This window comes from Methylobacterium oxalidis (genome assembly GCF_007992195.1).
Lineage (GTDB): Bacteria > Pseudomonadota > Alphaproteobacteria > Rhizobiales > Beijerinckiaceae > Methylobacterium > Methylobacterium oxalidis.
On sequence record NZ_BJZU01000072.1, the window covers coordinates 1 to 56,249 of the forward strand.

Sequence of the window (56,249 nt, forward strand, 5' to 3'; positions counted from 1 at the left end):
GGCCCTGCTCGGTCTCGACGAGCTCGACACTCGGCCAGCCGAGGCCGCGCGTCGCCAGGCTGGGCATGCCGCCGCCGAGACCCGAGAAGACGTCGTCGAACAGGCGGTTCATCTCGCGGTGGAGCGTCAGGAAGGGGCTCGCGGGCTCGTCCCGCATCCGGCTCGGCAGGGGCGCGTTCGTGCTGCGGCCCCACGGGATCAGATCTCTCACACTCATGGCTCTCGTCTCCATCAGCATGCGTGACGTGGTGCGTCCTCCCGCGCGGGCCGGTCGGCCAGCGCGGGATCGGTGTCGGTCCGGGTCGGGAAAGCTCAGGCGGCCTTCGCGTCGCCCTCAAGCTGCGTACGCGCATTGTCCTGCCCAACGGCGGCCTGATCGCCATTGATGGCGATGCGGCGGGGCTTGAGCGCCTCCGGGACCTCGCGCTTGAGCTCGACCGTCAGGAGGCCGTTCTCGAGCGTGGCGCCCGTGACCTTCACGTGCTCGGCCAGATTGAAGGTCTGGCGGAAAGTGCGGGCCGCGATGCCGCGGTGCAGGTACTGATGCTCACCATCCTGCCCCTTTCGCTGGCCGGCGACCAAGAGCGCGGTATCATGCTGGGTGAGCTCGATATCCTCGGCCGTGAACCCAGCAACCGCCATGGTGATGCGATACGCGTCCTCGGCCACCTTCTCGATGTTGTAGGGCGGCCAGGCGGCGGACGGTTCAACCCGTTCGGCTTGGGTCAGGAGATCGAACAGCCGGTCGAAGCCGACGGACGAGCGGAAGAGGGGCGCAACGTCGTAGGTTCTCATAACCACATCCTCCACTGAGCAACGTGACTACAAGCGACGCCGGACACCGCGTGACCGGCGCCCAACTGGCGAGCCCATCTCGGGCCTCGCACGCGCGTAACGCACCAGACAGAATGCAGTTCCAGAGGATCACGAGAAATTTGAGAGCTGCTTGCCAGCAGCATCCGCGCAGGCTGCGGCAAGGCCGGAAGCGATCCAGGTTTCAATTGCTCACAGCAATGGCTTTGTGAGTTTCAAAACCTCCCGGCGGTGATGTCCACTTTGGAGACGCCGCCTGAGCTGGCTGAATGGCCGGAATGGGCGCCAAGCGGAAGGTCTGCTTTGCCCAGCGTCGGCTCATCGCATCGTCGAGTAGCTTTTGAAGCCTGTTCGTTTCTCACGCTTCCCTGCTTAGGCCGATTTGTTTCCCTGCTCAGTGACGCGGGAATTTAGCTCTAAGCGCCTGATTCTTCTCGCGAGTTTGATCCCGCGCTGGCGTGGACCGTCTGCTTTCGACGGCGTTTCCCTGTATTTTCCGCACGTACAGGGAAATCGCTCAAAGAGACGAGTTCGAGCACGACTGCCTGCACCACCAGGGTCTCCTGGTGGGTGATCCCGCGCCTTCGGCCAGCATCCCGGCCGCGCGCGGACTGAAGCCCGGCACAGTGATGTCTCTTATTTGTTCGTCGCGCGGTACTCAGGCGCGCTCGCCCGCGCGCGCCTCGGCGTGGTGGCCCGGCTCCGCGGTCCCGTCCGGCGCCTGGGAGACCATCCGGTAGAAGACCGGCAGGGCGATGAGGAAGGCCGCGAGGCCCAGGACCGTCGCCGTGCCGTGGAAATCCGCGCCGACGAGGGCGAGGGAGCTGCTGCGGCCTGTGAGCGTGTCGGCCGCCGCGATCAGGACGCCGACGAGGCTCTCGCCGACGAGGAAGCCCGAGGCGAGGAGCACGCCGCGGCGGCGGGCCTCGCGCGGGGCCTGCGCGTCCTCCCCGTGCCGGGCGCGCAGAGCGCGCGCGCCGAGCCATCCCAAGACGCCCCCCGCCGCGATCGTCATCACGACGGTGAGCGGCAGGTACATGCCGATGCCGACCGTGAGCGCCGGGACGGACAGGCCGCGCCGCCGCAGCCGGGATTCCAGCGCGACGAGGCCCGCCCCGAGGCCCATCCCGATCAGCACCATGCCCCAGGGCAGCTCCCCGTGCACGATGCCGCCCGCGATCTGGGTCATCAGCGCGGCCTGCGGCGCGGGCAGGGCGCTGCCCGCCTCCATGCCCTCCCGGGGCAGGGCGCCGACGAAGCCGTAGGCCCGGTAGAGCAGGGCGAGCAGCGGCGCGATCACCAGCGCGCCGACGCCGACCCCCGCGATCAGCGCCACCTGCTGGCGCCAGGGCGTGGCGTCGACGAGCTGGCCGGTCTTCAGGTCCTGCAGGTTGTCGTTGGCGATCGAGGCGACCGTGACGATCACGGAGGCGACGAGGAGCGCCATGCCGATGACGAAGCGGTCGCCCTCCGGCCCCGCGGCCCGCCCGACGAGGAGGGGCAGCAGCAGGGCGGCGAGGATCGTCGTGAGGATGCCGATCCCCGAGATCGGGCTCGATGACGAGCCGAGCAGCCCCGCGAGGTAGCCGCAGGTCGCGGCCATCAGGAAGCCGACGAGGATCGCGAACAGGCTCGCGACCGCGATCAGCACGGGCAGGAGGGCGCCGAGCTCCGCGCCGAGACTGAACCACGCGAACAGGCCGCCGAGCGGCAGCGCGAGCCCGAGGGCGGCCCCGCCCACCCAGGTGATCGGCAGGTCACGCTCCTGGCGCGGCAGGTCCGCGGAGGTGCCGCCCGCGCGCGCGGCCTTGAGGGCGGAGCGGATGCTGTCGAGGATCGGCCCGGCGAGGCTCACCACCGTCCAGACGCCGCCGACCGCGATGATGCCGGCCCCGATCAGCCGCACCTGGCCCGCCCACACCGCCTCGGCGGCCTCGGCGGGCGCCTGCCCGCCGCCGTGGCCGAGCGCGGTGAGGACCGGCACGGCGACGCCCCAGGCGATCGCCACGCCCGAGAGCAGGGCGAGGCAAGCGCCGATCCCCACGAGGTAGCCGACCCCGACGAGGGCCAGCGAGAAGCCCGTTCCGAGGCGGAACACGGCCGAGCCCGCCGCGAGCGTGCCGTGAATGCTCTCGGCGAGCACCCGGAACCCGTTCGTGGCGAGCCCGAGGGCGGCGGCGGCCGCGGCGGCGCCCATCAGGTCGCGCAGCCCCCCCCGCCCGCCCGCGCCCGCCTTCAGCACCTCGGCGGCGGCCGTGCCCTCGGGGTAGGGCAGGCCGGCGCCCACCACGAGGGCGCGGCGCAGGGGGATCGAGTAGGCGACGCCGAGGAGGCCGCCGAGCAGGCAGACGGCGCTGGTCTGCCAGAACGGGAAGCCCTGCCAGTGGCCGATCAGCACGAGGCCCGGCAGAACGAGGATGACGTTGCACAGGGTGCCGGCGGCCGAGGCCTGGGTCTGCACGATGTTGTTCTCGAGGATGTTCGCCCCGCCGAGCAGCCGCAGGCACCCCATCGAGATCACCGCGGCGGGGATCGACGAGGAGAACGTCATCCCCGTCTTCAGGCCCATATAGACGTTGGCCGCCATGAACACGACCGTGATGGCGGCCCCGAGCAGGAGCCCGCGCAGGGTCAGTTCGCTGGCGTGTGCCGGTGTCCGCCCGCGGGATTCCATCGTGCTCCTGAGGCTGTACGCCCCGTCGCGGTCCAGGCACGCGGGTCGTTCGCGACAACGCGGGTTCGCGAATGCCGATCCGTTATGCACGCAGAAGTAGCGAAACCCGGTGAGCCAATCGCCGTCTCGGGCGTTCTCGCCCGCGGCCCGGCACATCGTCCGGCCCGCTTCGAGGAATCCGATGCAGAGCCTGCCCGCGTGTCCCCATGCGTTTTCCCGAGAATTCCCCCCTGCCTCCGGCCGCCCGTCGTCCCGCAGGGTCGGGAGGGCCTGAGATGCGCCACACCATCCCGCCCCGCTCCGGCGCCGCCTTCACCCTCGAGCGCGGGCAGCGCCTCACGGTGATCGATCCGGAGGGCGAGCAGGTGGCCGACCTGCTCGCCTTCTCGCGCAGCGACATCGACGAGGTGATCTCCTCCGGGCGCAGCCTCGACTACGCCAGCCGCATCTTCCTCACGACGGGGGACGCGCTCTACTCGAACCGCAGCAACGTCATGCTGCGCATCGTCGAGGACACGGTGGGCCGGCACGACTTCCTGCTGACGCCCTGCTCGGCCGACACCTTCCGCATCCTCTACGACGACGCGGAGCCCCATCGCGGCTGCTTCGGCAATCTCGCCCACGCCCTCGCGCCCTACGGGATCGGGCCGGACCGCATCCCCGTGGCCTTCAACGTGTTCATGAACGTCGCGGTCGACGGCGACACCGGCGCGCTCGCGGTGCGCCCGCCCCTCAGCCGGGCGGGCGACCGCATCGTGTTCGAGGCGGAGACGGACCTGATCATCGGGCTGACCGCCTGCTCGGCCCCGCAATCGAACAACTTCGCCTTCAAGCCAATCGAGTACGAGATCTCGAGCTAGAGTTTGGAATATCCCTCCCTTTCCGTGCTGGAATTCTGCATTTGCCCCAGAATTGTCGCGAATCTTCGCGAGTCCTCAGCTCCGATTAACACAGATTAATCGACGTTTTTCTCCACAGACTCATTCGGGTTCGCGCGGAACAATGCTCGGCACGGGCGGTTCCCCCCGGCGATCTGCTTGAGATCATTCGCAACACGGCACGATGCCGCCCGCCCTCACGGACCCGATGATGCATCGGGCCCCGCGGCGGGCGGCCGTGCCGGTGGCCGCACCCGACACGAGGCGCAATGCTCCTGCCCACCGACGACAGCACGCACCCGCTCGCCGAGCGCTTCCGGACCTTCATCCGGCAGGCGCCCTTCCCCTGCGTCGGCGCGAAATCCGCCCTGTCGCGGGGCCAGCTGAAGGTGATGGTCGCGCGCGACATCGGCTCCGCCTGGGACGACCTGCGCATCTACCCGGCCCTGCTCGCCTTCATCTGCCGCTACCGGGAGCGGCCCGACCTGTTCCAGAGCTTCGCCGTGGTGTTCGAGGGCCCGCACGCGCTCTCCGAGGAGACGTTCGAGGCGGCGTTGTGGGCGCGCATCCAGTCCCTTTCCGACAAGGATCACTGCCTCGGCCAGACCTACGACCCGCGCGTGAAGGCGGACCCGGACGACCCGCACTTCTCGCTCAGCCTCGGCGGGGAGGGCTTCTTCATCGTCGGGCTGCATCCCGGCGCGAGCCGCCCGGCCCGGCGGTTCGAGACGCCGGTCCTCGTCTTCAACCTGCACGACCAGTTCGAGCGCCTGCGGGCGGAGGGGCGCTACGAGCGCCTGCGGAACTCGATCGTCGAGCGGGACGTGGCCTTCGCGGGCTCGCCGAACCCGATGCTCGCCGGGCACGGCGAGCGCTCGGCCGCCCGCCAGTTCAGCGGCCGAGCGGTGCCGGACGACTGGGCCTGCCCGTTCCGGCGCCGGGAGGAGGCGCGCCCCTGGGACGCGCAGCAGGTCGCCGCCGACCTGCGCACGGGCGCCTTCGTCGCCCCGCAGATGGAAGGCTGAGATGAGCAGCGAGACCGGCGCCACCGGCCGCCCGAGCCCGTTCCCCGAGGACGAGGCGGGGCTCGTCGCGCTCGCCCGCGCGGTGCGGGAGACCGGCTACGGCTTCACCACCGTGACGCCGGCGACCCACGCGCGCGTCGTCGCCCGCCCCCGCAACGCCGAGGCGCGCAGCCTGCGGGACGTGTTCGGCTGGAGCCGACCCTTCCGGGCGGACCTCCTGCCGGACGGGCTGGTTCGCCTGATGGAGGCGGCGGGAGCACTGGCGCGCGAGGGGGACCTGCTGCGCGCGACGATCCGCCTGTCGAGCCTCGACGACGAGCTCTTCGCCCACTCGGCCTACCCGCCGAGCGCCGCGGACGCGGTCTTCTTCGGGCCCGACACGATGCGCTTCGTCTCGGCCGTGCTGGCGCATCTCGACGAACGCGATCAGCCCGTCCGGCGGGCGGCCGATATCGGCTGCGGCTCCGGGGCGGCCGGGATCGCGGTCGCCAAGCGCCGGCCCGGCGCCGAGACCGTGCTCGTCGACATCAACCCCGCGGCCCTGCGCGCCGCCCGGGTGAATGCCCGGCTCGCGGGCACCGAGGGCGTGGTGACGCGGCGCAGCGATATGCTCCGCGACGTCGAGGGCGACTTCGACCTCATCGTCTCGAACCCGCCCTTCATGATCGACGCCTCGGAGCGCGCCTACCGGCACGGCGGCGGCCCCCTCGGGGCCGGCCTGTCGCTCGCCGTCGTCGAGGCGGCGGCCGAGCGGCTCGCGCCGCGGGGCAGTCTCGTCCTGTTCACCGGCGCGGCGATCGTCGAGGGCGCGGACCCGTTCCGCGAGGCGGCCGGCGCCGCCTGCTCGCGCGCCGGCCTCGACTGGTCCTACCGCGAGTTCGACCCGGACGAATACGGCGAGGAGCTCGACGACCCGGCCTACGGGGAGGTCGAGCGCATCGCCCTCGTCGTCCTGACGGCGACGCGCCCGTGAGCGGCCCCGAGACCGCGAGCGCCGCCGCCGCGGAGCGCGCGGAGTTCCTGCGCGACGCATTGGCCGGCCTGACGGGCCCGGCGAAGTCCGTGCCGGGCAAGTACCTGTGGGACGAGACGGGCTCCGACCTGTTCGACCGGATCTGCGCCAGCGCGGACTACTACCCGACGCGGCAGGAGATGACCCTGCTGCCGCGCGTGGCGGAGGCGGTGGCGCGGCGGGTCGGGCCCGGCGCCACCGTGGTCGAGTTCGGCAGCGGCGCGAGCCGCAAGATCCGCACCCTCCTCGACGCCCTGGAGCGGCCCGCCGGCTACGTCGCCATCGACATCTCCCGCGACTACCTCGAGGCCGCGATCCGGCGGCTCGCGCCGGACTACCCGGCGGTCGAGATGGTCCCGGTCTGCGCCGACTACTCGAAGCCCGTGCGGCTGCCGCTGGAGACGCGGGGGCGCACGATCCTCGGATTCTATCCGGGCACCAGCATCGGCAATTTCACGCCGCGCGAGGCCGTCGCCTTCCTGGAGCGGGCGCGGGCGACGCTCGGCCCGAGCCTCTTCCTCGTCGGCACGGACGGCACGAAGGACCCCGAACGCCTCCGGCGCGCCTACGCGGGGCCGGACGGGCTGATGGCCGCGCTCCACCTCAACCTGCTCGCGCGGCTCGACCGGGATCTCGGGGCCGACCTCGACCCGGGCAACTTCCGCCACGCGATCCGCCTCTGCGGCGACCCGGACCGGGTCGAGGCCCATCTCGTGGCGCGGGCCGGCGCGCGCTACAGCCTCGCGGGCAGGCCCATCGCCTTCGAGCCGGGCGAGAGCATCCGCACCGACACCTCGCACAAGTACGCGCCGGACGCCTTCCGGGCGCTCGCCGAGGAGGCCGGCTGGCGGAGCGCCGAGACCTGGCAGGACGATCTCGGCAGCTTCACGCTGCACCTGCTCCAGGGCTGAGCCCCGCCCGGAACAGCGCCTCGCGGGCCCGGGTTGGCGCAGGAGATCCCTTTCGAGACACGGAGCGATCCGGCATGGCCCAGCAGTTCCCGATCAGCCCGGACAGCCGCGCCGACGATCCCGAGGCCGACCGGGAGCGCGACGACCGCACCCACGAGATCCCCCCCGATCTCGCCTATCGCCGGCTCGCCATCGTCAACGTCGTCTTCGTCGGTGCGGCCGGCGCGGGCGACCGGGGCTGGGTGCTCGTCGACGCGGGAGTGCCGGGCTCGAGGGGAGCCATCGTGCAGGCCGCCGAGGCGCGTTTCGGGGCGGGCGCGCGTCCGGAGGCGATCGTGCTAACGCACGGCCACTTCGACCATGTCGGCGTACTGGCCGACCTCGCCGCGGCGTGGGACGTGCCCGTCTACGCGCACCGGCTGGAGCATCCCTATCTCGACGGGAGCCGGTCCTACCCGGCCCCCGACCCGAGCGTCGGCGGCGGCCTGATGGCGCGCATCTCGCCCCTCTACCCGACGAGCCCCGTCGACGTCTCGGACCGCCTGCGGGCGCTGCCGGAGGACGGCAGCGTCCCCTCGCTGCCCGGCTGGCGCTGGGTCCACACGCCCGGCCACACGGAGGGCCACGTCTCGTTCTGGCGCGAGGCGGATGCGAGCCTGATCGTCGGCGACGCCTTCGTCACGACGGCGCAGGAATCGGCCTACGCGGTGGCCACCCAGGCGCCGGAGGTGCACGGGCCGCCGATGTACCTGACGACAGACTGGACGGCGGCGCGGGATTCCGTGCGCAGGCTCGCCGACCTCGCGCCGGAGCGCGTGATCACCGGCCACGGGCGCCCGCTCGCGGGCCCCGAGATGCGCCGGGCGCTGAGCGCGCTGGCGCAGGATTTCGACGCGGTCGCGGTGCCGCGCCAGGGCCGCTACGTCCCGACCGCCGGCGCGTCGCCGGGCGGGGCGGATCCCGGCCCGTAGCCGGGAGGCGCCCCTTCGCCGTCCCGTCGGCGGGCAAGGCGGCGGGCAAGCCGGCGGGGATGCGGCAGCCGGAACCGTGCTAGGGTCGGGCCATGTCGCGCCCGCCCGCCACGGTCCGCCGCCTCACGGCCGCCGACGTTCCCCTGCTCCGCGCCCTGAACGCCCTGTTCGGCGAAGCCTTCGCCGAGCCCGACACCTACGGCGACGCGCCGCCGGACGACGCCTACCTCGCCGGTCTCCTGTCGCGCGAGCACGTCGTCGTGCTGGCGGCGCTCGCGGGAGAGGCTCCGCTCGGGGGCGAGGCGGTGCTCGGCGGGCTCGTGGCCTACGAGTTCGACAAGGTCGAGCGAGCCCGGCGCGAGGTCTACATCTACGACCTCGCGGTCCGGGCGGACCGGCGCCGGCGCGGCATCGCCACCGCCCTGATCGAGCACCTGCGGGCGATCGCGGGCCGCCGGGGCGCCTGGGTGATCTTCGTCCAGGCCGATCACGGCGACGACCCGGCCATCGCGCTCTACGAGGGCCTCGGCACCCGCGAGGAGGTGCTGCACTTCGACATCCCGGTCGCGGGCGCGCCGGACGGTTCCTGACGCGCGGGCGTCGGCGCGCGTACGGTCGGTTCCCGGGGAGTCCGATTGCTTTATGGTCCTCGCCCCTCGGGCTGGCGCGGCCGCGCAGACGCGGCCGGAGGAGGGGGCATGGCCGTATCGAGATGGGCCGACCAGTCGCAGAACGCGAACCCGGCCGAGATCGCCGCATCGCCGTTCGATCTGCTGATCATCGACCGGGACTGGTTCGACGGCTCCGCCGTCCGCTCCTACTCGGCCTCCGAGGTCACCCAGATGGAGACCCGGCCGGGCGCCGAGCCGCGCCTGATGCTCGCCTACATGAGCGTCGGCGAGGCCTCCGACTGGCGCCTCTACTGGAACTCGGCCTGGGACACGAGCCCGCCCTCGTGGCTCGGGCCCGAGAACCCGAACTGGCCGGGCAGCTTCCAGGTCCGGTACTGGGAGGCGGGCTGGCAGGCGCTGCTACTCGGCTCGCCCGGCGCCTATCTCGACAAGATCCTGGCGGCGGGCTTCGGGGGCGTCTTCCTCGACCTCGTCGACATCTACCAGTCGGGCCTCGCCGCCGAGCGCCCCGACCCCGCCGCCGACATGGTGGCGCTGGTGGGCCGGATCTCGGCCTACGCCAAGGCGCGGGACCCGAACTTCAAGATCTACGTGAACAACGGGGAGGAGCTCCTCCTGAGGCCGGCCTACATGGCGGCCATCGACGGGATCAACAAGGAGAGCCTGTTCTACGGCGTGCCGGGACCGGGCATCGCGAACGATCCCGCCATGGTCAGCTACAGCCTCGGCCTCCTCGACCGGGCGTCCGACGCCGGCAAGACGGTGCTCAACATCGAGTACGTGACGAGCGAGACCCAGATCGCCGACGTGCTGGCGCGGGGCGGGAGCGCGGGCATCGTCTCCTACATCGCCGAGCGCTCGCTGGCGACGCTCGACCAGACCGGCACCACCGGGGCCGACACCCTCACGGGCGGCATCGGCGCCAACCGGCTGACGGGCATCCAGGGCGACGATCTCCTCACGGGCGGCCTCGGCCGCGACATCCTCGACGGCGGCTCGGGCTCGGACACGGCGAGCTTCGCGGAGAAGACGGCGGCCGTGAGCGTAACGCTCGCGGGCAGCATGGTCGTCACGGTCTCGGTCGGCGGCGCGGCCGAGGACACGCTCCGCAACGTCGAGAACGTCCGGGGCGGCTCCGGCGCCGACGCGCTGACGGGAGACGGCCTCGCCAACACCCTGACGGGCAACAACGGCGCCGACACCCTCAAGGGGATGGCGGGCAACGACACCCTGATCGGCGGGGCGGGCAACGACGCGATCGACGGCGGCGCGGGCACCGACCTCGTCGTCTTCTCGGGCAGCCGCGCGCAGTACCAGATCACCGGCTCGGGCGGCAGCCTCACGGTCGCCGACACGCGCGCCGGCGCGGACGGGACCGACCAGGTGCTCAACGCCGAGCGGATCCAGTTCGCCGACCGGACCTACGAGGTCGGCGAACTCGTCCCGATGCCGCCCGCCAACGCCGCCCCGACGCTCACGATCGGTTTCGCCGACGCGGACGGCATCCTGCGCCGGGGCGAGACCACCACTGTCACCTTCGATTTCAGCGAGGCCGTCACGGGCTTCACCCGCAGCGACGTCGCGCTGCCCTCCGGCCTCGGCACACTCGGCACGCTCGTGCAGGACGCGGCCGACCCGACGCTCTACCGGGCGAGCCTCACCCCTGCGAGCAACGCGGCCGGCGACCTGACGGTGAGCGTCGGCAGCGGCTACCAGGACCTCTCGGGCCTCGGCGGGACGGGCGCGGCGCGCGCGCTCCTCGTCAACACGCTGGCGGTCACTGCGGGCAGCGCCGGCAACAACGCGATGACGGGCACCAACCAGGCGAACACCCTCGACGGGCTCGCCGGCCAGGACACGCTGAGCGGCCGCGGCGGCGCCGACTGGCTGTTCGGCGGCGAGGGCAACGACAGCCTGAGCGGCGGCGACGGGAACGACCGGCTGTTCGGCGGAGCCGGCGACGACGGGCTCACCGGCGGCGCCGGGGTCGACCTGTTCGTGGTGAACCAGGCGGCCTTCGGCAACGACCGGATCTCGGATTTCCGCCCGGGCACCGACGACATCGACCTGCGCGCCCTCCATCTCGCCTTCGCCGACATCACCGTCCGGCCGGTCGCGGAGGGCACGCTGATCGGCATCGGCGCGGGCACGATCCTCCTCGCCGGGGTGCAGCCGGCCAGCGTGGCGCAGGGCGATTTCCTGATCTGAGGCGCTGCTGCGGCGCGGGCGCGGATCGGCGTCGGTCCGCGCTGATCTTTTGTCCGCCCGCGCGGTTTCCCCGACGAGTGCCACCGCTCGACAGGGAGATATCCGTGGAGCAGTTCCCCAAGCCGCCCTACCCGGAGCAGCAGCAGGCGATGCCGGGCTCGACCGCCGCCATGAACCCGCGGCCGGACCACGGCGAGACGAGCTACGAGGGCTCCGGCCGGCTCGAGGGCAAGAAGGCGATCATCACGGGCGGGGACAGCGGCATCGGCCGCGCCGTCGCGCTGGCCTTCGCCCGCGAGGGCGCCGACGTCCTGATCTCCTACCTCGACGAGGAGGAGGACGCGCAGGAGACCCGCCGCCTGATCGAGGAGGCGGGCCGCGAGGCCGTGCTGGTGCCGGGCGACATCACCGCTGCCGCCCATTGCCGCGCCATCGTCGAGAAGGCCGTGGCGGCGTTCGGGCGGGTCGACATCCTCGTGAACAACGCCGCTCACCAGGCGACCTTCACGGACCCGGAGGAGATCAGCGACGCGGAGTGGGAGGTGACCTTCGCCACCAACATCCACGCGATGTTCTACCTCACCAAGGCGGCCCTGCCGCACATGAAGCCCGGCGCCGCGATCATCAACACGACCTCGATCAACGCCGATTCTCCGAGCCCGCAGCTCCTCGCCTACGCCACGACGAAGGGCGCGATCCACAACTACACGGCGGGCCTCGCCCAGATGTTGGCGGAGAAGGGCATCCGCGTGAACTGCGTCGCGCCGGGGCCGATCTGGACGCCGCTGATCCCCTCCACCATGCCGCCCGAGAAGGTGAAGAGCTTCGGCGGCAACACCCCGCTCGGCCGTGCCGGCCAGCCGCGGGAGCTGGCGCCGGTCTACGTGATGCTCGCCTCGGACGAGGCGAGCTACGTCACGGGCGCGACGGTGCCGGTGACCGGCGGACGGCCCTTCATGTGACGGGGCCGGGAGGCGGCGCCGTCCCGGGGCCGCCTCCCGGGACGGGGGGCTCAAATTTCCTACCTGCGATTGAACTGTGTCCGTATCTGCATGCTTAAGCTGTCAGTGGTGGGGCCGGCGTAGAGGGTGCCCGCGGGGTGGTGCAGATCTTCCGTCCGGGCGCCGACTCGGTCGCCCGGGTCGTTCTCTCGTCGATCGCCGTGGTGCCGGTGCTCGCCGTCGGGCTCGCCTGCACCCTGTGGCGCTCGCCCTACGCGACCGCCCAGAACGTCGCCCGCGAGCAGCCCGTGCCCTTCAGCCACGAGCACCATGTCGGCGGCCTCGGGATCGACTGCCGCTACTGCCACACCGCGGTGGAGAAGGCGGCCTTCGCGGGGATGCCCCCGACCGAGACCTGCATGAGCTGCCACTCGCAGATCTGGACCAACGCGCCGATGCTCGCCCCCGTCCGCGCGAGCCTCGCCGAGGAGCGGCCGCTCCGGTGGCGGCGGGTGCACGCTCTGCCGGCCTACGTCTATTTCAATCACTCCGTGCACGTGGCCAAGGGCGTCGGCTGCACCACCTGCCACGGGCCGATCGGGACGATGAAGCTCGTCTACCAGGCCGCGCCCCTCACGATGGGCTGGTGCCTCGACTGCCACCGGAACCCGGCCCCGAGCCTGCGCCCGCACGAGGCCGTGTTCGACGTCGCCTGGCAGCCGCCGGCGGACCAGGACGCGGCCGGCGCGCGCCTCGCGAAGGAGCGCCACATCCGCTCGCCGGAGCGGCTCAGCGAGTGCTCGATATGTCATCGCTGAGCGCCCCCAGCCGCCGCGAGGCCCTGCGCCTCCTCGGCGCCGGCATCACGCTGGGCCTCGGCGCCTGCGCCAAGCCCTCCGAGGAGATCGTCCCCTACGTCCGGGCGCCCGAGGAACTGCTGCCGGGCGTGCCGGTGCGCTACGCGACGACGCTGCCCCTCAGCGGCTGGGGCCGCGGCGTGCACGCCATCGCGGTCGACGGGCGGCCGATCAAGATCGAGGGCAACCCGCTGCACCCCGCGAGCCGCGGCGCCACCGACGTGTTCGCCGAGGCCGCAATCCTCGACCTTTACGACCCGGACCGCTCGCGCACGGTCACCGAGCGCGTGAGCGGCATCGCCTCCTGGGAGATGTTCGAGCGCGCGTGGCGGGCCGCGGCGGCCGAGCCGCGCGGGCAGGGCGGGCGCGGCCTGCATCTCCTGACCGGCCGCGTCACCTCGCCGACGCTGGCCCGCCAGATCGCGGCTCTGCGGCGTGCCCTGCCGGAGATGGTCTGGCACGTGCACGAGCCGGTTGACGAGGGGGCCGCCGCGCGGGGCGCGGAGCTCGCCTTCGGCCGCCCCTTGCGGGCCCTGCCGCATCTCGACCGGGCCGAGGTCATCCTGTGCGTCGGCGCCGACCCGCTCGGGCCCGGGCCGGACCAGATCCGGCTCGCGAACGCCCTCGCCGAGCGCCGCCGCGACCCGGACCGCTTCGGCCGCCTCTACGTCGCGGAATCCGCGCCGACCCTCACCGGGATCAAGGCCGACGAGCGGCGCGCGCTGCACCCGCGCATCCTCCCGGGCCTTCTCGTACACGTCGCGAACGCGCTGGGCGCGGGGCTGCCGGCGCCCGGTCTGCCGGATGCCGCGGAGCGCTTCGCCGCGGCGGCCGCCGCCGACCTCGCGGCCCGCGCCGGCCGGGCGCTGGTGCTCGCGGGCCCTCAGCTCGCGTCGGAGCTTCACGCGCTCGCCCACTGGATCAACGCGCGGCTGCGCGCGCCCCTCGACCTCATCGCGCCGCCGGACCGGGGCGAGGCCGCACCCGCCGGCCTCGCGAGCCTGTGCGCCTCGCTCGACGCAGGGGAGGTGGCCTGCCTCGCCATCCTCGACAGCAACCCGGTCCAGACCGCGCCCGCCGACCTCGACGTCGCCCGGCGCCTCGGCCGGGCACGCTTCTGCGTCCATGCGGGCCTCCACGGCGACGAGACCGCCGGCGCCGCGCACTGGCACCTGCCGCTCACGCACGCGCTCGAGAGCTGGTCGGACCTCGCCGCCACCGACGGCACGGCGAGCCTCGTGCAACCGCTGATCCGCCCCCTCTACGGCGGGCGCTCGGTGCACGAGGTGCTGGCCCTCCTCGGCGGCGAGCCCGCCGCCTCGGGCCACGATCTCGTGCGGGAGACCTGGGCGCAGCGCTGGGGGCAGCGCGACTTCGAGGCGCGCTGGCGCCGCAGCCTGCACGACGGGATCGTGGCCGGCAGCGCCGCGGAGCCGGTCGCGGCCGGCGAGCCGCGCCTGCCGGCGCTGCCCGAGCCCCCGGCGGACGGCTTCGTGGTCGAGCTGCGGCCGGACCCGTGCCTGTGGGACGGGCGCCACGCCAACAATGCGTGGCTGCAGGAATGCCCGAAGCCCGTGAGCAAGCAGGTCTGGGGCAACGCGCTGGCGCTGTCGCGCGGGGAGACGGCCCGCCGCGGCCTCAGGGCCGGCGACGTCGTGCGGCTCGGCGCGAACGCCCGCGCCGTCGAGGCGGTGGTCTCCGTCGAGTCCGGCGTCGCGGAGGGCGTCGGCGCCCTCACCCTCGGCTACGGGCGCGAGCGCGCGGGCGCCATCGGCAACGGGATCGGCGCGAACGCCTACCCGCTCGTCACGGCGGCCTCGCCCTGGCTGGCGAGCGGCGTCGAGATGGTCCCGGCCGGCCGGACCGCGCAGGTCCTGCGCACCCAGAACTACGTCGAGGTCGAGGGCGAGACGGGGAAGCTCTTCCGGCAGATCGACCTCGCCGACCTCGCGCGGGCGGAGCCGGGCGGCACCGGCGCCGAGCGGCCGACCCTGCTCGCGCTCTGGCAGGGCGACGCGGACGGGCACGCCTGGGGCATGGTGATCGACACGATGGCCTGCATCGGCTGCAACGCCTGCGTGGTCGCCTGCCAGTCCGAGAACAACGTGCCGGTGGTGGGCCCCGAGGAGATCGCCCGCGGCCGCATGATGCACTGGCTGCGGGTCGACATCTATGATTCCGGCACGCCGGAGGCCCCGCGCGCCGGCTTCCAGCCCGTGCCCTGCATGCACTGCGAGCACGCCCCCTGCGAGCCGGTCTGCCCCGTCGCCGCCTCGGTGCACGACGGCGAGGGCCTCAATTTGCAAGTCTACAACCGCTGCCTCGGGACCCGCTTCTGCCAGGCGAACTGCCCCTACAAGGTCCGGCGCTTCAACTTCTTCGGCTACGCCGACGGCCAGGAATACGCCAATCTCGGCACCGAGCCGGTGCGGGCGCAACGCAACCCGAACGTCACGGTGCGGGCCCGCGGCGTCATGGAGAAATGCACGTACTGCGTGCAGCGCATCGCCGGCGAGCGGCAGGCGGCCGCGCGCGACGGGCGCCCCATGGGCGCGGTCTCGACAGCCTGCCAGTCCGCCTGCCCGACGCGGGCGATCCGCTTCGGCGACCTCGCCCGGCCCGAGGACGGGATCGCGGCCTTCCGCGACGACCCGCGCCACTACGCCCTGCTGGAGGAGCTCAACACGCGGCCCCGCACCACCTACCTCGCGGAACTGCGCGCCCCGAACCCGCAGCTCGCAGGGGATCGCTCGTGAGCGCGCCCCGCCACCAGACCTGGATCGCGGCCGACCGGCTCGGCTACGGCGAGATCACGGCGGCGGTCGCCGACCCGATCCAGAAGCAGGGGGTCGGCCGGGCCTGGGTGATCGCGCTCCTCGGCGTGCTGCCCCTCGTCCTGCTCACCCTCGGCGCCATCGGCGCCGTGCTCCTCGTCGGCATCGGCCTGTCGGGGGTGAACACCACGGTGGTGTGGGGCTTCTCGATCGCCAACTACGTCTGGTGGATCGGCATCGGCAACGCCGGCACGCTGATCTCTTCGATGCTCCTCCTCACCCGGCAGCGCTGGCGAGCCTCCATCAACCGCTTCGCCGAGGCGATGACCCTGTTCGCGGCGGCCATCGCCGGCCTGTTCCCCATCATCCATCTCGGGCGGCCGCTCTACGCCTACTGGCTCGCGCCCTACCCGAACACCATGGACCTGTGGCCGCAATGGCGCTCGGCCCTGGTCTGGGATTTCTGGGCGATCCTCAGCTACCTCCTGTTCTCGGCCGTGTTCTGGTTCACCGGCCTCCTGCCGGACCTCGCCACGATGCGCGACCGGGCCGAGACGCGCACCGGCCGGATGGTCTACGGGGCGCTGGCGCTCGGCTGGCGCAACTCGGCCCGGCACTGGCAGGTCTACGAGACCTTCCACAGGACGATGGCGGCGCTCGCCGTGCCACTCGTCTGCTCGGTGCACTCGATCGTCGGCCTCGACTTCGCCGCGAGCCTGATGCCGGGCTGGCAGGAGAGCCTGTTCCCGCCCTACTTCGTCGTCGGCGCGATGTATTCCGGCTTCGCCATGGTGGTGATGCTCGCGATCGTCATCCGCTGGGGCCTCGGGCTCCAGGCGATGATCACGCCCGCGCATTTCGACGCGATGGCCAAGGTGATGCTCTTCGCGAGCGTCGCGATGACCCTCTCCTACGCCACCGAGTGGTTCATGGCGTGGTACGGCGGCGAGCACGCCGACCGCACGGTCGTCGGATACGTCTTCGCAGGCGACTACCGCTGGCTCTACGCCGGGCTCCTCGTCTGCAACTGCATCGTCCCGCAGGCCCTCTGGCTCTGCTCCGTGAGGGGCAACCTCTGGCTCCTCGCCGCCATCGCGATCCTCATCAATGTGGGGATGTGGCTGGAGCGGATCCTCATCGTCTGGAACACGCTCTCGCACGGCTACGCGATGAGCCTGTGGCGGACCTACCACGTCAGCCTCTACGACCTCGCCATCCTGTTCGGGCCGCTCGGCCTGTTCGTGATGGGCTTCCTCGTCCTGGCGCGCCTCCTGCCGATCGTCTCGATGCACGAGGTCCGGCAGGTGAGCCACGCGGAGGGCGCCGCATGAGCCGGCCGATCCTCGCCGAGTTCGAGACCCCGGAGGCGCTGGTGCGGGCGCTGCGCCTCGCCCGCGCCGAGGGCCACCGCGCCATCGACGCCTTCTCGCCGTTCCCGGTCGAGGATCTGGCCGCGGCCCTCGACCCGCCGCGGGTCCCCGTCCGGCCGATCATGGCGGCGGCCGGCTTCGGGGCGGCGGCCGCGATGTACGCCCTGCAATGGTACGGCGCGGTCCACGACTACCCCCTCAACTCCGGCGGGCGGCCGCTCCATTCCTGGCCGGTCTTCCTGCTGGTTCCCTTCGAGGTCGGGGTGCTCGCCGCCGCCGTCGCGGGCTTCGCCGCTTTCCTGTGGGGCTGCGGCCTGCCGCGCCTGCACCACCCGCTCTTCGCCATGCCGCGCTTCGAGCGGGCGAGCCAGGACCGCTTCCTGCTCCTCGTCGCGCCGCGCGGGCCGGCGGAGGGGCTGCGCCGGACCCTGGAGGAGGCCGGCGCGCGCCTCGTCTCGGACCTGCACGAATGAGCGCGCGCCGGACCCCGACGGGCGCCCGGGCCGGCTGGGCGTGGTGCGCCCTCCTCGCCCTCGGCCTGTCCGCCTGCGACGACCTCTCGATGCGCCTCCAGAAGCGCTACGAGGTCTACGGGCGGGCCGCGCTCTTCCCCGATGGGGCCGAGGCGCGCACGCCGCCCGACGGCGCGGTCGCGGTCGGCGCCCTCGCCCGCGAGGCGGCGCTGCGCGAGGCGCCCCCGGTCGACGCGGCGCTCATGCGGCGCGGGCGACAGCGCTACGAGGCGATCTGCACGCCCTGCCACGGCTATTCCGGCCACGGGGACGGCATGATCGTGCGCCGCGGCTTCCCGGCGCCGCCCTCCTTCCACGAGGAGCGCCTGCGTGCCGCCCCCGCCGGCTACGTCGTCTCGGTGATCACGCGGGGCTACGGCGCGATGTACCCCTACGCCGCCCGCGTCGAGCCCCGCGACCGCTGGGCCATCGCCGCCTACATCCGCGCGCTCCAGCTCGCCCAGGGCGCGCGTCTCGCCGAGATCCCGGGCCTCGCGGAGCGGCTGCCGTGACGGAGGCCCTCGCCCGCGGCTGGCTCGTCGCCTGGATCGCCTGGAGCGCGGTGCCCGTGGGCAGCCTCGTGCTGATCCTCGTCCACGCCGTCACCGGCGGGCGCTGGGGCGAGACGCTGGCGCCCGCGCTGCGGCCCGCCGCCGCCCTGGTGCCGCTCGCGGCCCTCGCCTTCCTCGGCGTGGCGCTCGGTCTGCCCGCCGACTATCCCTGGGCGAGCGGCGGGGGCCACGCGAAGCCCGACGTGCTGCGGCTCTACCTGAACCCGGCGCTGTTCCTCCTCCGGGCGGCCGTGACGCTCGCCGGCTGGTCCTTCCTCGCGCTCCTCGTCCTGAGGGGGCGCCCGGGCAAGCTCGCGGCGGGGCTCGGACTCGCCTTCTACGGGCTGACGATCAGCCTCGTCTCGGTCGACTGGATCCTGTCCGTGGAGCCGGGCTTCACCTCCTCGGCCTTCGCGGCGGAGATCGCGCTGCACCAGATCCTCGCGGGCCTCGCCTTCGCGGCGGTGGCGAGCCCGAAGGGCCTCGACGCGAGGCGCGCGCGAGACCTCGCGGGCCTCCTCCTCGCGACGCTGCTCGGCGTCCTCTACATGGGCCTGATGTCCTACATCGTGGCGTGGTACGGCGACCTGCCGCCGAAGGCCGCGTGGTACCTGAAGCGCGGGGACGGCGCCTGGGCCGGCGTGCTCGCGGCCGCCTTCGTCGCGGGCGGCGCTCTGCCCTTCGGGATGCTGCTGTTCTCGGCCGTGCGGGCGAGCCCGGCGACGCTGCGCGTCGTCGGCCTCCTCGTCCTCGTCGGCCTCGCCCTGCACGCCGCGTGGTTCGTGCTGCCGGCCTACGGCGCGGGGGCGGGGCCCGCCGCGGCTCTCGGCCTCGCCTGCCTCGCCGGGTTCGGCATCGCCTCGGCCCTCCTCCTGCGGCGCCTCGGGCGCCGCGCGTCGGGGAGGCTGCGGCATGCCTGAGGCGGCGCGGGGCCAGCTCCACACGCGGGTCCACGACGACGCGGTCGGCCACGCGCCGCCCGGCACCGAGGCGCCCGGCACCATCGCCGTGCGGCCCGTGCTGATCACCGGCGCCTGCATCGCCGCCTTCGCGGCGGCGACGCTCGTCGGGCTGCACCTCTACTACCGGAGCGAGGTCACCGGCCCGCTGCATCAGGCCCCGCGCGACTTTCCCGAGCCGCGCCTCCAGTCGAACCCGCAGCGCGACCTCGCGCGGATGCGCGCGGAGGAGCGGGCGCGACTGGAGGGCTTCGGCTGGGTCGACCGGGAGCGGGGCATCGCCCGCATCCCCGTCACGGAGGCGATGCGGATCCTCGCGGAGCGGGGTGCCGGCGCCTACGCCGCCCCCGTCCAGCCCGAGGTGACGCCGGAGCCCGGCAGCCGCGGCGGCGCCGGCGAGGCGGGAGGGCCCCGCTGATGCTCGCCTGGCTCATGCCGGAGCAGGCCTCCGTCCAGGCGCCGCGGGTCGACGCGATCTTCCTCGCGCTCACGGCGATCTCGGGCGCCATCGTCCTCCTCGTCGTCGGCCTCGTCGTCGCCTTCTCGATCCGCTTCCGCCGCGGCTCGAAGGCGAACCGGGACGCGCTGCCGAGCCTCGTCGCCCGCGAGTTCGAGATCGGCTGGACCGCCGCGACCCTGTTCGTGTTCGTGTTCATCTTCTGGTGGGCGGCCTCGGCGGAGATCCGCGCCTACGTCGCGCCCAAGGACGCGATCGAGGTCCACGTCGTCGCCAAGCAGTGGATGTGGAAGACCCAGAGCTCGAACGGCGCCCGCGAGATCAACGAGCTGCACGTCCCGGTCGGGGCGCCGGTGCGCCTGATCCTGACCTCGCAGGACGTGATCCACTCCTTCTACGTGCCCGCCTTCCGCCTGAAGCGGGACGCGCTGCCCGGCCAGCAGACCGAGACGTGGTTCAAGGCCACCAAGACCGGCACCTTCCACCTGCTCTGCACCGAGTATTGCGGCACCGACCACGCCCGCATGCTCGGCCGCATCGTCGTGATGGAGCCGGAGGACTACGCGCGCTGGCTCTCGGCCCAGCCCGAGGGCGACGACCTCGCGCATGCGGGCGAGCGGCTCTTCGCGGAGCGCGGCTGCGCCGGCTGCCACGCGCCGGGATCCGGCGTGCACGCGCCCGGCCTCGCCGGCCTCTGGGGCCGCGAGATCCCGCTCGCGGGCGGCCGCACCGCGACCGTCGACGGCGCCTACGTGCGGGACTCGATCCTGCAGCCGAAGCGCGACGTGGCGGCCGGCTACGAGCCGATCATGCCGAGCTACGACGGCCTGCTCTCGGACGGCGAGATCCAGGAGCTCACGGCCTATATCCGCGCCCTCGGCGCCGGACCGCGGGCGAGCCGCACCCCCGGCCGGCCGCCGCTCTCCTCCCGCGTGCCCGGCGCGGCCCGGGACCGCAGCCCGGCGATGGTGCCGGGCGCCCCCGTCGACGACGGCCCGGCCCCCGCCGGCGCCGCGACGCGGCCGTGAGCCGCCAGAGACAGGACGTGCCCCGATGAGCGCAGGCCTCGCCGAGAGCCCCACCGCCCTGGCCGACCGCGGCGAGCTCGCCCTCGGCCTGCCCGAGAGCTATCTCGCGGCGGGCCACACCCTGGGATCGTGGCTGACCTCCACCGACCACAAGCGCATCGCGATCCTCTACGCGATCTCGATCACGGTGTTCTTCTTCCTCGGGGGCGCGGCCGCCACGATGGTGCGCCTGGAGCTGTTCACGCCGAAGGCCGACGTCGTCGGGGCCGACACCTACAACAAGCTCTTCACGCTGCACGGCGTGATCATGGTCTGGTTCTTCCTGATCCCGTCGATCCCGACGACGCTCGGCAACTTCCTGCTGCCGCTGATGATCGGCGCGCGGGACATGGCCTTCCCCAAGCTCAACCTCGCCAGCTGGTATCTCAACATCCTCGGGGGGCTGCTCACCGCCTCGGCCATGCTGGCGGGCGGGATCGACACGGGCTGGACCTTCTACGTGCCCTACGCGACCGTGTTCTCGAACAGCGCGGTCTCGCTCGGGGTGCTCGGCGTCTTCGTCTCCGGCTTCTCGACCATCGCCACGGGCGTCAACGTCATCGCCACGACCCACACCCTGCGGGCGCCCGGCATGACGTGGTTCCGCCTGCCGCTCTTCGTCTGGGCCCTGTACACGACGAGCCTGATCTTCGTGCTCGCCACGCCCGTGCTCGCCGTGACGCTCCTCCTCGTCGTGGCCGAGCGCGCCTTCGACCTGCCGATCTTCGATCCGGCCCGGGGCGGCGACCCGATCCTGTTCCAGCACCTGTTCTGGTTCTACTCGCACCCGGCCGTCTACATCATGATCCTGCCCGCCATGGGCGTGATCTCGGAGGTGATCACCTGCTTCGCGCGGCGGCGCGTCTTCGGCTACACCTTCATGGTCTACGCGCTCCTGGCCATCGCGGTGATCGGGTTCTTCACCTGGGGCCACCACATGTTCACCTCGGGGATGTCGCCCTTCGCGGCGCTCGTCTTCTCGTTCCTGTCCTTCATCGTGGCGGTGCCCTCGGCCATCAAGGTCTTCAACTGGACGGCCACGCTCTATCGCGGCCAGATCGGCTTCGAATCCCCGATGCTCTACGCGCTCGGCTTCGTCGGCCTGTTCACGGTCGGCGGGCTGACGGGCCTGTTCCTCGCCTCCGTCCCGATCGACGTGCACGTGCAGGACACCTACTTCGTCGTGGCGCACTTCCACTACATCATGGTCGGCGCCTCGGTGTCGGCCTACTTCGCCGGCCTGCACTTCTGGTGGCCGAAGGTGACGGGCCGGATGTACCCGGAGACCTGGGCGAAGTTCGCCGCGATCCTGATGTTCTTCGGCTTCAACCTGACCTTCTTCCCGCAGTTCATCGCGGGCTACCTCGGCATGCCGCGGCGCTACCACGTCTACCCGCCGGAGTTCCAGATCTGGAACGTGCTCTCCTCCTCGGGCGCGGCGGTGCTCGCGGTCGCCTACCTCATGCCGCTCGGCTACCTGACCTGGTCGGTCCTCTTCGGGGAGCGCGCCCGCAACGACCCCTGGAACGCCTCGGGCCTCGAGTGGCGCACGACCTCGCCCCCGCCGCGCGAGAACTTCCTCGGTAAGCCCGAGGTGCTGGCCGAGCCCTACAACTATCACCCGGAGGGGGCGCCGCCGGTCAAGGACCAGCCCCGCATCCCGGCGCAGGGCTCGCTGACGTGAGCGCGGCGGAGAAGCTCCTGCTGCGCGAGCCCTGGGACGGGCTGGGGCTGCCCGAGGAGAGCGCCCTGGCGCGCCAGCGCGCGGGCGCCACCTTCGGGATCTGGATCTTCATCGCCAGCGAGGTGCTGTTCTTCGGCGCGATCATCCTCCTCTACACGGTGATGCGCCTCGAGCACCCGGACGCCTTCGCGGCGGCGGCGCGCGAGACGAACCTCGTCTACGGGACGCTCAACACCGCGCTCCTCCTCACGAGCGGGATGCTCGCGGCGGTGGCCTCGCGGATGAACGAGGGGGCGGGCGCGCGGCGGACCGTCCTGTGGTGCCTTGCCGCCACCGCCGGCCTCGGCCTCGCCTTCCTCGCCGTGAAGGGGATCGAGTACCGCGAGGATATCGGCAGGCACCTCGTGCCGGGGCCCGGCTTCCCGCTGCCGCAGCCGCCCGCGCAGCTCTTCTTCGCGGTCTACTGGTTCGCGACCGCGATCCACGGCATCCACCTCGCGATCGGCATCGGCCTCGTCGCGCGGCTGGCCATCCTGGGCTGGCGCGATCCCGCCTTCCTGCCCGACAACCCGCAGGTCGAGGTCAGCCTGCTCTACTGGGGCTTCGTCGACATCGTGTGGATCTTCCTCTACCCGCTGCTCTACCTGCCCGGACGTGCCGGATGAGCGCCGGGCCCACCCCTCCGGCACCCTCGGGGGCCCGCATCTGGCGCCGGGCGCTCCTGGTCTGGGCCGGCCTGATCCTGCTCCTCGGGCTCAGCTGCCTTGCCGCCTGGGCGCCCCTCGGCGGCTGGACGAGCGCCGTCAACCTCGGGCTCGCAGCGACGCAGGCTGCGCTCGTCGCGGTCCTGTTCATGCGCCTCGACGAGGCCGGCCCGCTGGTGCGCCTCACCGCCGCCTGCGGCCTGTTCTGGCTGGCGATCCTGTTCACGCTCTGCCTCACCGACGTCCTGAGCCGCCTCGCGAACGCCTGAGCGGCAGGGTCGGGATCCGCCCCGCCCCCTGTGCTAGAAGCGATCCGGGGCGCTCGCACGCCGGGAGCGTCGTGGCCGGACGCGTCGAGACCATGTCGCACACGAATACGGAACGCCCGGCCGCGACGGTGCGGCCCGGCCACAGCCGGGCGCCGCGCCGCCGCGCGGGAGCCGCGCGTCGCGGCCTGCTTGCCGTCCTCCTGCCTCTCGCCGCGCTCGTCGCGCCGGCCCGGGCCGAGCCCGATGCGCAGCCCTTCACGGCCGCCTACGACCTGCGCTTCCTCGGCCTGTCCGTCGGGCAGGCGACGCTCACCCTCGATCGCGATCCGGCGGGGGGGCGCTACGGCCTCGATCTCGCGGCCTCCCTCCGGGGGCTCGTCGGCTTCTTCGTCGAGGGCGCGGGCACGGCGCGCGCGTCCGGCCGCATCGGTCCGGCGGGCGCGCAGCCGGCCGCCTTCGACGTCGACAGCCGTTACGCCGGCAAGCCGATCCGCGTCGCGATGCGGCTCGAACGGGGCGGCGTGCGGAGCCTGACGCTCGAACCGGAGCCCACGCCGCGGCCCGACCGGGTCCCGCTCGCGCCCAAGGACCGGACCGGCATCATCGACCGCTGAGCGCGCTGGCGGTGCCCCTCGGCGACGTACCGCTCGACGCCGCCCTCTGCGAGCGGCGGATCCCGGTCTTCGACGGCGCCACCCGGGCCGACCTCGTGCTCTCCCGCGGCGCCCTCGTGACCGTGCAGGAGGGGCCCTATCGCGGCCCCGCGCTCGATTGCCGCGTCCGCTGGGTGCCGATCGCCGGGCACCGGGCGAACGGCCCGACGGTCCGCCGCATGGCCGGGAACGACGCGATGCGCGTGCGCCTCGCCCCCGTGCCCGGCGGCGCGCTCCTGCTGCCGCTTTCGATCGGCGTCGCCACGGGCTGGGGCGATGTCCGCATCGAGGCGACGGGCTGGGGAAGCGGCGTGGGGGCCGCGGCCGCGCGGACCCCGGAATCCGGGCGGGCCAGCGTCCGCGTCAGCCTGCCGCGCGCGCCCTAGGGATCAGGGGCGGTGGAGATGGCATTTCTCCCGCAGCAACGCGATCAGGTCATCCATCTGGCGATCGATCTCCGTGGATTTCTGCCAGATCGGGACGTGCGCGTAGGAAGCGGGAATGACCGTCTCGGCGTAGCCTGTGGTGAAGACCACCGAGACGTTGCGGTCCCGCAGGATGTCGACGACGGAGTAGCTGAGCTCGCCCCTGAGATTGATGTCGAGGAGCGCCACGTCGAGCGGCCGCGACCGGGCCAGCGCCTCGGCCTCCGACAGGGTCCCCACGGGGCCGACCACCTCCGCCCCGTGGGCGGAAAGCGCCTGCGCCACGTCGTCGGCGAGGAAGTACTCGTCCTCCACCACGAGCACGCGGCAGCGTGCGAGGTTTTCGGAGCGGGAGGATATGGACATCGGACTCTCCTCGGCGCGTGGCCTGCACAAACAGGGCGTGCATTGTGCCGTGGAAGCTCGTAGCTATGGCCGGCGAGACCTTCGGCAAGGGAACGGCACCGGCCCCGGCGAGACGGGCACCGGTTCGTCATGGAGGCAGCGCTGGAGCCGGTGGACGCTGATCTGCGCCTGAGCTTGGAGAAGGCGGACGCCCGGGCGGCCGAGGCCGAGCGGCGCCTGGCCGAGGCCGATTGGCGCTGTGCCGAGCTCCAGCACCAGCTCCACAACACCCTGGCCGTCATCCGCTCCGTCGTGCGCCGTTCGGCCGAGACGGGGGAGAGCGTCGAGGATTACGCCATGCATCTCGACGGGCGGCTCTCCGCCCTCGGGCGGGTGCAGGGGGCGGTCGCGGCCGACCCGCAGATGCGGCTCGACCTCCACTCGCTGATCTCGGACGAGCTGCTCTCCTTCCACGCCAAGGAGGGCGAGCAGGTCCAGCTGATCGGCCCCCAGATCCTGCTGCAGCTGCGCGCCGCGGGCACGCTCGGCCTCGCCTTCCACGAGCTGGCCACGAACGCGGTGAAGTTCGGCGCACTGACGCGGCCCGAGGGCCGCGTCACGGTCTCCTGGCGGATCGCCCCCGCGTCCGAGCCGCGCCTCGTGATCGACTGGGCCGAGCGGGGCGGGCCCGGGGTCGCGCCACCGGCCCGGAAGGGCTTCGGCCAGACCCTGTTCGACCGCGTCCTGCCCTACGAGCTGAAGGCGGAGTGCGCCCTGAGCTTCGGGGCGGGCGGCGTGCGCTGCCGGATCGACCTGCCGTTCACGCCGCGGATCGCGGCCGAACCCTGAAACGCGAGGGTGTTCGGGCGGCAACGCGGCGCGCCTCAGGGCCGGGCACCCGGGAGCGGAGCCCGACGCGGCCCGGCCCTAGCGGCCCGGCAGCGTCGTGCTGAACCTGTGCTCCAGGGCCACGGCGCCGGCGCGGCTCACCCGGTAGGTCGCCGTGTAGGTCCCGGCCGGAAAGCCCCCCTCCGGGCGCCTGCGCCCGACGAAGACCAGGGACTGCGCCCGGGGCCGCGCGAGGGCCGGTTCGGCGGTCTGCGCGACCGGGCGGCCGTCCGGGCCTTCGAGGACGAGGCTCTGCACGTCGCCCGCGTCGAGGCCGATCGCGCGGACATACGCGACGAGGGCCGGCGCGTCCGGCCCGGCGGATCCCGCCGTCTCCGCCTCCACCGCCTCCATCGTCACGGGCCCCCCCGAGAAGCCGGCGTTGAGCACCGTCCCGGCGTGGTAGGCGAGCCTGTCGCGCAGGTCCGCCTCCCACAGGCTGTCCCGGGCGGGCCCCGCCGCCGCCGCGCAGCCCGAGGGGCCGGGCTCCGGCGCGAACGGGTCCACCGTGCGGCCCTCCCGACGCAGGGTGAAGTGGAGATGGGGGAACTCGCTCGCGCCCGAGAGTCCGGCCTGTCCGAGGGGCTGGCCGGCGGCGACGCCGTCGCCGGGGCGTACCCTGAGGCTGCCGCGGGCGAGATGGCAGTACTGGCTCTCGTAGCCGTCCGCGTGGCCCACCACGAGGCCGTTGCCGCACTCGACGCCGGCGACCTTCTCCACGCCCGTCTCGCGCACGGAAACGTCCGGCGCGTCGTTTCGGGTGCGCAGCACGCGCCCGGCGGCCGCTGCGAGCACCGTCCCGGCGGGGCCGCTCTCCTGCACCCGGGTCGGCAGCCGGAAATCGGTGCCGTCATGGCCCTCATAGGTGCGGCTGCCGCAGGTGTAGTCGCGGATGCCCGGCCCGGGATCGCGGTCGACGTAGTACTGCACGAAGCAGGTCACCCCCGGCTCGCAGGCGAGCGGCAGGCGCAGCCGGAAACCCTCCGGCCACGCGGGTGAGGGGCAGAGGGCGAGGGCGACGAGGGGCAGGGCGATGCGCGCCGGCGCCATGGCAGCTCGCAGGTTCGCCGCCGGCCCTGCCGGGATCTCTCGGGCGGAGATCCGGGCAGGCCGGCGGTGGGTCAACGCGAGCGGAGCGGGACGGTTCGTCGGCGCGGGCGGGGGCGCAGAACCGTGCGGTGCCGGCACCGGGGCGCGCAGAGACCCTGTCGGCCGTGATCGCCGCTCAGCCCCCCTCCCGCAGGCCGACGAGGTTGAAGGCCGTGACCGGGCGGTGGAAGCCCTTGAGGGTGAGCGGCCCGAGCGGCTCGGTCTCCGCGAAGGGCTCGGCCAGGGCCTGGAGGCGCTGGCTGAGGAGGATCTGCCCCGGCGAAGCCTCGTCGCAGAGCCGGGAGGCGAGGTTGGTGACGCTGCCGAGCGCCCCGTACTCGCGGCGCCCCTCGAAGCCGAACTGGCCGAGCGTGGCGTAGCCGGCGGCGATGCCGATGCCGAAGCCGATCTCGTAGCCGCGCCGCTGCCAGTCGCCGGAGAGGGCGCCGAGCCGCTCGCGCAGGTCGAGGGCCATCGCGAGGGCCCGGCGGGGATGGTCGGGGCAGGGGACCGGATCGTTGAAGTAGACCATGATCCCGTCGCCCGCGAAGTGCTCCAGCGTGCCCTCGTGGCGGACGATGCTGGCCCCGACGAGGGCGTGGTAGGCGCGCAGCACCTCCAGGGCGTCCTCGGGCGCGGCCGTGTCCGTGAAGGCGGTGAAGCCGCGCAGGTCGCAGAAGACCACGGTGATCTCGCGGCGGTGGGTCTCGAGCAGCCTGCCCTCGGTCTCCGTCGAGGCGACGAGGTCGGCGATCTGCGGGGACAGGAAGCGGCGCAGGCGCCCGATCCGCTCGATCTCCTGCACCTGCTCGGCGATGCGGGTCTCGAGATCCGCGTTGCAGCGGGCGAGCTCCGCCCGCTGCGCCTCCAGTTCCTCGGCCTGGCGCCGCACCGTGTCGGTGAGCGCCTTGACGCGCAGCATGGCGCGCACCCGTGCCATCAGGGCGGCGTGCTCGTAGGGCTTGGCGAGGTAGTCGTCGCCGCCCGCATCGAGGCCCGCCACCACGTCCCGCGTCTCAGCGCGAGCGGTGAGCAGGATCACCGGGATGAAGCAGAGATGCGGGTCCTCCTTGAGGATGCGCAGGACGTCGATGCCGCTGAGCTTCGGCATCATCACATCGAGGAGGATCAGGTCCGGCATCGCCTCGCGGGCGAGCGCGAGTCCGGCCTCCCCGTCCGGCGCCGTCAGCACCGCGTAGCCCGCCGCCTCCAGGCGGATGCGCAGGATCTCCAGATTCTCCGGCGCGTCGTCGACGGCGAGGATGCGGGCGGTCACGGGCGGGCGCCTCCGGCCTCCGCCCCATCGTGCAGGATCTCGCGCACCAGCGCGAGGATCTTGCGGGGGCTAAAGGGCTTGGCGACGTAGCCGTCGCAGCCGGCGTCGAGCGCCTTACCCTCGTCGCCGGACAGGGCGTAGGAGGTCACCGCCACGACCGGGATGTGACGCGTGGCCGGGTCGGCCTTCAGCCGGCGCGTGGCCTCGTAGCCGTCGATCACGGGGAGCTGGATGTCCATCAGGACGAGGTCCGGCCGCTCCTGGAGCGCCAGCGCCACGCCGCTGCCGCCGTCCGTCGCCTCCAGGAGGTCGTAGCCGGCGACCGTGAGCAGGTCGCGCAGGATGCGCCGGTTGTCCTCGGTGTCCTCGACGATGAGGATGCGCTTCGTCATGCGGCCTGCTTCTCCTCGCTGGCGCGGACCGGCAGATGGACCCGGAAGACGGCGCCGTGGCCGGGCTCCGACTCGACCTCGATGCGGCCGCCGTGGAGCATCACGAGCTTGCGCGCGATCGACAGGCCGAGGCCGGTGCCGCCCTGCTTGCGCGTGCTGGAACTGTCGATCTGCTGGAACTCGTCGAAGATGCGGCCCTGGTCGGCCACAGCGATCCCGGGCCCGGTATCGGCGACGCTGAGGGTGAACCACGCATCGGAGGCGGCGGCGCTGACGCGGACCTCGCCGGCCTCCGTGAACTTGATGGCGTTGCCCACGAGGTTCATCAGCACCTGGGTCAGGCGCCGCTCGTCGCCCTGGCCGACCGGCAGCCCCTCCGCGACCTCGGTGGTCAGCGCGATCTTCTTGCCCTGGGCCAGCGAGGAGGCGGCCGCGACCACCTGCTCGATCATCGCAGGCATCGAGTAGTCCTGGATGCTGAGCGTCAGCGAGCCGGCCTCGATCTTGGTGAAGTCGAGCACGTCGTTGATCAGGCTGAGGAGGTGGCGCCCGTTGATCTGGATGCGCTCCAGAGCGTCGAGCGCCTTGTCGCTCAAGGGGCCGTAGAGGCCGTCGACCAGCAGTTCGGAGTAGCCGAGCACGGCGTTGAGCGGCGTGCGCAGCTCGTGGCTCATGTTGGCGAAGAAGTGCGTCTTGTGCCGGTCCGCGGCGGCGAGCTCTCGGTTCTTCTCGTCGACCTCCTGGAACAGGCGCGCGTTGCGGATCGCCAGGGCCGCCTGGTGGGCGAAGCTCTGCAGCACGTCCGGCGAGGCCGACTGGGCGGCTCGCGCGTCCCGCAGGACGAGGACGAGGCCGAGGGGGCCCTCCGCGTCGGAGAGCGGCAGGGCGAGGCCGGCGGACAGGCCCGCCGCCAGCGCCGCGGCGCGGCCGGGAAACCACGTCGCCTCGGCGAGATCGGGCAGGGCGAGCGCCCCGCGTGCGGCGGGATCTCCCGATCCCGGCAGGGAGGCGGGGGCGAGCTCGGCGCCCGCCTCCGGCGCGTCCTCCGGCCAGCCCCGCGCGGCGGCGAGGGCGTAGCGTCCGCTCGCTCCGTCGCGGAGATAGACCAGACTCGCCCGGGCCCCCGTCAGGGCGGCGGCGCGGGCGGCGATGGCGGCCGTCACGGCGTCGAGCTTCAGGGAGGCCACGATCGCCCGGCCGGTCTCCTCCAGGGCGCGCAGCTCGCTCACCGAGTGGGCGAGATCGCGGGTGCGCTTCTCGATCTCGACCTCCAGGCGCCCGTAGGAGCCGGACAGCTCGTCGGCCATGCGGTTGAAGGCGTCGGCCAGCGCCTCGAACTCGTCGCCGCTGCGGATCGCGATGCGGTGATCGAAGCGGTTGGCGGCGAGGTGCTCGGCGCCCGCGTGGAGAGCCCGGATCGGGACGACCATCCGGCGGGCCAGCACGAGGCTCGCGCAGATCGCCACGACGAGGCCGAAGGCGAACAGCCAGGCGAGCCGGATCAGGAGTTCGCGGATCGGCGCCAGCGCCTCGGGCAGCGGCTGCTCGACCACGATCGCGGCGGGCAGCGCCCCCACCGGCCTGTCGGTGCGCAGCACGTAGCGCCCGTCGGGGCTCTGCCCGAACCGGCCGGCCGGCGCGCCGGCGGCACCCTCGCCCGCCCGCGGCACTTCGGCCCCGAGGGCGACCGGGCTGGCGCCGGTACGGCCGAGGACCCGGCCCTCGGTGTCGACGAGGTAGGCGTAGCTCCCGCTTCCGGGCGTGGCGGAGGGCAGGGCGCCCGCCAGCGGCTCCAGGCTGACCTCGGCGACGGTGACCGCCTGCTCGGGCCAGGCGTGGGCGACGACGAGGGCGGCGTGGGGGCGGCCATCCCGGACGTCCGGCCTGCCGAAGCCCGGCCGCGTCGGGAACGGCGCCTCGGCCGGCGGGCCGGCGCCCGGCCGGCCCGTGCGGACCTGCGCCTTGCCGGAGGCGTCCACGAAGGCCAGCGCCAGCACGCCGGGCGCCTGCTGCAGCAGCAGGTCGTAATCGTCCCGGTGCTGCTCGAGGGTGATGGCGCTCGCCCGGGTCACCCAGCTCACCTGCCGCTCGATCTCGCCGAGCGCCGTCTCGACCGCCCGCTCCGCCTCCTGCGCGTAGTCCGCCTGCGCGCGAGCCACCGCCCGCACCGTCTCGCGGTAGAGGATCCAGGTCTCGACGCCGGCATTGATCGACAGGACGAGGGCGACGAGGCTGACGAGCGTCAGCACGTACTTCCGGAACAGGCTGCGATGCCAGGACAGGCGCGCGGGCAAAGTCGCCGTGAGCCGGGCGCGCAGGCTCATGCGGCGGCTCCGTCCGCACGCGGCGGCAGGCCGGATGCGCGCGGCCCTCTCATCGGCCCCTCCGCCCCAGGCCGGCGATCCTGCCGGCCCGCGACTGTCGGCTCGGGAGGAGGCGGGCGAAAATAACATTCGTGAAGGAGGAGGGGGGCCCGCGTTCCTAGGCTCGGCCGCCGGAGTTCGTTCGGATTCCCTGCCGATTCCCTGAAGGGCGGGCCGCCATGAGCAAGGGTTCCGATTTCGGATTGCTGCTGCGGCTGAACCCGCTCTTCGCGGATCTCGGGCCCGAGATCGCGGCCACGCTCGCCGCCATGAGCACGACGCGCTCGCTCCGGGCCGGCGACGTGCTGTTCCGCGAGCACGACCCGGGCGACGCGCTCTACGGCATTCGCCGGGGGGAGGTGCGGATCGAGACCGGTACGGCCTCCGGCAAGCGCCTCGTGCTCAACACGCTGGGCTCCGGCGACGTGTTCGGCGAGATCGCGCTCCTCGACGGCCGCCCGCGCACCGCCGATGCCGTCGCGGTGGAGCCGACCGACCTGTTCGTCCTGCGCCGGGCGGACCTCCTCGCCTACCTCGCGCGGGAGCCCGGCATCGCGATCAAGCTGATCGAGCTCCTGTGCGCCCGGGTCCGCTACATCGCGGGGCAGATGAACGAGATGACGGTGCTGCCGCTCTCGACGCGGCTGGCGCGCCGCCTCACCGTGCTCGCGGCGGATTTCGGCAGCGAGATCCAGATCTCGCAGGAGCAGCTCGGCGCCTACGTGGGCAGCACCCGCGAGAGCGTGAACCGTCAGCTCCAGGCGTGGCGCAGGGCCGGTCATCTCGACCTTCGGCGGGGCTGCATCATGCTGCGGGACAAGGCGGCGCTCTCGCGCGAGGCCGCCCTCCTCGACGCGGACGAGGAGGGCTGGTGAGGGGTGAGGCGCGTCGCGCTCACGGCAGGACGCGCACCACGCGGAAGCCGTTCGCGTAGTAGCGGACGTCCGCGTCGTAGCGGAAGCGGGCGCTCGGCTTCACGTAGGCCGCGGAGCTGTCGAACGAGCCGCCGCGCAGCACCCGCTGGCCGCAGGCGCCGCGGAGCCACGGAGCCCCCTCCGGGGACGCGCTCCGATAATCGTCGCTCCAGCAATCCTCGACCCACTCGGCCGCGTTGCCGGCCATGTCGAACAGGCCGAACCCGTTCGGCGCGAACCGGCCCGCGTCGAGGATCTGCTCGTCCTGCCCCGGGCGGCACTCGCGGCAATTCGCCTTGCCGGCGCCGATCTGCGCGCCCCAGGCATAGGCCGTGCGGGCGCCGCCGCGGGCGGCGTACTCCCACTCGGCCTCGCTCGGCAGGCGGTAGCTCTGCCGGGTCTTGCCCGAGAGCCAGCCGACGTAGTCCTTGGCGTCGTACCAGCTCACGTTCGTGACCGGCCGCGCGCCGGAGCCGCCGCCGGGCGGCCGGTACTTGCAGGCGCCGCTCTCGACGCACTGGTTCCACTGGTCGACCGTGATCTCGGTGGCCGACATGGCGAAGGGCTTGGCGAAGGTGACCTTGTGCACCGGGCGGTCGAAGGGGGTGGAGCCCGAACCCATCTCGAAGCTGCCCGCGGGCAGCACCACCATCTCGGGGCAGTCGCCGCAATCGCGCAGGGTCTCGCCCCGCTGCGGGCCGGGCTTGGGCGGCGAGATCGCTGCAGTGGCCTGGACCGGCGGCGGGGCGGGAGCGGGCGTGGCGGCCGCCGGCGGCGGCGCGACCGGAGCGGGCGGAGGCGGCGCCACGGCCGGAGCGGGTGCGGGTGGAGCGGGTGCGGGCAGCGCCTGGGGCGGCGTGTTCAGGGCCATGGTTCGGGCGCGGGGCGCCCGGGCCGGGGCGGCGTCCGGCTCCGGCGCGCGCGGGCCGGGGCCCGCAGCGGCACCCGAGGCCCCGCTCGGCTTGGCGACGTGGAATTCCTCGATCAGCGAGGAGGACACCCAGGGAACCTGTTCGGTGTTCGAGGCCCGCGAGACGCCCATCCGCGTGTGCGCGAAGGCCTCCTCGGCGCTGAGGTTCGGGGTGCGCAATTCCTTCACGAGCTCGCCCATGAACAGGCTCGGCTCGCCGGCGGGCTCGCGCACCAGCTTGCCCGGCGGGGCGGCGAGGAGCACGAGCGTCCCCTCCGGCGTGTCGACGGGGGCGAGGCCCGCCCAGGAGGCGCGGAAGCGGCGCTCGTACGGGTTCTCCCGGGCGGCGTCGACGACGGCGATCTTCACCCGCGCCCCGCGCCGGTTCATCTCGGCCAGCACCCCGTCGAGGCTGACCCCCTCCTTGCGCACCTCCGTGTCGGACCAGATCTGGGCGTTGACGGGCAGCAGGAAGGTCTGCCGGTTCACCTGGATGCCGTAGCCCCCGAAATACAGGAACGCCGCCGAGCCGGCGTTGATCTTGCCGTAGAAGCCGTCGAGCACCGTCTGCATGTCCTCGCGGGTGACGTTCTCCCGCAGGTCCACGTCGAACTCGTGGCGCCGCAACTCGTCGGCGAGGAGGCGCGCGTCCCGGCCGACCGCGGCGAGCGGCGCCTTCGCGTCCGGGTAGCGCGCGTTGGCGATCAGGAGCGCGAAGCGGCGTCCCGCCCCGATCGTCGCCTGCGCGGCGGCCGGCGCGGCGAACAGGGGCAGGGCGACCATCACCAGGCAGGCGAGCAGAAGGGCGCTCCGGCCGACGGGACAGGGGCCGTCCCGGAGGGCCCGCCGGACGTTCCAGGCGCTCAGGCGACCGCCCGGAGGCTGGCCGCGCGTCATGCACCCGTGTCGAATCGGTCTGTTGCGAAGGAGTAAATCGCGCATCGGCGGCAATCCAAACCCATCAGCTTGACCGCTTTCGACTAGTGTCCGGTATAGCACGCGCCCGCTAGATCAAACCGTAGCCGTTGCAAAACATTGTGGCATGTATTCTCTTGGTCATTGACCGCACACTGCCTCTTTCGGGCTAGCGAATCACCTTTTTAGGGGGCCTCTAGCTCGTTTTTGCGGGTCGGCGGTTGGCACGAGGTCGTGCGCCTATTCGGCTGCGGTCACGCGATGCCTGACGGGAGGGCGACGATGCGCGGCGCGACGGCTTGGACCTGTCGAATCGGTGCGTTCCTGGTGCTCGCGCAGGCGGCCAGCGCACAGCCCGCCCTGGCCGAGCGGAAGGGCGGGCCGACGCCGTCGGCGCCCGGCGCCGCCGTCTACTTCATCGACATCAAGGACGGCAGCGTCCTGCCCCGCAGGCCGATGATCCGGTTCGGCCTGCGCAACATGGGTGTCGCGCCCGCGGGCTCGGACCGCATGAACGCGGGCCACCACCACATCCTGGTCGACGTGCCGATGCCGCCTCTCGACCGGCCGATCCCGAACGACTTCAACCACCTGCATTTCGGCGCCGGCCAGACCGAGGCCGAGATCGAGTTGGCGCCCGGCGAGCACACGCTGCAGCTCCTGCTCGCCGACAAGGACCACATCCCGCACTCGCCCCCCGTCGCCTCCGAGGTGGTGAAGGTGCGTGTCGTCGAGGCGCCCGCGGGCGCCGAGGCCGCGGCGCCGGCCGCGCGCAAGACCTCGCCGCCCGGCGCGCGGGTGTACTTCGTGCAGCCGCGCAACGGCGCCGTGGTGCCCCGCAAGGTCACGATCCGGTTCGGGCTCGTCGGCATGGGCGTCGCGCCGGCCGGGTTCGACAAGGCGAATACCGGGCACCACCACCTGCTGATCGACACGCCGCTGCGCTCGCCCGACGAGCGTATCCCGAGCGATTTCAACCACCTGCATTTCGGCCTCGGGCAGACCGAGGCGCAGGTGACGCTGCCGCTCGGAACCCACACCCTGCAGCTCGTCCTGGCCGATGCCGACCACGTGCCGCACGTGCCCCCGGTGATGTCCGAGACGATCAAGGTGCTCGTCACCCGCAACGGGCGGCGGCCGCGCGTGGCTCGCCACCGCGACCGCTGAGGCGCCGCCCCGACGGCTCAGAACGCGTCGTAGGGTGCGGATTCCGGCAGCTTGGACCGGATGGTCATCTCGCGGATGTCGATGGCGGAGGCCCTGACGGGCACGCGGGCCGGTGCGTCGAGCATGCTCGCGCGGACGATGACCATGGTCGCGAGAAGAGCGACGGCGATGACGACGAGCTTGATCATGGCGCAAACCTGAGGTTCGAGGTCTTCGAGGCTCCTGCCGCGAAGAGGAACCCGTTCCCGGATCCCGCCGAACCTGTATTTCGCCCTGTAAAAGCGAACCGTGATCGAGATCACGCTCGGCCCGAAGCCGAGAAGAGAGGACTCCGAACCCTCCCGGACACTTGGCCTGACGCCGGCGCGCCGCCGCTTTGCCCCCTCCTTCCTCTCAGATCCGCGGGAGAACGTACTGCCGGCCGAGGCGGGCGGTCTCGCCCGCGTCGGGGGTGACGATCTGCGAGGGCCGGGGACCGCGCCCGTGCACGACCATCGCGTCGGTGACGAGGAGCAGCGCGATCAGGCTGAGGATGCGGCGGGACATGGGGCGGGCTCCGGATGGAGCGAACATCCGCCCGTTCGCCCGCGCCGACCGTGACGCGGCTCACGCTCGGGACCCTCCGGCCCGTGCGTTACGATGGTGATGGCGTTTCGGGACGGGCGCCGCCCGCCCGGACGGGTGCGCGCCGCCGGGACGGCCGGAACGGCCGGTGGTTCCGGCAGCGATGCCTCAGGCGGCGCGGCCGATCAGAAAGTCGCCGCCGACCTCGTCGGTGTGGACCTCGAACCGGGCGAGAGGGGCGGGGCCGAAGCTCGTGGTGATGGCGCAGTCGGTGGCGTCGCGCCCGTAGGCCATCACGATGCGGCCGATGCGCGGCGTGTTGTGCCGGGCGTCGAACGTGTACCAGCGCGGGCCCTCCGGGCCCTCGAGATAGACCTCGAACCAGGCCGAGAAATCCATCGGGTCCGGCACCGGCGGCACGCCGATGTCGCCGAGATAGCCCGTGGCGTACCGCGCCGGGATGTTCATGCAGCGGCACAGGGTGATCGCCAGATGCGCGAAGTCGCGGCAGACGCCGACCTGCTGGCTGTGGCCGTCATGGGCCGAGCGGGTCGCGTCGGCCTGCTGGTAGTCGAAGCGGATGCGCGCATGCGCGTAGTCGACGATGGCCTGGACCCGGGCCCATCCCTCCGGCGCGCTGCCAAACAGGGACCAAGCGGTCTGCGAGAGCTTGTCGGTGTCGCAGTAGCGGGAGCCGAGCAGGTAGACGAGGACGTCGTCGGGCACGTCCTGCAACGGGATCTGCCGGGCCTCGGCGGCGACCGCGTCCGGCAGGCCGCTGTCCTCGATGAGGAAGTCTGCCGACATCGTGATGCGGCCGCCCGGCACCAGGATGCGTGTGCGCAGGTTGCCGAATTCGTCGAGGTGCTGGCGCGCCTCCAAAGGCGGGTCGAAGGTGATCCGCTCGGGTGTCACGAGGTCCCGGCGGCGCTCCGGCCGCACGTTGAGCAGGAGCAGCATCGGCGTCGGGCCGAATGTGTCGAAGGCGATGGTGAAGCCGGTGCGGATGCGCATAACCGTTGCTTTTGTCAGTCCATGTAAATCCCCTAAACATCCGGCGGCCCGAACGTTCCCGCGCTTACTGCCCAGATGTTGGTTTCGGCTGCCCGAATTGCGTGCAGGCACACCGAAGCCCTGGCGCCGCGCCGTCCCCAGGCCCACCTAGAAGGATTACGGGCCCGCGGAAGCCGGGCGGCCGGCGCCCCCTCAGGGTGTCTGGGAAAGGTGCCTGACGGGCGCGCACAGCCCGTCCGGACCGGCCATTGCGGGTTTGACAGGCAATTTGGTATTTGGTATGCCAGCGCCATCGCGATAAGCAACAACAAGAACTCGATTCAGCCCGCTTGGCGCGGGCACCGTTGACACGGGATTGAGGCCGCCGGCGAGCGCCGGCCGCTCTCAGGACCGGCAGGCCGAACGTCTCGCATCGTCGCGTTCGGCGACACGCACGCGGGTGGCTCCGGCAATTGGCCAACCGCACCCTGAGCGAACAGCACAAACAAGGAATCCGGAGGAAGCGGCCATGGACAGGAACACGACGGACCAAGGGTTCACCGAGTCGGAATTCAACGCCAACAGCGTGACCGCCGCCGAGGACACCGGCCCCGAGCAGACCGACGGCTTCCACCTCGTCATCGACGCGCTCAAGCTCAACGACATCGATACGATCTACGGCGTGCCGGGCATTCCGATCACCGATCTCGGCCGCCTCGCGCAGGCCGCTGGCATGCGCGTGATCTCGTTCCGCCACGAGCAGAACGCCGGCAACGCCGCCGCCATCGCCGGCTTCCTCACCAAGAAGCCCGGCATCTGCCTCACCGTCTCGGCGCCCGGCTTCCTCAACGGCCTGACCGCCCTCGCCAACGCCACCACCAACTGTTTCCCGATGATCCTGATCTCGGGCTCCTCCGAGCGTGAGATCGTCGACCTGCAGCAGGGCGACTACGAGGAGATGGACCAGCTCGCCATCGCCAAGCCCCTCTGCAAGGCGGCCTTCCGCGTCCTGCACGCCGCCGACATCGGCATCGGCGTGGCCCGCGCGATCCGCGCCGCGGTCTCGGGCCGCCCAGGCGGCGTCTACCTCGACCTGCCCGCCAAGCTGTTCTCGCAGGTGATGGACGCCGAGGCCGGCGCGAAGTCGCTGGTCAAGGTCATCGACGCGGCTCCCGAGCAGCTCCCGGCCCCGTCCGCCGTCAAGCGCGCCCTCGACGTGCTGAAGGGCGCCAAGCGCCCGCTGATCGTGCTCGGCAAGGGCGCGGCCTACGCCCAGGCCGACGACGAGGTCCGCGCCCTCGTCGAGAAGAGCGGCATCCCCTACGTGCCGATGAGCATGGCCAAGGGCCTCCTGCCCGACACGCATCCTCAGTCGGCCGGCGCCGCCCGCTCGATGGTGCTCAAGGATGCCGACGTGGTGGTGCTGGTGGGCGCGCGCCTGAACTGGCTCCTGTCGCACGGCAAGGGCAAGACCTGGGGCGAGCCCGGCTCGAAGAAGTTCATCCAGATCGACATCGAGCCGCGGGAGATGGACTCGAACGTCGAGATCGTCGCCCCCCTCGTCGGCGACATCGGCTCCTGCGTGTCGGCGCTCCTCGACGGCATGGGCGGCGACTGGAAGGCCCCGCCCACCGAGTGGACGGACGCCATCAAGTCCCGCAAGGAGGCGAACCTCGCCAAGATGTCGTCCAAGCTCCTCAAGAACTCGGCGCCGATGGACTTCCACGGCGCGCTCGGAGCCCTGCGCACGATCATCAAAGAGCGTCCCGACGCGATCCTCGTCAACGAGGGCGCCAACACCCTCGACCTCGCCCGCAGCGTCATCGACATGTACCAGCCGCGCAAGCGCCTGGATGTGGGCACCTGGGGCGTGATGGGCATCGGCATGGGCTTCGCCGTCGCCGCCGCCGTCGAGACCGGCAAGCCGGTCCTGGCGGTCGAGGGCGACAGCGCCTTCGGGTTCTCCGGCATGGAGATCGAGACCATCTGCCGGTACAACCTGCCGGTCTGCGTCGTGGTCTTCAACAACAACGGCATCTATCGCGGCACCGACACCGACCCGACCGGCCGCGACCCCGGCACGACGGTGTTCGTGAAGGACTCCCGCTATGACAAGATGATGGAGGCCTTCGGCGGCGTCGGCGTCAACGCGACGACCCCGGACGAGCTCAGCCGCGCCGTCAACGAGGCGATGGACTCGGGCCGCCCGACGCTGATCAACGCGGTGATCGACCCGCAGGCGGGCACCGAGAGCGGCAACATCGGCAGCCTCAACCCGCAGAGCACGGTGAAGAAGAAGAAGTAAGCGCGTCCTCGACACGCACTTCGACACCGCCTCGCCGGCGATCCGGCAGGATGAACGGAGGCCGCGGCGGGCTGAGCACAGCCCGCCGCGGCCTCCGCCGCATCAGGGCCCCCTCGGGACCCAGCGGCCGGATCGCGCCCCGCAACGCCCGCCCCGCCGGCCTCCGCGGAGCCCGGAACGGGCCTTCGAGGATCGCCCATGATCGACCCCCACCTCGCCGGCCGCCTCGGCTTCCATCACCGCCTGCCGGTGAAGCCGGCCCTCCCGCCCGGGCGTCACGCCCTCGGCCTGTTCGAGGAGCGCGACGCGGTGCTGATCGTCCCGCAGGGCGTCGAGCCGCGCCGGCCGACGCCCCTCGTCGTGCTGTTCCACGGCGGCGGCGGCAGCGCCGAGAAGATCCTGCCGATGCTGGAGCGGCACGCCGAGGCGCGGGGCTTCCTGCTGCTGGTGCCGCAATCCCAGTACCCGACCTGGGATCTCGTGATCGCCGGCAACGGGCCCGACCGCGCCCGCCTCGACTCGGCGCTGACCGAGGTGTCCTCGCGCTTCATGCTCGATCCGGCGCATCTCGCCTTCGCGGGCCACTCGGACGGCGGCAGCTATGCCCTCTCCCTCGGGCTGACGAACGGGGACGTGGTGAGCCACGTCATCGTCTCCTCGGCGGGCTTCATGTCGGTGCAGATGCAGACCGGCGCCCCCAAGGTCTTCATCTCGCACGGCATCCGGGACGAGCAGATCCCGATCGACCGCAGCGCGCGCACGCACGTCTCCCGCCTCCGCGAGGCGGGCTACGACGTCACGGCGGTGGAGTACGACGGCCCGCACGCCTACCGGCCCGCGGTGGCGGCGATGGCGGTGGACTTCTTCCTCGTCGAGGACGCGGCCGGCTAGGACGGCCGCTCGAGCGGCGGGGCCGCCCACCCAGCCAAACCGAGGGTGCGCGGCCGCGAACATCGCGAGCGGTATCGGCCAGCCCGGCCATGTCACGAGGCTGTAGGCCGCCTCGCGGTTCGACAACGCGCCGAGAGCCGGGCCAAGCCGCGCCCTTGCGACCGGCAGGGGCGGGCAGCACCGCACCATCGAGCCGGCGGCCGCGAGCCCGGTCATCCGGCGGTGGGCGCTTTCAGCCGATTCCCCGCCGACAACCCGGCCGCTCCGTGAGTCGATAGGGGCGGCGGCGGGCTCGGCTGCATCCCCGACGTGCTGCGCCGGCAGTGGTGCCCATCCGGGCGATCAGGGCGTGGGGAGCTCACAAGCCATCGGCCCTGCCCGACGCCTCGCGCGCCCTGTCCCAGGATGCCGGATGCGGGGATCCCGGGAGCGCGCGCTCAGCGCCGAATGTCAGTGCATCCTGCAAAAGGGAAGGGGCGGCGTGCCGCCGGCACGCCGCCCCTGGAATTTCAAGCCCTGAGGCTTTGAGGGATCAGACCGCGCGGGCCTCGTGGAGCGCGGCGATCTGCTCGGCCGAGTAGCCGAGATCCTTCAGCACCTCGTCGGTGTGCTCGCCGAGCAGCGGCGAGGGCTTCACCTCGACCGCCATGTCGGAGAACTTGATCGGGCTGCCGACGGTCAGGTACGAGCCGAGCTTCGGGTGGGGGACCTCCACCACCGTGCCGCTGGCGCGCAGCGACGGGTCGTTGGCGATCTCCTTCATGGACAGGACCGGCGAGCACGGGATGTCGAACTTGCGCAGGATGTCCACGGCCTCGAACTTGGTCTTGTCCGACAGCCAGTCCTCGATGAGGGCGAAGATCTCGAAGATCTTGTCCTGGCGGGCGCGGGCGGTGTTGTAGGCCGGATCGTCGATCCACTCCTCCTTGCCGAGCGCCTTGCAGATCGGGGCCCAGGCATGGCCCTGGATCGTGAAGTAGATGTAGGCGTTGGGGTCGGTCTGCCAGCCCTTGCACTTCAGCACCCAGCCCGGCTGGCCGCCGCCGCCCGCGTTGCCGCCGCGCGGCACCACGTCCGAGAACTGGCCGTGCGGGTACTGCGGGTACTCCTCGAGGTAGCCCAGCGCGTCGAGGCGCTGCTGGTCGCGCAGCTTGACGCGGCAGAGGTTGAGCACCGAGTCCTGCATCGAGACGGCGACCTTCTGGCCCTTGCCCGACTTGTTCTTCTGGTGCAGCGCCGTGAGGATGCCGATGGCGAGGTGCATGCCGGTGTTCGAGTCGCCGAGCGCGGCGGCCGACACGGTGGGGGGACCGTCCCAGAAGCCCGTCGTGGAGGCGGCGCCGCCGGCGCACTGCGCGACGTTCTCGTAGACCTTCAGGTCCTCGTAGTGGTGGCCGTCCGAGAAGCCCTTCACCGAGGCGAGGATCATGCCCGGGTTGAGCTCCTGGATCTTGGCCCAGGAGAAGCCCATGCGGTCGAGGGCGCCGGGGCCGAAGTTCTCGACCATGACGTCCGACTCTTTGATGAGCTTCGTCAGGACTTCCTTGCCCTGGGGCGTCTTGGTGTCGAGCGTGAGCGAGCGCTTGTTCGAGTTCAGCATGGTGAAGTACAGCGCGTCCGCGTCCTCGACGTGACGGAGCTGGGTCCGCGTGACGTCGCCCGCGCCCGGACGCTCGACCTTGATCACGTCGGCGCCGAACCACGCGAGCAGCTGCGTGCAGGCCGGACCCGCCTGGACGTGCGTGAAGTCGATGATCTTGATTCCCTCGAGCGGCTTGCTCATCTCGGCATTCTCCCTTTCGACGGTTGGTAACGAAGTGCTCTCACGCCCGGTCCGGCCAGGACCGGGAAACGCTTGCGTCGCTATCCAATTATCTCTTTGGACTGGCTCGCAAATTTCTCAACGGAGGCGGGCCTCCAGATCCGCCAGGCGACGGCGCATCTCGCGCTCCTCGTTCCAGCGGCTCGTTTCGTCGCGGATGATCGCCGCGATGCCGGTGACCTGGTCGTCCTCGCCGCGCAGCAGCGCGACGGTGAAGGCGATCGACAGCGGACGACCGTCCTTGTGCAGGGCCGGAACCCGCAGCACCTGCGTGCCGTAGCGCGTCACGCCGGTCCGCATGGTCTTGTGGTATCCGTCCCAGTGCCGCTGGCGCTGGCGCTCCGGCGTGATCAGGTCCAGGGACCGGCCCAGCGCCTCCTCCTGCGAGAACCCGAAGATCCGCTCCGCGGCCGGGTTCCAGACGGTGATCGCCCCGGAGACGTCCGATACGACGATGGCGTCGCCCGCTGCGGTGATGATCTGCGCCAGGTCGAAGGTCTGCTGCATGAACGTTCCGACGCGTGCGCCGTTGGATGTGCTACGGTTCCGAAGGTGACGTCTGTCCGCCGCGCCCCGGCGGGCGCTCACTGACTTGTTGGCATTTGGTATGCCAGATATCGGCAAGTGTCAAGGGACGCCGCCGGCGCTGGCCCGGCGGGCGCCGCCCGGGTCCGCGAGGCCGCGCTTTCCGCGCTCCGCTCGGGAGCGGCCCGAGGCCGGGCGGCGTTCTCGAAACTCGGCGCTCCCGCGAGGCGGGGTCCGGCGCGAGGAACACACGACGAGGCACGATGGCGAGCGGTCCGAGCATCACGATCACCCAGATCGAAGGGTACAAGTTCACCGTCGATTTCGGCGCGCTGATCCCGGACCTTCTCGTCGACGAGTCGGTGCCGATCAGCGCCGGGGAGGGTCCCTTCCCCGAGCAGCTCCTGATCGCGAGCGTGACGAACTGCCTCTGCGCCAGCATGGTCTTCGCGCTCGGCAAGTACCGGCAGGAGGCCCACGGTATCCGCGCCGAGGCCACCTGCCGCGTCGAGCGCAACCCGGAAGGGCGGCTGCGGATCTACGGGATCGACGTCGCCATCGCGCTCGGCAGCCGCGCGGAGGACGTGCCGCGGATCGACAGAGTGCTGGCCCAGTTCGAGAGGTTCTGCACGGTCTCCGAGAGCGTGAAGGCCGGCATCCCCGTCAGCGTCGCGGTCCGCGACGCCGCGGGCGAGCGGCTGCGCTGAGCCGAGGGGCTGCGCTGAGCGAAAGGACGGGCCCGGGTCGCGGCATCCGGGCAGCCAACCGAAAGGATCAAACCCCATGTCGAATCCCGAACGCGAGCCGGCCCGGGAACCGCAGGATCTGGCGGGCCTCTTCAACGCCCGCGCCAATGCGGGCGATGTCGAGGGCCTCGTCGCCCTCTACGAGACCGACGCGGTGCTGGCGGCCGGGGCCGTGGTGGCCCGCGGCCACGCCGAGATCCGCACCTTCTACACCGACCTCCTGTCGCGCCGCTCGGACTTCCCGGCGGCCGAGGTGCTGGAGCCGGTGCGCAACGGCAACCTCGCCATGACCTTCGCGCGGCTGCCGAACGGCACCATCTCGGCGGAGGTCGCCCGCGAGCAGCCGGAGGGCGGCTGGCGCTGGGTCATCGACCAACTCAAGATCAAGCCTCTCAAGGCCGGGTAGCGCTCGCGCGGGGCATACGCGCGGGGCAGACGCGCGGGGCAGACGCGCGCGGGCGGCCGGTTGACGCGCCCGCGCGTGTCTGCGACCGCCTCGCGCGCAAGCCCTGCGCGCCCGATCCTTGGCTTCAGCCTGTACCGAGGCTTCAGCCTGTGCCGCGCTCGGGCCCGCGCTTGCGCCACATCCCGAAGGAGAGGGCATGACCACCAGCATCGACAGCGACCAGAAGCTCCATCTCGTGTTCGGCGGCGAGCTGGAGCGGCTCGAGGGGGTGCGCTTCCGCGACGTCAAGGGCCTCGATATCGTCGGCATCTTCCCCGACTACGCCTCCGCCCAGGCGGCCTGGAAGGCCAAGGCCCAGGCCACGGTCGATTCGGCCCAGACCCGCTACTTCATCGTGCACCTGCACCGTCTCCTGGAGCCGTGAGGCTCGTCCGGCAGCGAGCCGTCAGGCGAATCCCGCGGTGCCCGCCGGTGCAGGGCAGGGATGCCGCGGTGATGAAGGCATTGTGACGCCCATCCACCGCTGATAAGAGCCCGGCCGGCCGTATCGATGGTCCGCACGGCCGGGTCGGCGGCATAATCCAGGTCCCGCAGCGTCGTTCGGCCCAAGTTCCGCGATATGAGTGTGCCGGCATGAAATCCTCGATCAAGATCATCGCCGGCAATGCCAGCCGGCCATTGGCCGAGGCCATCGCCGCCTACCTCGAGCTGCCGCTCGCCAAGTGCATGGTCCGCCGCTTCGCGGACATGGAGATCTTCGTCGAGCTGCAGGAGAACGTGCGCGGGGAGGACGTCTTCATCGTCCAGTCGACGTCGTTCCCGGCCAACGACCACCTGATGGAACTGCTGATCATGATCGACGCCGCGCGCCGCTCCTCGGCGCGGCGGATCACGGCGGTGATCCCCTATTTCGGCTACGCCCGGCAGGACCGGCGCACCTCGGGCCGCACTCCGATCTCGGCCAAGCTGGTGGCGAACCTGATCACGGAGGCCGGCGCCGATCGGGTGCTCACCCTCGACCTGCACGCCGGCCAGATCCAGGGCTTCTTCGACATCCCGACCGACAACCTCTTCGCCGCGCCCGTGATGGTGCGCGACATCAAGGAGCGGCTGGCCGGTGGGGACCGCATGGTGGTCTCGCCAGACGTCGGCGGCGTCGTGCGCGCCCGCGCCATCGCCAAGCGCATCGACGCGCAGCTCGCCATCGTCGACAAGCGCCGCGAGCGCCCCGGCGAGTCCGAGGTCATGAACATCATCGGCGAGGTGGAAGGGCGCTCCTGCATCCTCGTCGACGACATCGTGGATTCGGGCGGCACGCTCGTGAACGCGGCCGAGGCGCTCCTGAACGCCGGCGCCAAGGACGTCTCGGCCTACATCACGCACGGGGTGCTCTCGGGCGGCGCCGTCTCCCGCATCGCGGCCTCGCGGATGAAGGAGCTCGTGATCACCGACTCGATCCAACCGACCCAGGCCGTCAAGCTCGCCCGCAACATCCGCGTCGCCACCATCGCGCCGCTGCTCGGCGAGGCGATCGGGCGCACGGCGACCGAGTCCAGCGTCTCCAGCCTGTTCGACTGATCGGGGCGGCCGCCGCGCGGTTCCCCTTACCTCGACCGCATTCGCGCCCTATCTCATTGCGCACAATCGGAATGCGCCCGCCGGGCGGGCGCGAGGGCATGCGGGATCCGGGGGTCTGCGGGGGAATGGACGGGGGACGTGTCGTCATCGGGATCCACGGGCTCGCCAACAAGCCACCCGAAGAAGAGAAGGCCCGCTGGTGGAAGGCGGCGATCCGGGAGGGGCTTGCCCGCAACGCCGCCGCGCCCGGGCGCGACTTCGACTTCGACTTCGTCTACTGGGCCGATCTCCGCCACGAGACGCCGCTCGACGACGCGCGCAACCGCGAGCCCTACTACGTGGCGGAGGGGCTCGGCGCCTTCCCGCGGCACGACCCCGACCGGGATGCCCGGCGCACCAGCCTCACCGGTCGCCTCTACCGCGGCGTCGGCCATCTCCAGGCGATGGCCGGCCTGACGCCGCTCGACGACCTGCTGCTCGAATATCGCCTCGACGATCTCTGGAACTACCACCAGGATGCGGGCTTCCGGAACACCGCCCGGGCGCGCCTGATCGATGCGCTGGAGCGCAACGCCGGCCGGCGCATCCTGCTCGTCGCCCACTCGATGGGGTCGATCATCGCCTACGACTGCCTGCGCATCCTGGAGCGCCGGCCCGAGCGCCTCGCCGTCGAGCACCTCGTCACCCTCGGCGCCCCCCTTGGGCTCGTGGAAGTGAAGGCGGCGATCGCGGCCGAGCACGGGGAGGTGCGGGTGCCCGACACGCTCGGCGCCTGGTCGAACCTCGCCGACCCGGCCGACGTGGCGACGGTCGCCGCGAGGCTCGGGGCGGAGTTCGCGCCGAGCGGCCGGGGCGTGGTCGCGGTCGACGTGCCCGTCCTCAACGGCTACTGCCGCCCGGACGGGGAGGCGAACCACCACAAGTCCTACGGCTACCTGCGCACGCCCGAACTCTCGGATGTCGTGACGGCCTTCCTGGGCGCGCCGGTGGACGCCTGACGGGACGCGCCGGACGTGCGGGCCCCGATCATCGCGATTGCGCGCAACCCCTTAAAACCTATATAGATGGCCTTCCCCTTTTACAGCGTGAGACGGGATGCTCCGGCCCCTCGGATGACCGGGCCGGAGCCCGCGGACCATCGTCCGCGCCGCCCCGCCCCGTTTCCGCGCATTCGTTGGAGTTGCCCGATGTCCCAGGGTCCGCTGATGCCGAAGGCGACCGCCGTGTGGCTGGTCGAGAACACCTCGCTGGCCTTCGAGCAGATCGCCGACTTCTGCAAGCTGCACCCGCTGGAGGTGAAGGGCATCGCCGACGGCGAGGTGGCCGCGGGCATCAAGGGCCTCGACCCGATCACCACCGGCCAGCTCACCCGCGACGAGATCGAGAAGGCGCAGAAGTCGCCGAGCTACCGCCTCAAGGTCGCGGTCTCGAAGGTGAAGCTGCCCGAGGTCAAGCGCACCACGAAGGGCCCGCGCTACACCCCGCTCTCGCGCCGCCAGGACCGGCCGAACGCCATCCTCTGGCTCCTGCGCAACCATCCCGAGCTCAAGGACGCGCAGATCATCCGGCTGGTCGGCACCACCAAGTCGACGATCCAGCAGATCCGCGAGCGCACCCACTGGAACTCCAGCTCGCTCCAGCCGATGGACCCGGTGACGCTCGGCCTGTGCACGCAGATCGACCTCGACTTCGAGGTGCAGCGCGCCGCCAAGGACCGCCCGGCGGCCGTGGCGGGCGAGGCCGGCGCCTCGCTCCTGCCGGCCGAAGTCTCGACCGCCGAGGCGGAGCCCGAGCTGGAGGATCATCGTCCCGGGGGCCGCGAGGAGCGGCTCGACGCCGACTCGGTCTTCGCCAAGCTCAAGGGCATGCGCCGCACCGACGAGGACGACGAGGACTGAGGCGAGGGGCCTGGAGCCGGCTCCGGCCGGCGCCGGCTTGGCGGTATGATTCATGGCGCCGGGGTCCCTCGGTAGCCGGGCGGTGTCGCCAAACGGGCCGATATGCGCGATAGTGCCGGTCGCGCATCCCGCGCGACGACTGGAAAGGGGTGCCTCATGGCCTCCGTCGGCACCGACATCGCGCTTCCCGCGGCGCCCGAGCCGCCGCCGGTCCTGCCCGGGCCGCCCGTGCCCTCCGAGCCCGTCACCCTCGCCGATTCCCTGATGGTGGAGGCGGGCTGGAGCCCGGTGAACTTCGGCGAGGCGGGGCCGAACCCGCCCTACCTGCGCATCGGCGGCAAGCTCAGGGTGACGCTCGCCGACTACGAGCCCTGCTTCTCCTCGTTCCACCGCGACCGGGTGCTGTTCCGCTCGAAGGTCTCGATGCTGGAGCACCTGCAGAAGTACGATCAGATCATGGTCGACCCGATCGCCTTCGAGGAGTGCTACGGCCCGGGCGAGGGGACGGAGGCGACCTTCCCGTTCGGGTCCTGGCTGTCGATCCGCAAGGTCACGTTCGAGGGGCTGGAGCTCTGGGGCCGCCGCTGCGGGCGGGTGACCCTGCCCCTGGAACCCCTCGCCGTGGCCTCGGCGGTCTGGCTGCGCAACGCGCCGCCGAGCCTCACCCTGCAGGCCTGAGGAAGGCGGGCAGCCGCTCCGGTTGCCGCGAGAGCGCGGATCGGATAAGGAACGCCCGATTGTCCGGACGGCTGTCCGCGGCTCGCGGCTCCTTCGGGCCCGGCCCGCAGCCGCCGGGAGAATCGCCCTCGACCACCGCTTCGAGACTGCGTCGGCCCTTCCCGCGGGAAGGCCAAGCCCGTTCAGGCCCATCCGGCCGCGGGCGGCGGTGGGGGAGGGCACCCGCAACACGAGCCGCCGACGCCGGCCCCGGGCAGGGGCCATTCAGGAGACAGAATGACTGCTGGTACCGCTATGCAGGCGCCGAGCCGCGAGGATTTCGCGGCCCTGCTCGAGGAGAGCTTCCTCAGCCACGAGATCACCGAGGGGTCCGTCGTCAAGGGTCGCGTCGTCGCGATCGAGAAGGACGTGGCCGTCATCGACATCGGCGCGAAGACGGAAGGGCGCGTCGCGCTCAAGGAGTTCCAGGGCCCCGGCCGCGACGGCGAGCTCCACGTCGGCGACGAGGTCGAGGTCTACGTCGACCGCATCGAGAACGCGCTCGGCGAGGCCGTCATCTCGCGCGACAAGGCGCGCCGCGAGGAGAGCTGGGTCAAGCTCGAGAAGGCCTTCGAGGCCAACGAGCGCGTCACCGGCACGATCTTCAACCAGGTCAAGGGCGGCTACACCGTCGACCTCGACGGCGCCGTGGCCTTCCTGCCGCGCTCCCAGGTCGACATCCGCCCCGTGCGCGACGTGACCCCGCTGCTGGGCACGCCGCAGCCCTTCCAGATCCTCAAGATGGATCGCCGCCGCGGCAACATCGTCGTCTCGCGCCGCACGGTGCTGGAGGAGAGCCGCGCCGAGCAGCGCTCCGAGCTCGTGGCCAACCTTGAGGAAGGTCAGGTCATCGACGGCGTCGTCAAGAACATCACCGAGTACGGCGCCTTCGTCGATCTCGGCGGCATCGACGGCCTGCTGCACGTCACCGACATGGCGTGGCGCCGCGTGAACCACCCGTCCGAGGTCGTGACCATCGGCCAGACGGTGAAGGTCAAGATCATCAAGATCAACCACGAGACGCACCGCATCTCGCTCGGCATCAAGCAGCTCCTCGCCGATCCGTGGGAGGGCATCGCCCAGCGCTACCCGGTCGACGCCAAGCTCAAGGGCCGCGTCACCAACATCACCGATTACGGCGCCTTCGTGGAGCTGGAGCCGGGGATCGAGGGCCTGATCCACGTCTCGGAGATGAGCTGGACCAAGAAGAACGTCCATCCGGGCAAGATCGTCTCCACCTCCCAGGAGGTCGAGGTTCAGATCCTGGAGGTCGATCCGGTCAAGCGCCGCATCTCGCTCGGCCTCAAGCAGACCCTCCAGAACCCCTGGGAGGCCTTCGCCGAGCAGCATCCGGTGGGCTCCGAGGTCGAGGGCGAGGTCAAGAACAAGACCGAGTTCGGTCTGTTCATCGGCCTCGAGGGCGACGTGGACGGCATGGTCCACCTGTCCGACCTCGACTGGAACCGTCCGGGCGAGCAGGTCATCGACGAGTTCAAGAAGGGCGACATGGTGCGCGCCCAGGTTCTCGACGTAGACGTCGAGAAGGAGCGCATCTCGCTCGGCATCAAGCAGCTCGGCGGCGACCCCTTCGCGGAAGCCGGCGAGATCAAGAAGGGCCAGGTCGTGACCTGCGAGGTGACCGAGGTCAAGGATTCGGGCGTCGAGGTGAAGATCGTCGACACCGACCTGACCACCTTCATCCGCCGGGCCGAGCTCGCCCGCGACCGCGGCGACCAGCGCCCCGAGCGCTTCGCGGCCGGCGAGAAGTTCGACGCCCGCGTCGTGCAGTTCGACCGCAAGGCCCGCCGCGTGCAGGTCTCGATCAAGGCCCTCGAGGTGGCCGAGGAGAAGGAGGCGATGGCCCAGTTCGGCTCGGCCGATTCCGGCGCCTCCCTCGGCGACATCCTCGGCGCGGCCTTCAAGAAGGCCCGCACGAGCGACGACAAGGAGTAAGGCTCTCGCATCCGCCTCCGGGCGGATGCGAGGTCGGCCCACGGCCCGCGCGGGGTTTTCCCCCGCGCGGGCTTTCTTTTTGCCGCGCCCCCCGCGCCCCGCGCGGCGAGGATCGGCAGGGGCGGAAGCCCGAACGGAACCGCCGCATCGTCACCGGGACGCGGCCGCCGGACCCCGAACCGCTCCGCGCCCTCTTGCCGGTCCGCGTCGCGCGAGGCTAGAACACGCCACGCGGGCAGGCCTGAATGCCCGCGAGTCCCTGGCAAACCAATGACTTGTCCGACGATGCGCCCCGGACCGGCGGGGCGGTGCGGGCAGGCCGGCGACGGGACCGATCGGGCGCGGAACGGCTCCGCGGACCTCAGGAGAGAACAGGCCGGCGCCGCACGCCGGAGCGCGAGGGAGACAGCCATCGCATGGCCGCTGACGCCGAACTCCTGATCGATCGCCGGCGCCTGCGCCGCAAGCTTTCCCTGTGGCGCGTGCTCGGCATCGGCGGCCTCGTGGTCGCCGCCGGCGCCGTGGGCTTCCGCGTCCGGGCCGGCACCGAGAGCGCCCTGTTCGGCGCGGTGCAGCCGCAGATCGCCCGCATCTCGGTCTCCGGCTTCATCGCCGGCAGCGAGGCGACGACCAAGCTGATGAAGCGGATCGGCGAATCCTCCGCCGTCCAGGGCGTCGTCGTCTCGATCAACTCGCCGGGCGGCACCACGACGGGCTCGGAGGAGCTGTTCCGCAACCTGCGCCAGCTCGCCGAGAAGAAGCCGATCGTCGCCTTCGTGGACGGCACCGCGGCCTCCGGCGCCTACATCACGGCGATCGCCGCCGACCACATCGTCGCCCGCGAGACCGCGATCGTCGGCTCGATCGGCGTGCTGTTCCAATACCCGGACGTGTCGGGCCTGCTCGACAAGGTCGGCGTCAAGGTCGAGTCCATCAAGTCCTCGCCCCTCAAGGCCGAGCCCTCGGGCTTCAGCCCGACCTCGCCGGAGGCCCGCGCCGCGCTGGCGGCCGTCGTCGGCGACACCTACGGTTGGTTCAAGGGCCTCGTGGCCGACCGGCGCAAGCTGAGCGAGGCCGATCTCGCCAAGGTGGCGGACGGCCGCGTCTTCAGCGGGCGCCAGAGCGTTCCCCTGCGGCTCGTGGACGAGCTCGGCGGCGAGCGCCAGGCCGTCGCGTGGCTGGAGACCGAGCGGAAGGTCGCCAAGAACCTGCCGGTGCGCGACTGGAAGCCCGCCTCGGAGAGCGGCTTCCAGCTCTGGTCGGCGCTCGGGCTCGGCGCCGATCTCGCGGGTCTCGAGGGGCTCGGCGCGCGCCTGCGCGCCATCGGATCGGAGGCCAGCGGGATCGCCGAGGGCGGCCTCATGGCCGTCTGGCGGCCGGAGCCCGCCTCCGCCCGCTGAGACGCCGGCACCCCGCCCCAGACCCGGACCCTTCGAGAAGACCGCCGCATGATCAAGTCAGAGCTTGTGCTCAAGATCGCTGAGCAGAACCCGCACCTCTACCAGCGCGACGTCGAGACGCTCGTGAACGCGATCCTCGACACCATCGCCGACGCGCTGGCCCGGGGCGACCGGGTCGAGCTGCGTGGCTTCGGCGCCTTCTCGGTGAAGCGGCGCGATGCGCGGCGCGGGCGCAACCCGCGCACGGGCGCGGCCGTTGCCGTGTCCGAGAAGGCGATCCCCGTGTTCAAGACCGGCAAGGAGATGCGCCTGCGCCTCAACGCGGCCGGCATCGGCGAGAGCACCGCCGCCGCATCGAACTGATATCTCGGAGAGATCGATGATCCGCTTCCTCAAGGGTCTGGTGCTGCTGCCCGTCGCGATTCTCGTCATCCTGCTCGCGGTGGCCAACCGCGAGGCGGTGCGCCTCTCGCTCGATCCCTTCTCCGAGACGCCGGTCTTCAGCCTGAACGTGCCGCTCTACGCGATCCTGTTCGTCGCGGTGGCGGTCGGCATCGTGGTCGGCGGCATCGGCGCCTGGCTCGGCCAGGGCGAGACCCGCCGCACGGCGCGCGAGCGTCGCCGCGAGATCCGGCGGCTGGAGGGCGAGACCGCGCGCCTGCGGACCTACGCCCCGGCCTCCGAGACCGGCGGCCTCTACCGGCCGGGCGCGGACCACGCCGCGCTGCCCGCGCCCCGCTGAGGCCCGGGCCCGCCCGCCATGTCCGCCGTCCGCGTCAAGATCTGTGGTCTCAGCACGGAAGAGACGCTGGCGGCGGCCCTGGAGGCGGGGGCCGACTGGATCGGCCTCGTCCACTTCCCGCGGAGCCCGCGGCACGTCGCCCTCGAGCGCGCGCGCGCTCTCTCGGCCGCGGCGCGGGGACGGGCGGAGCGTGTCGTGCTCCTCGTGGATCCGGACGACGCCCTCGTGGCGGCGGCGGTCGAGGCGACCGACCCGGACCTGATCCAGCTCCACGGCCGCGAGAGCCCGGAGCGCGTCGCCGCGATCCGGGCGCGGACGGGACGCCCGGTGATGAAGGCGGTGGGCGTCGCGGGATACGAGGACCTGAGGCTCCTCGCGCCCTACGCGGCCGCGGCCGACCGCCTTCTCCTCGACGCCAAGGCGCCGCCCGGCGCGGCCCTGCCCGGCGGCAACGGCATCGCCTTCGACTGGGACCTCCTGACGGGCGTGCGTCTTCCCGCCGGCACCATGCTGTCGGGCGGTCTGACCCCCGAGACCGTGGCCGAGGCCCTGCGCCGGAGCGGCGTCGCCGCCGTCGACGTCTCCTCGGGCGTCGAGACGAGTCCGGGCCGAAAGGACCCGGACCGGATCCGGGCCTTCGTGATGGCCGCGCGCGGGACCGCCTGACGACGCCTCCGGTCCCGGTGCCGCAAGGCGCCGCGTTGCAGGGGCGCCGCCCCGGGTTTAGAGGTCGCCGCACGGGCGCGCCGAGCCCGCGCGCCTTCCGAAGGATTGCTGCCCGTGACCATCGCCCCCACCCCGAACTCGTTCCGCACCGGCCCCGACGAGCGCGGCCGCTTCGGCATCTTCGGCGGTCGATTCGTGGCCGAGACCCTGATGCCGCTGATCCTCGACCTGGAAGCGGCCTACGACGCGGCCAAGGCCGATCCGTCCTTCCAGGCGGAGATGGACGCCTACCTCGCGCACTACGTCGGCCGGCCGAGCCCGCTCTACTACGCGGAGCGCCTGACCGAGCACCTGCGCACCGGCGCCAAGCCCGGCCACGGGGCGCGGGTCTTCTTCAAGCGCGAGGAACTGAACCACACGGGCTCGCACAAGGTGAACAACGTGCTCGGCCAGATCCTGCTCGCCCGCCGCATGGGCAAGCCGCGGATCATCGCCGAGACGGGGGCGGGCCAGCACGGCGTCGCGACCGCGACGCTCTGCGCCCGCTTCGGCCTGAAATGCGTGGTCTACATGGGCGCCGTCGACGTGGCGCGGCAGGCACCGAACGTCTTCCGCATGAAGATGCTGGGCGCCGAGGTGGTGCCGGTGGAATCCGGTACGAAGACCCTCAAGGACGCCATGAACGAGGCCCTGCGCGACTGGGTCACGAACGTCACCGACACCTTCTACTGCATCGGCACCGTGGCGGGCCCGCACCCCTACCCGGCGATGGTCCGCGACTTCCAGTCCGTCATCGGCCGCGAGACGCGGAGCCAGATGCTCGCCCAGGAGGGCCGCCTGCCCAACTCGCTGATCGCCTGCATCGGCGGCGGCTCGAACGCGATGGGTCTGTTCCACCCCTTCCTCGACGACCGCGAGGTGGAGATCTACGGGGTCGAGGCAGCGGGCCACGGGGTCGGGACGGGCCTGCACGCGGCCTCGCTGACGGGCGGCAGGCCCGGCGTGCTGCACGGCAACCGCACCTACCTGCTGCAGGACGCGGACGGCCAGATCGCCGACGCCCACTCGATCTCGGCGGGCCTCGACTACCCGGGCATCGGCCCCGAGCACGCCTGGCTGCACGAGGCCGGCCGGGTCACCTACCTCTCGGCGACGGACAGCGAGACGCTGGAGGCGTTCAAGCTCTGCTCCAAGCTCGAGGGCATCATCCCGGCGCTGGAGCCCGCCCACGCCCTGGCGAAGGTCCTGGAGATCGCTCCCGCCAAGCCCGCCGACCACCTGATGGTGCTGAACCTGTCCGGCCGCGGCGACAAGGACATCCCGCAGGTGGCCGAGATCCTCGGCACCCGCCTCTGAGACGGCGTTTTCCGCCCGGTTCGGCGGCGGGAGCCCGTTGACACCGGAAGCCCCTTCTTCCTATACCGCCGGTCTCCGAACGGCCGCCGATCTCATCGGCGGCCCGGCTTGGGGCGGGGTAGCTCAGCTGGTTAGAGCAGAGGAATCATAATCCTTGTGTCGGGGGTTCAAATCCCTCCCTCGCTACCAATCAGATCCATGATCGAGGTCCCCGGTTTTCCCGTCGTCAGCCGGTGACCTGCCAGCTCGGACCGTTTCCGGGACGGGACCGACCGAGCTTCCGGCTCCCGTCGAGAACCGACTTCCTCATTCCTGGCCGGCAGGTGCTTCGCGCTGGCGTGCGGCGACGGCGCGTCCGGTCGCCCGATCGTCCGGGTCGCGAGAGGAGTCCATTATGCCGACCACGACGGCGGCTCCGTCCGGTTCATCGGACTGGACGCCGGCGGGCCGGAGCGGACTCGGCCCGCAGAGGGTTCCGCGCGGCACAGAAGGCCGGCCCCTCGGCCTGGTCCTGTAGCCCGAAGCGTCTCGGCACGGCCCTGTCGGCGGGCGACGTTCCCCTTCGGTGCCGGCTGCCTCGGCCGCTTCGACGCCTCCTCAGCCCATCGCGCGGCGCGGCGGTGGTCGTTCGCCTCCCGGTACGCGACGACCTCGGCCGCGATGTTGGGGAGGAGATCGTCCCGGAGCATCCGGACGTTGCGGCGGCGGATCTCGTCGACGCGCTCCGGGAAGACGATCAGGGAGCGGGGAAGACATGCGCTCCGTCCGCCGGCGCTGAGGCATGCCTTCGGCGGGTGGACCGGTGGCCGACCGCGCGGGGTCGCGCCGCAGCAGCCGAGCGCAGCGGCTGATGAGTCCGGACCTCCTGTACTGAATTAAAGGAAGCGCAACATTTGATTTGTTAGACAATCGAGCGGGAGAATTGCAAAATGCACGCTCGAATTGCAGAATTTATTGCAATATCTGTTTTGATTGCATGCCCAGCCGTTGCCCCGGCCTCCGCCCAGACGGCGCTTCCCGTCGGCACGCCGGTTCCGCTGGTGGCGGGCAACTCCAAGCTCTGCCTGACGCTCAAGGGCGACGCCGGCGCCAACCTCACGCCCCTGATCCAGGAGACCTGCACCGGCCGGACAGCGCAGAGCTGGACCCTGCGCGACTCGGGCTATGCCGGCCAGGTCCTCGTCGCCAACGCGGCAACCGGCAAGTGCCTGGACAACGACAAGGCCGACAAGACCGCGGACGGGGCCGGCATCATCCAGTGGGACTGCGTGCCTCAGGCCCCGCAGCAGCGCTGGACCCTCTCGAACAATGCTGCCGGCACGGCGCTGGTCAGCGTCGCCTCGGGCCGCTGCCTGAGCGTGGAAGGGGGCGCGACGAGCGCCGGCGCGGGCATCAGCCAGCGCACCTGCACGGGTGCGGCCAGCCAGAGCTGGAGCCCCAGCGCCGCCACCGGCACGGCCGCGGGCACGGCGCTGCCGGGACCGGGCGGGGGACCGCTGAAGGCCGCGCATTCCGGGCTCTGCCTGGCCGTGGCGAACGGCAACACGGCCGATGGTGCCGCGGTCACGCAGCAGGCCTGCACAGGCGGAGCCGAGCAGATCTGGGACACGAAGGTCCAGCGCGGCGGCTACGCCTACGTCAATCGCATGAGCGGCAAGTGCCTGAACGTGTCGGGCCTTCAGCCCGACGGCATGACGGCCGTGGGCACACAGGTGTTCCAGTGGACCTGCGCGGGTGCGGCCAACGACACCTGGACGCCTCAGGCGCTGAATGGCGGCTACCGGCTGGTCGCGCAGGTCTCGAATATGTGCCTGAACGTCAACGCAGCCTCCACCGCGGCGGGGGCCGGCACGATCCAGTGGCCCTGCGTCGGGGCAGCCAACGAGACCTTCTCGTCGCAGGCTGCGGCCGGCACGGGTAGCACCGGAACCGGCACGAGCGCCGGTGGCACGGGCGGCACGGGGGGCACCGGAGGGACATCCACCGCCACCGACGGCACCGGGACGGCTGCGAGCGCCCGCTCGGTGATCGTGGTCAACCGCTTCAGCGCCCGCTGCGTCGATGCCGCGACCGCACCGAACGCCCAGGTGAAGCAACTCGATTGCAGCGAGGCGACGAGCCAGAACTGGTCGGTCGTGCCGGTGGGCGACCTCGTGCAAATCAGGAGCGCGACCACGGGCCTCTGCCTCGCGCCGGGCGACGCGGGCCAAGGCAACGGGGTTCCGGTGGTCCAAGGCGCGTGCAACACGCAAGCCACCGGCTTTTGGCGCCTGCGCGCGCTCCAGAACTGGACCGAAATCGTCGCCGCGCAGTCCGGCCGCTGCCTGGAACTGCCCGGCAACATGCGTGACAACGGCCTCGGCCTCCGCATCTGGGATTGCGGGCTTTACGACTGGCAGCGCTGGACCCTCTCGGACCCGCCCGCACCGGCTTCTTGGACGCCGCTGAAGCAGGCGGGCCTGGTCGCGGGAGGCGCGGCCCTGCTCGCGAACGGCAAGGTCATGCTCTGGTCGTCCGACCAGCCCATCGCCTATCCCGGCGCGCAGCCGACGACCTACACGACGATCTACGATCCCGCCGCCGACACCTTCGCGCCGCGCTACGTGACCAACGCCGGCAACATGTTCTGCCCCGGCGCCAACATCCTCCCCGACGGCCGTTTGATGATCGCGGGCGGCCTCAGCGGGACGGAAACGTCGTTCTACGATCCGGCCACCGACACGTGGTCGTCCGGCTCACCACTCAACATCTCACGCGGCTACAACAGCACCACCACCCTGCCGACGGGAGAAGCCTTGACGCTCGGCGGCTCGTGGTGGGGCGGCATCGGCAACAAGTTCGGCGAGGTCTGGTCGCCGGCGACCGGCAGATGGCGCGTGCTCAGCGCGATGAACGGCAACGCCGTCTCGGGGCCGGTCGGCGTGCAGAACAACCGTTTCGACAACCACTTCTGGCTCTTCCCCATGGGGAACGGCAACGTCTTCCATGCCGGCCCGAGCGCCGCCATGTACTGGCTGAACGTCCAGGGGAACGGGTCCATCGCGCCGGCCGGAGCGCGTGGCCAGGATCCTTTCGCCATCA

53 protein-coding genes, 1 tRNA gene and 1 pseudogene (1 of these 55 running past the window's edge) are annotated in these 56,249 nt (G+C 72.0%); 41 read left to right on the top strand and 14 right to left on the bottom strand.

Annotated elements, in window-relative coordinates; genetic code table 11:
* From MOX02_RS31325 to MOX02_RS17370, 3 genes and pseudogenes are all read right to left on the bottom strand, one after another.
* A pseudogene (locus MOX02_RS31325) lies at positions 1-217 on the bottom strand (Hsp20/alpha crystallin family protein); the annotation flags it as partial.
* 95 nt (positions 218-312) lie between these two features.
* Positions 313-795: an Hsp20 family protein gene (locus tag MOX02_RS17365; protein ID WP_147027055.1), complete on the bottom strand. Its 483-nt coding sequence runs from the start codon at positions 793-795 to the stop codon at positions 313-315.
* Positions 796-1,471: 676 nt separating this feature from the next.
* Positions 1,472-3,487 (bottom strand): OPT family oligopeptide transporter, encoded by a 2,016-nt coding sequence (locus tag MOX02_RS17370; protein ID WP_147027056.1) that lies wholly within the window; start codon positions 3,485-3,487, stop codon positions 1,472-1,474.
* A gap of 275 nt (positions 3,488-3,762) precedes the next feature.
* Between MOX02_RS17370 and MOX02_RS17375 the strand changes: the two genes are divergently transcribed.
* From MOX02_RS17375 to MOX02_RS32225, 21 genes are all read left to right on the top strand, one after another.
* Positions 3,763-4,347: a DUF1989 domain-containing protein gene (locus tag MOX02_RS17375; protein WP_147027057.1), complete on the top strand. Its 585-nt coding sequence runs from the start codon at positions 3,763-3,765 to the stop codon at positions 4,345-4,347.
* Positions 4,348-4,634: 287 nt separating this feature from the next.
* On the top strand, positions 4,635-5,390 hold the full coding sequence (gntA, locus tag MOX02_RS17380) for a guanitoxin biosynthesis heme-dependent pre-guanitoxin N-hydroxylase GntA (protein WP_147027058.1): 756 nt from the start codon (positions 4,635-4,637) through the stop codon (positions 5,388-5,390).
* 1 nt (position 5,391) lies between these two features.
* Positions 5,392-6,363, top strand: a complete 972-nt coding sequence (locus tag MOX02_RS17385) for a methyltransferase (protein ID WP_147027059.1) — start codon at positions 5,392-5,394, stop codon at positions 6,361-6,363.
* The gene (egtD, locus tag MOX02_RS17390) at positions 6,360-7,313 is read left to right on the top strand and encodes an L-histidine N(alpha)-methyltransferase (protein WP_147027060.1); all 954 of its coding nucleotides are present in this window, start codon (positions 6,360-6,362) and stop codon (positions 7,311-7,313) included. The genes MOX02_RS17385 and egtD overlap by 4 nt, the downstream gene beginning before the upstream one ends.
* Positions 7,314-7,387: 74 nt before the next feature.
* The gene (locus MOX02_RS17395; RefSeq protein WP_147027061.1) at positions 7,388-8,284 is read left to right on the top strand and encodes an MBL fold metallo-hydrolase; all 897 of its coding nucleotides are present in this window, start codon (positions 7,388-7,390) and stop codon (positions 8,282-8,284) included.
* A 92-nt stretch (positions 8,285-8,376) separates the two neighbouring features.
* The gene (locus MOX02_RS17400; RefSeq protein WP_147027062.1) at positions 8,377-8,874 is read left to right on the top strand and encodes an AAC(3)-I family aminoglycoside N-acetyltransferase; all 498 of its coding nucleotides are present in this window, start codon (positions 8,377-8,379) and stop codon (positions 8,872-8,874) included.
* A 108-nt stretch (positions 8,875-8,982) separates the two neighbouring features.
* Positions 8,983-11,124 carry an MJ1477/TM1410 family putative glycoside hydrolase gene (locus tag MOX02_RS17405; RefSeq protein ID WP_147027063.1) on the top strand — a complete coding sequence of 714 codons (2,142 nt, stop codon included), beginning with the start codon at positions 8,983-8,985 and terminating at the stop codon, positions 11,122-11,124.
* A gap of 104 nt (positions 11,125-11,228) precedes the next feature.
* A complete protein-coding gene (locus MOX02_RS17410) occupies positions 11,229-12,086 on the top strand; it encodes an SDR family oxidoreductase (RefSeq protein ID WP_147027064.1) in 858 nt (285 codons plus the stop codon).
* Between the two features lie 137 nt (positions 12,087-12,223).
* Positions 12,224-12,883, top strand: coding sequence for a cytochrome c3 family protein (locus tag MOX02_RS17415; protein ID WP_147027065.1), 660 nt, complete (start codon positions 12,224-12,226; stop codon positions 12,881-12,883).
* Positions 12,871-15,678 carry a 4Fe-4S dicluster domain-containing protein gene (locus MOX02_RS17420; protein WP_147027066.1) on the top strand — a complete coding sequence of 936 codons (2,808 nt, stop codon included), beginning with the start codon at positions 12,871-12,873 and terminating at the stop codon, positions 15,676-15,678. The genes MOX02_RS17415 and MOX02_RS17420 overlap by 13 nt, the downstream gene beginning before the upstream one ends.
* Entirely contained in the window at positions 15,675-17,027 is a 1,353-nt protein-coding gene (gene nrfD / locus MOX02_RS17425; protein WP_147027067.1) for an NrfD/PsrC family molybdoenzyme membrane anchor subunit, read from the top strand. Before MOX02_RS17420 ends, nrfD begins: the two co-directional genes overlap by 4 nt.
* Positions 17,024-17,539 carry a DUF3341 domain-containing protein gene (locus MOX02_RS17430; RefSeq protein WP_147027068.1) on the top strand — a complete coding sequence of 172 codons (516 nt, stop codon included), beginning with the start codon at positions 17,024-17,026 and terminating at the stop codon, positions 17,537-17,539. Before nrfD ends, MOX02_RS17430 begins: the two co-directional genes overlap by 4 nt.
* Before the next feature lie 89 nt (positions 17,540-17,628).
* Positions 17,629-18,090 carry a c-type cytochrome gene (locus MOX02_RS17435; RefSeq protein ID WP_238178951.1) on the top strand — a complete coding sequence of 154 codons (462 nt, stop codon included), beginning with the start codon at positions 17,629-17,631 and terminating at the stop codon, positions 18,088-18,090.
* The gene (locus tag MOX02_RS17440; protein ID WP_147027070.1) at positions 18,087-19,049 is read left to right on the top strand and encodes a hypothetical protein; all 963 of its coding nucleotides are present in this window, start codon (positions 18,087-18,089) and stop codon (positions 19,047-19,049) included. The genes MOX02_RS17435 and MOX02_RS17440 overlap by 4 nt, the downstream gene beginning before the upstream one ends.
* On the top strand, positions 19,042-19,506 hold the full coding sequence (locus MOX02_RS17445; protein ID WP_147027071.1) for a hypothetical protein: 465 nt from the start codon (positions 19,042-19,044) through the stop codon (positions 19,504-19,506). The genes MOX02_RS17440 and MOX02_RS17445 overlap by 8 nt, the downstream gene beginning before the upstream one ends.
* Positions 19,506-20,573 carry a cytochrome c oxidase subunit II gene (coxB, locus tag MOX02_RS17450; RefSeq protein ID WP_147027072.1) on the top strand — a complete coding sequence of 356 codons (1,068 nt, stop codon included), beginning with the start codon at positions 19,506-19,508 and terminating at the stop codon, positions 20,571-20,573. The genes MOX02_RS17445 and coxB overlap by 1 nt, the downstream gene beginning before the upstream one ends.
* A 25-nt stretch (positions 20,574-20,598) precedes the next feature.
* A complete protein-coding gene (gene ctaD, locus MOX02_RS17455; protein WP_147027073.1) occupies positions 20,599-22,296 on the top strand; it encodes a cytochrome c oxidase subunit I in 1,698 nt (565 codons plus the stop codon).
* A complete protein-coding gene (locus MOX02_RS17460; protein ID WP_147027074.1) occupies positions 22,293-22,961 on the top strand; it encodes a cytochrome c oxidase subunit 3 in 669 nt (222 codons plus the stop codon). The genes ctaD and MOX02_RS17460 overlap by 4 nt, the downstream gene beginning before the upstream one ends.
* Positions 22,958-23,269, top strand: coding sequence for a cytochrome C oxidase subunit IV family protein (locus MOX02_RS17465; protein WP_147027075.1), 312 nt, complete (start codon positions 22,958-22,960; stop codon positions 23,267-23,269). The genes MOX02_RS17460 and MOX02_RS17465 overlap by 4 nt, the downstream gene beginning before the upstream one ends.
* A 71-nt stretch (positions 23,270-23,340) precedes the next feature.
* Positions 23,341-23,883, top strand: coding sequence for a DUF3108 domain-containing protein (locus tag MOX02_RS32220; protein ID WP_238178938.1), 543 nt, complete (start codon positions 23,341-23,343; stop codon positions 23,881-23,883).
* A gap of 11 nt (positions 23,884-23,894) precedes the next feature.
* Positions 23,895-24,308 carry a hypothetical protein gene (locus MOX02_RS32225; protein ID WP_238178940.1) on the top strand — a complete coding sequence of 138 codons (414 nt, stop codon included), beginning with the start codon at positions 23,895-23,897 and terminating at the stop codon, positions 24,306-24,308.
* Between the two features lie 3 nt (positions 24,309-24,311).
* Here the strand turns inward: MOX02_RS32225 and MOX02_RS17475 are convergent, their stop codons facing one another.
* On the bottom strand, positions 24,312-24,713 hold the full coding sequence (locus MOX02_RS17475; RefSeq protein WP_147027076.1) for a response regulator: 402 nt from the start codon (positions 24,711-24,713) through the stop codon (positions 24,312-24,314).
* A 150-nt stretch (positions 24,714-24,863) separates the two neighbouring features.
* On the opposite strand from MOX02_RS17475, the gene MOX02_RS17480 reads away from it, so the two are divergent.
* The gene (locus MOX02_RS17480) at positions 24,864-25,541 is read left to right on the top strand and encodes a sensor histidine kinase (RefSeq protein WP_170267907.1); all 678 of its coding nucleotides are present in this window, start codon (positions 24,864-24,866) and stop codon (positions 25,539-25,541) included.
* Positions 25,542-25,619: 78 nt separating this feature from the next.
* On the opposite strand, the gene MOX02_RS17485 is transcribed toward MOX02_RS17480, so the two are convergent.
* From MOX02_RS17485 to MOX02_RS17500, 4 genes are all read right to left on the bottom strand, one after another.
* A complete protein-coding gene (locus MOX02_RS17485) occupies positions 25,620-26,630 on the bottom strand; it encodes a M23 family metallopeptidase (protein ID WP_147027078.1) in 1,011 nt (336 codons plus the stop codon).
* 175 nt (positions 26,631-26,805) lie between these two features.
* Entirely contained in the window at positions 26,806-27,945 is a 1,140-nt protein-coding gene (locus MOX02_RS17490; RefSeq protein WP_147027079.1) for an adenylate/guanylate cyclase domain-containing protein, read from the bottom strand.
* Positions 27,942-28,337 carry a response regulator gene (locus MOX02_RS17495; protein ID WP_147027080.1) on the bottom strand — a complete coding sequence of 132 codons (396 nt, stop codon included), beginning with the start codon at positions 28,335-28,337 and terminating at the stop codon, positions 27,942-27,944. Before MOX02_RS17495 ends, MOX02_RS17490 begins: the two co-directional genes overlap by 4 nt.
* Complete coding sequence (locus MOX02_RS17500; RefSeq protein ID WP_147027081.1) at positions 28,334-30,661, bottom strand: sensor histidine kinase; 2,328 nt, start codon at positions 30,659-30,661, stop codon at positions 28,334-28,336. Before MOX02_RS17500 ends, MOX02_RS17495 begins: the two co-directional genes overlap by 4 nt.
* Positions 30,662-30,879: 218 nt before the next feature.
* Between MOX02_RS17500 and MOX02_RS17505 the strand changes: the two genes are divergently transcribed.
* Positions 30,880-31,575: a Crp/Fnr family transcriptional regulator gene (locus MOX02_RS17505; RefSeq protein ID WP_147027082.1), complete on the top strand. Its 696-nt coding sequence runs from the start codon at positions 30,880-30,882 to the stop codon at positions 31,573-31,575.
* Between the two features lie 19 nt (positions 31,576-31,594).
* Here MOX02_RS17505 and MOX02_RS17510 read toward each other — a convergent pair whose 3' ends face one another.
* Positions 31,595-33,421, bottom strand: coding sequence for an SUMF1/EgtB/PvdO family nonheme iron enzyme (locus MOX02_RS17510; protein ID WP_170267908.1), 1,827 nt, complete (start codon positions 33,419-33,421; stop codon positions 31,595-31,597).
* A 300-nt stretch (positions 33,422-33,721) separates the two neighbouring features.
* Between MOX02_RS17510 and MOX02_RS17515 the strand changes: the two genes are divergently transcribed.
* Complete coding sequence (locus tag MOX02_RS17515; RefSeq protein WP_147027084.1) at positions 33,722-34,606, top strand: DUF4399 domain-containing protein; 885 nt, start codon at positions 33,722-33,724, stop codon at positions 34,604-34,606.
* 17 nt (positions 34,607-34,623) lie between these two features.
* Here MOX02_RS17515 and MOX02_RS31330 read toward each other — a convergent pair whose 3' ends face one another.
* From MOX02_RS31330 to MOX02_RS17520, 3 genes are all read right to left on the bottom strand, one after another.
* Entirely contained in the window at positions 34,624-34,794 is a 171-nt protein-coding gene (locus MOX02_RS31330) for a hypothetical protein (protein WP_170267909.1), read from the bottom strand.
* Positions 34,795-34,999: 205 nt separating this feature from the next.
* On the bottom strand, positions 35,000-35,152 hold the full coding sequence (locus tag MOX02_RS31335) for a hypothetical protein (RefSeq protein WP_170267910.1): 153 nt from the start codon (positions 35,150-35,152) through the stop codon (positions 35,000-35,002).
* A gap of 186 nt (positions 35,153-35,338) precedes the next feature.
* On the bottom strand, positions 35,339-36,184 hold the full coding sequence (locus MOX02_RS17520) for a transglutaminase-like domain-containing protein (RefSeq protein WP_147027085.1): 846 nt from the start codon (positions 36,182-36,184) through the stop codon (positions 35,339-35,341).
* Positions 36,185-36,692: 508 nt separating this feature from the next.
* Between MOX02_RS17520 and oxc the strand changes: the two genes are divergently transcribed.
* The gene (gene oxc / locus MOX02_RS17525; protein ID WP_238178942.1) at positions 36,693-38,468 is read left to right on the top strand and encodes an oxalyl-CoA decarboxylase; all 1,776 of its coding nucleotides are present in this window, start codon (positions 36,693-36,695) and stop codon (positions 38,466-38,468) included.
* Positions 38,469-38,666: 198 nt separating this feature from the next.
* Positions 38,667-39,359, top strand: a complete 693-nt coding sequence (locus MOX02_RS17530) for an alpha/beta hydrolase (protein ID WP_147027086.1) — start codon at positions 38,667-38,669, stop codon at positions 39,357-39,359.
* A gap of 532 nt (positions 39,360-39,891) precedes the next feature.
* Here the strand turns inward: MOX02_RS17530 and frc are convergent.
* Entirely contained in the window at positions 39,892-41,142 is a 1,251-nt protein-coding gene (gene frc, locus MOX02_RS17535) for a formyl-CoA transferase (RefSeq protein ID WP_147027087.1), read from the bottom strand.
* A 117-nt stretch (positions 41,143-41,259) separates the two neighbouring features.
* Positions 41,260-41,688, bottom strand: a complete 429-nt coding sequence (locus MOX02_RS17540; protein WP_147027088.1) for a PAS domain-containing protein — start codon at positions 41,686-41,688, stop codon at positions 41,260-41,262.
* A gap of 281 nt (positions 41,689-41,969) precedes the next feature.
* On the opposite strand from MOX02_RS17540, the gene MOX02_RS17545 reads away from it, so the two are divergent.
* From MOX02_RS17545 to MOX02_RS17615, 15 genes are all read left to right on the top strand, one after another.
* A complete protein-coding gene (locus MOX02_RS17545) occupies positions 41,970-42,413 on the top strand; it encodes an OsmC family protein (RefSeq protein ID WP_147027089.1) in 444 nt (147 codons plus the stop codon).
* A gap of 76 nt (positions 42,414-42,489) precedes the next feature.
* Positions 42,490-42,858 (top strand): YybH family protein, encoded by a 369-nt coding sequence (locus MOX02_RS17550; RefSeq protein WP_147027090.1) that lies wholly within the window; start codon positions 42,490-42,492, stop codon positions 42,856-42,858.
* Positions 42,859-43,054: 196 nt separating this feature from the next.
* Positions 43,055-43,282 carry a DUF4170 domain-containing protein gene (locus tag MOX02_RS17555; protein ID WP_109893612.1) on the top strand — a complete coding sequence of 76 codons (228 nt, stop codon included), beginning with the start codon at positions 43,055-43,057 and terminating at the stop codon, positions 43,280-43,282.
* 209 nt (positions 43,283-43,491) lie between these two features.
* Positions 43,492-44,436: a ribose-phosphate pyrophosphokinase gene (locus MOX02_RS17560; protein ID WP_147027091.1), complete on the top strand. Its 945-nt coding sequence runs from the start codon at positions 43,492-43,494 to the stop codon at positions 44,434-44,436.
* A 125-nt stretch (positions 44,437-44,561) separates the two neighbouring features.
* Positions 44,562-45,434 (top strand): DUF726 domain-containing protein, encoded by an 873-nt coding sequence (locus tag MOX02_RS17565; RefSeq protein WP_147027111.1) that lies wholly within the window; start codon positions 44,562-44,564, stop codon positions 45,432-45,434.
* A gap of 189 nt (positions 45,435-45,623) precedes the next feature.
* Positions 45,624-46,334, top strand: coding sequence for a DUF1013 domain-containing protein (locus tag MOX02_RS17570; protein WP_147027092.1), 711 nt, complete (start codon positions 45,624-45,626; stop codon positions 46,332-46,334).
* 156 nt (positions 46,335-46,490) lie between these two features.
* Positions 46,491-47,012 (top strand): hypothetical protein, encoded by a 522-nt coding sequence (locus tag MOX02_RS17575; RefSeq protein WP_238178945.1) that lies wholly within the window; start codon positions 46,491-46,493, stop codon positions 47,010-47,012.
* 276 nt (positions 47,013-47,288) lie between these two features.
* Positions 47,289-49,004, top strand: coding sequence for a 30S ribosomal protein S1 (gene rpsA, locus MOX02_RS17580; RefSeq protein WP_147027094.1), 1,716 nt, complete (start codon positions 47,289-47,291; stop codon positions 49,002-49,004).
* Positions 49,005-49,420: 416 nt separating this feature from the next.
* Entirely contained in the window at positions 49,421-50,404 is a 984-nt protein-coding gene (gene sppA / locus MOX02_RS17585) for a signal peptide peptidase SppA (RefSeq protein WP_147027095.1), read from the top strand.
* A gap of 48 nt (positions 50,405-50,452) precedes the next feature.
* Positions 50,453-50,767 (top strand): integration host factor subunit beta, encoded by a 315-nt coding sequence (ihfB, locus tag MOX02_RS17590; protein WP_147027096.1) that lies wholly within the window; start codon positions 50,453-50,455, stop codon positions 50,765-50,767.
* Between the two features lie 16 nt (positions 50,768-50,783).
* Positions 50,784-51,146, top strand: coding sequence for a lipopolysaccharide assembly protein LapA domain-containing protein (locus MOX02_RS17595; RefSeq protein WP_147027097.1), 363 nt, complete (start codon positions 50,784-50,786; stop codon positions 51,144-51,146).
* An 18-nt stretch (positions 51,147-51,164) separates the two neighbouring features.
* Positions 51,165-51,812 carry a phosphoribosylanthranilate isomerase gene (locus MOX02_RS17600; protein WP_147027098.1) on the top strand — a complete coding sequence of 216 codons (648 nt, stop codon included), beginning with the start codon at positions 51,165-51,167 and terminating at the stop codon, positions 51,810-51,812.
* Positions 51,813-51,926: 114 nt separating this feature from the next.
* A complete protein-coding gene (gene trpB, locus MOX02_RS17605; protein ID WP_147027099.1) occupies positions 51,927-53,168 on the top strand; it encodes a tryptophan synthase subunit beta in 1,242 nt (413 codons plus the stop codon).
* A 112-nt stretch (positions 53,169-53,280) separates the two neighbouring features.
* A tRNA-Met gene (locus MOX02_RS17610) sits at positions 53,281-53,357 on the top strand.
* A gap of 851 nt (positions 53,358-54,208) precedes the next feature.
* On the top strand, positions 54,209-56,249 hold the 5' portion of the coding sequence (locus tag MOX02_RS17615; RefSeq protein WP_170267911.1) for an RICIN domain-containing protein. Its footprint extends 761 nt past the window's final position; the window shows 2,041 of its 2,802 coding nt (coding positions 1-2,041); the start codon lies at positions 54,209-54,211; the stop codon falls past the right edge of the window.

What these genes read in the sequence shown, in the direction of transcription:
- MOX02_RS17365 (WP_147027055.1), bottom strand. Translation starts at nt 795, where the DNA reads ATGAGAACCTACGACGTTGCGCCCCTCTTCCGCTCGTCCGTCGGCTTC.
- MOX02_RS17370 (WP_147027056.1), bottom strand. Translation starts at nt 3,487, where the DNA reads ATGGAATCCCGCGGGCGGACACCGGCACACGCCAGCGAACTGACCCTG.
- MOX02_RS17375 (WP_147027057.1), top strand. Translation starts at nt 3,763, where the DNA reads ATGCGCCACACCATCCCGCCCCGCTCCGGCGCCGCCTTCACCCTCGAG.
- gntA (WP_147027058.1), top strand. Translation starts at nt 4,635, where the DNA reads ATGCTCCTGCCCACCGACGACAGCACGCACCCGCTCGCCGAGCGCTTC.
- MOX02_RS17385 (WP_147027059.1), top strand. Translation starts at nt 5,392, where the DNA reads ATGAGCAGCGAGACCGGCGCCACCGGCCGCCCGAGCCCGTTCCCCGAG.
- MOX02_RS17395 (WP_147027061.1), top strand. Translation starts at nt 7,388, where the DNA reads ATGGCCCAGCAGTTCCCGATCAGCCCGGACAGCCGCGCCGACGATCCC.
- MOX02_RS17400 (WP_147027062.1), top strand. Translation starts at nt 8,377, where the DNA reads ATGTCGCGCCCGCCCGCCACGGTCCGCCGCCTCACGGCCGCCGACGTT.
- MOX02_RS17405 (WP_147027063.1), top strand. Translation starts at nt 8,983, where the DNA reads ATGGCCGTATCGAGATGGGCCGACCAGTCGCAGAACGCGAACCCGGCC.
- MOX02_RS17420 (WP_147027066.1), top strand. Translation starts at nt 12,871, where the DNA reads ATGTCATCGCTGAGCGCCCCCAGCCGCCGCGAGGCCCTGCGCCTCCTC.
- MOX02_RS17430 (WP_147027068.1), top strand. Translation starts at nt 17,024, where the DNA reads ATGAGCCGGCCGATCCTCGCCGAGTTCGAGACCCCGGAGGCGCTGGTG.
- MOX02_RS17435 (WP_238178951.1), top strand. Translation starts at nt 17,629, where the DNA reads ATGCGCCTCCAGAAGCGCTACGAGGTCTACGGGCGGGCCGCGCTCTTC.
- MOX02_RS17445 (WP_147027071.1), top strand. Translation starts at nt 19,042, where the DNA reads ATGCCTGAGGCGGCGCGGGGCCAGCTCCACACGCGGGTCCACGACGAC.
- coxB (WP_147027072.1), top strand. Translation starts at nt 19,506, where the DNA reads ATGCTCGCCTGGCTCATGCCGGAGCAGGCCTCCGTCCAGGCGCCGCGG.
- ctaD (WP_147027073.1), top strand. Translation starts at nt 20,599, where the DNA reads ATGAGCGCAGGCCTCGCCGAGAGCCCCACCGCCCTGGCCGACCGCGGC.
- MOX02_RS17465 (WP_147027075.1), top strand. Translation starts at nt 22,958, where the DNA reads ATGAGCGCCGGGCCCACCCCTCCGGCACCCTCGGGGGCCCGCATCTGG.
- MOX02_RS17475 (WP_147027076.1), bottom strand. Translation starts at nt 24,713, where the DNA reads ATGTCCATATCCTCCCGCTCCGAAAACCTCGCACGCTGCCGCGTGCTC.
- MOX02_RS17485 (WP_147027078.1), bottom strand. Translation starts at nt 26,630, where the DNA reads ATGGCGCCGGCGCGCATCGCCCTGCCCCTCGTCGCCCTCGCCCTCTGC.
- MOX02_RS17495 (WP_147027080.1), bottom strand. Translation starts at nt 28,337, where the DNA reads ATGACGAAGCGCATCCTCATCGTCGAGGACACCGAGGACAACCGGCGC.
- MOX02_RS17500 (WP_147027081.1), bottom strand. Translation starts at nt 30,661, where the DNA reads ATGAGCCTGCGCGCCCGGCTCACGGCGACTTTGCCCGCGCGCCTGTCC.
- MOX02_RS17505 (WP_147027082.1), top strand. Translation starts at nt 30,880, where the DNA reads ATGAGCAAGGGTTCCGATTTCGGATTGCTGCTGCGGCTGAACCCGCTC.
- MOX02_RS17510 (WP_170267908.1), bottom strand. Translation starts at nt 33,421, where the DNA reads ATGACGCGCGGCCAGCCTCCGGGCGGTCGCCTGAGCGCCTGGAACGTC.
- MOX02_RS17515 (WP_147027084.1), top strand. Translation starts at nt 33,722, where the DNA reads ATGCGCGGCGCGACGGCTTGGACCTGTCGAATCGGTGCGTTCCTGGTG.
- MOX02_RS31330 (WP_170267909.1), bottom strand. Translation starts at nt 34,794, where the DNA reads ATGATCAAGCTCGTCGTCATCGCCGTCGCTCTTCTCGCGACCATGGTC.
- MOX02_RS31335 (WP_170267910.1), bottom strand. Translation starts at nt 35,152, where the DNA reads ATGTCCCGCCGCATCCTCAGCCTGATCGCGCTGCTCCTCGTCACCGAC.
- MOX02_RS17520 (WP_147027085.1), bottom strand. Translation starts at nt 36,184, where the DNA reads ATGCGCATCCGCACCGGCTTCACCATCGCCTTCGACACATTCGGCCCG.
- oxc (WP_238178942.1), top strand. Translation starts at nt 36,693, where the DNA reads ATGGACAGGAACACGACGGACCAAGGGTTCACCGAGTCGGAATTCAAC.
- MOX02_RS17530 (WP_147027086.1), top strand. Translation starts at nt 38,667, where the DNA reads ATGATCGACCCCCACCTCGCCGGCCGCCTCGGCTTCCATCACCGCCTG.
- frc (WP_147027087.1), bottom strand. Translation starts at nt 41,142, where the DNA reads ATGAGCAAGCCGCTCGAGGGAATCAAGATCATCGACTTCACGCACGTC.
- MOX02_RS17540 (WP_147027088.1), bottom strand. Translation starts at nt 41,688, where the DNA reads ATGCAGCAGACCTTCGACCTGGCGCAGATCATCACCGCAGCGGGCGAC.
- MOX02_RS17545 (WP_147027089.1), top strand. Translation starts at nt 41,970, where the DNA reads ATGGCGAGCGGTCCGAGCATCACGATCACCCAGATCGAAGGGTACAAG.
- MOX02_RS17550 (WP_147027090.1), top strand. Translation starts at nt 42,490, where the DNA reads ATGTCGAATCCCGAACGCGAGCCGGCCCGGGAACCGCAGGATCTGGCG.
- MOX02_RS17555 (WP_109893612.1), top strand. Translation starts at nt 43,055, where the DNA reads ATGACCACCAGCATCGACAGCGACCAGAAGCTCCATCTCGTGTTCGGC.
- MOX02_RS17560 (WP_147027091.1), top strand. Translation starts at nt 43,492, where the DNA reads ATGAAATCCTCGATCAAGATCATCGCCGGCAATGCCAGCCGGCCATTG.
- MOX02_RS17565 (WP_147027111.1), top strand. Translation starts at nt 44,562, where the DNA reads ATGGACGGGGGACGTGTCGTCATCGGGATCCACGGGCTCGCCAACAAG.
- MOX02_RS17570 (WP_147027092.1), top strand. Translation starts at nt 45,624, where the DNA reads ATGTCCCAGGGTCCGCTGATGCCGAAGGCGACCGCCGTGTGGCTGGTC.
- MOX02_RS17575 (WP_238178945.1), top strand. Translation starts at nt 46,491, where the DNA reads ATGGCCTCCGTCGGCACCGACATCGCGCTTCCCGCGGCGCCCGAGCCG.
- rpsA (WP_147027094.1), top strand. Translation starts at nt 47,289, where the DNA reads ATGACTGCTGGTACCGCTATGCAGGCGCCGAGCCGCGAGGATTTCGCG.
- sppA (WP_147027095.1), top strand. Translation starts at nt 49,421, where the DNA reads ATGGCCGCTGACGCCGAACTCCTGATCGATCGCCGGCGCCTGCGCCGC.
- ihfB (WP_147027096.1), top strand. Translation starts at nt 50,453, where the DNA reads ATGATCAAGTCAGAGCTTGTGCTCAAGATCGCTGAGCAGAACCCGCAC.
- MOX02_RS17595 (WP_147027097.1), top strand. Translation starts at nt 50,784, where the DNA reads ATGATCCGCTTCCTCAAGGGTCTGGTGCTGCTGCCCGTCGCGATTCTC.
- MOX02_RS17600 (WP_147027098.1), top strand. Translation starts at nt 51,165, where the DNA reads ATGTCCGCCGTCCGCGTCAAGATCTGTGGTCTCAGCACGGAAGAGACG.